We start from the raw sequence: 56,992 nt of genomic DNA on the forward strand, positions 1-56,992 counted from the left end.
TGAAGACGACTGTTCTGTTGAGTGCCCTCGCCTTTGCGGCGATGACCGTCACCGCTTGGGCGCAAAGCTCGGGCGCGGAACCCTCCCCGCAGCTTATCAACCGTGGATGCGGAGTTATTGAGGGCAGCAGCTTGGGGCCGCTCCTTCGAAATAGGCAGTTCCAGCTTCCGACTAGCACCGCCGGCAACTGTACAAAAGGTAAATAGCGGGCAGTTCAAGATTGAGCCCGTCGAAGCCCGTGAGCTGCGCGCATTGGGCACCCGTAGCACCACCGCCACCGCTGCTCGTTCGGATAGTGGCGCTGGAAAGTTCGCCGCTGCCGTCTCCAAAGACGGCACACCTTTGGTAGTTACCGCCCGGGTGAACGTTTACTTCACCGACGCCTCATCGGTCCGAGCCGCTGCCACCGCCACCGGGGGCACTGTGGTGAAGGTAACCAAGGCATCTGGCCGCGGAATCGTCGAGTATCCTTCAGTGAATGCTGCATTGGACGCGACCACCAAGCTTCTGTCGACCGCTGGTATCCGCGCGGTAGAGCCGAACGTGGTTCAGTGGGAAGAATCCAAGTGACACGCTGAAGAATTGCCCCTGCGAGGCACGCTCATGCGCACCCCGGAGGGCATCGTGTGGTCCCCGTCGGCTGGATGCTTCATAGGCTCCGATAGGGAGGGGCGAGCCAGGATCGACTCCGCCTGAACGGTTTAGGGAGGCGGCCGGCTCGTTCGCAGGATCTGCGACGGCCGGCCGTATCCTTCCGGCTATGCTTCCCTCGCACGGCTACCAAGGCTTCCGCACCGCCCCGATTCCCTCTGGCTGGGTCCAGATGGGGGAAAGCTGGGTGCTGTGGTGGAATGGCCGGCAGATAGTCAACGTCTCTGCCGCCAAAGATGGCGGCGTCCACGTCCGCCTCAATGCTCGGAAGATGTGGGATACCAAGGACGTGCGTGCCGCCAGCATCGCCTAGGGCAAGCGCTACGCCGAGCGCTGGTGCGCGGCCATGCTCCACCCAGAGTTGCGCCTGCGCGCGGCTGTGGCCCAGCTACTCGACACCACACCAGCCGAACCGCTCGAACCACTGCCCGGTCTGCCGCCGACACCTGAGCAACAGCAACAGGCCCGGCGCCTTGCCGAGGCCGGGGTGAGGGAACTGGCGCGGATCAAGGAGGTGCTGGAACCGCGCCGACCGCCGAAGGAGACCAAGCCCAGAGCGAAGGATCCGACGAAGGCTTGGATGGGGCAGGGCGGGCGCAGCTCCACCGCGGCTACTGACCAGTGGCCGGTTCCGGCTTCTCAGCATCAGGCCCGCGCCGGCAGCGAGGCATGCAGCTAAGCGGCGAGGGATAGCGGGAAATGGAACTCGTCACCGCCTGCATTGGCGAATGCCCATGGATGACCATGGTGTCGACACCTGCCGCCGCGCAGAGGCGGGCGGAAGCCCGCTCGACTGGTTTAGCTGGCATGGGCTGGTGATACCCCCTCTCCGGATCCGATCAACAGCCTTCCATTCATCGGCATGACACTAGAATCCGCGAGCTTGATTCACTCCGTATTGCGTGCCTGCACGCCCTGTCGTCGGGCGCGACGGCCGTATGTCCCATACCCCTTGGATCCCGCTGCCATGCGTGCTGCGTATCGCTATCTACTGACCATCGCTCTGAGCACCTGTTCACTGCTGCCTTTGGCCGGATGTGCGTCCGAATCCAACGCACGTCGTGTAGGAGAGACCGCCTCGGCGGATGGGCGCTTCATCGCAACCTATGAGAGGGCATCCACCCAGGACAATGCGGTAGAGGCGCGGCTGTGGAAGGAACGGAAGCTGCTGGAGGACTTCGTTGAAGCGATGAATAGCTACATCCGCATTCCGCGTGACATCAAGGTCATCGCCAAGGAGTGCGGGGAGTCCAATGCCTACTTCGATCCGGAAACGAGCAGCATCGAGATGTGCTACGAGATGTCCGCAGAAGAGCGTGCGCGCTTTGAGGCGGCCGGAGACGCTGCAGAGGATATTGATAACGCGTTGTACCAGAGCGCAGTGGGTACGCTCTACCACGAGTTGGGCCATGCACTGATCAGCGAGCTGGAACTCAAGATCACCGGCCGTGAAGAGGACGTTGCGGATCAGCTGGCCGCCTACGTACTGACCGCAGATGAGGAATCCAGGCAGTTTTTGGTCGCGGTTGCGGATACCTATGTGCTTTCCGCGCAGGAGCAGACGCATATCGAGGATCTACCCACGGCAGGGACCCATTCGCTGGACTTCCAGCGCGCTGTGAACTTCCTGTGCTACCTGTACGGCTCGGATGCCAGCACCTTCGGTTATCTGGTGAAGGATGGAACGCTGCCCGAGGAACGTGCGGAGAACTGCGAGCACGAGCACGGACAGCTGGCAGATGCTTGGGATTCGCTGCTGAAACCACACCTCAAGCCAGAGTAGAGATTCTGTGGGCGATGCGCTTTGCGCGCCTGGTGGTCTGCCTTAATGGTGTAGGCAGCACTGCACGAGTTGCGGACTCTGAACGGTTTGTAGCCATTCAACTCAATCCTGATGACTATCATTTGGCCATTTTGGCTCATGATGAAGGATCGCTCGCTACTTGCTCTGGAAACGTAAGAATCAAGGCAGCGCGGGCGACGCTTCTTGATCCGTGAGATTTTGCAATCGTGGATGTGGGCCCTGCGTTTCTATAGAACTGTGCCCGAGGGGGCTTTAGGAGGAGAGAGCTGCAGCAGTTGCGGCGGGGAGTTTGAGTGAAACCGGACCCAAGCCGGTCCCATCCACCTGGTAAGCCACTGATTGCATGAGCAGTGGAAGCCCCCTCCTAAGGGGAAGGTCGCCCGTTCGAATCGGGCCGGGGTCACCACCCACGCGCCGCCCGGGACGCCCGTCCTCGAGCGCTACAGCAGCGCCAGGCCGCGCAGTACCTGCGCCACGTGCGCACGCGCTTCGCCTTGCAGCCCAAGCAGGGGCCGTGGCAGGCAGTCCTCGGCACACAGGCCCATCAGTGCCGCCGCACATGCCATGACGCGGATGCCACCGAAGCGGTCGTACAGCGCCCAGAGCGGCGCCAGCCTCGCCGACAGAGCCTGCGCCGTCGCCATGTCGCCAGCGCCGGCCGCGCGGGTGATCTGCTGCCCCACCTCGGGGAACAGTCCGCCGGTCACCGAGTACCAGCCATCGCAGCCTGCGGCCAGTCCATGTACGGCGGCCGCGTCGCCGCTGATGCCCAGCGTGACATGCACCGGAAGATGGGCGCGCAGTGCAGTGACGCGCGCTGCTGCTTCGGCAGGATCGTCGGACAGGCGTGGAATCTTGATCGAGGCGATGTTGGGCAGGGCGGCGATCCGCCCATGCAGTTCATCGCTGAAACGGAAGTGGGTGGTGCCGGGATTGTCGTAGACGCAGATCGGGGTGCGCACCGCCATGCACACCGATTCGAAGAGCGTGTAGACCTCGTGTTCCTTCAATGGCTGGTAGGACACGGGTGCCAGCAGCAGGCCGGCCGCACCGGCATCCTCAGCATCCCTTGCCAGAGCCAGCACATCGCGGGTGCGCAGCGCACCGATGCCAACGATGACCGGGACGGCGCCCGCGTGGGCCAAGGCTTCGCGCAGCACGCGCATGCGCTCGGCCTTTTCCAGGTAGGCGTAGCTGCCGGTGGAGCCGAGCACGCCCATCGAGTCCACGCCAGCGGCCGCGAGACGCTCGACCAGCCCGGCGAAGGCGTGCAGGTCGATGCTCGATTCGTTCATCGGCGTAAGAGGAAAGGCGCTGAGGCCGTGGATCATGGCTAACCCCGAAGGCAGAGGGCGAAGGGAGGACGTCTGCAGTGGCGACGTTGGACGGCTGGCATTGTTTATTGTCCTAGGACAAAATTCAAGCGCTGCCCTGCAACGTGATTGCAGTGCAGGAATCGCGCACCATGGCGGCCATCCTTCCTTTTGCGCACGCCATGACTGAGTGCCTTTACCCCGTGCAGCCCGCACACTACGCCGCCATCGGCGCGTGGCTGGATTCGGCTGGCGCAACCCAGCGCTGGGCAGGTCCCGGCGTGCAGTATCCGCTCGGGTCCGATGCATTCGCGCAGGCACTGCAGCTGCAGCAGCGCCCGGGTTGGGTGCTGCTGGATGCGGAGGGTCACTGCGTTGGTTTCGGCCAGTACTGGCCGACGGGCCCCGGCACGCTGCACCTGGGCCGCATCATCGTTTCGCCGCAGGCACGCGGGCGGGGCCTGGGACGTGTACTGATGCAGGCGCTGATGGCACAGGCGCTGCACTCCGCCGCGGTGGAACGGCTGACCCTGCGTGTCTATCGTGACAACGTCGCGGCGGTGAGCCTGTACCGTGACCTGGGCTTCCAGCCGCTGGAAGATGCTTCGACACCAGAGCTGCTGTTCATGCAGCACCATGCCGGTTGAGTCGTGATCACGCGCGCAGCATGGCAGCCTGTTGCGCCTTCCATTGCTCGCGCGTGATGCGGCTGATGTGCTCGGTGCGGTAGTCGCCGAGGAAGCTATTGAACTTGTTCACTTCGGTATGGTGATGCTGGAAACCGCATTTGCTCTGTGCGCTCAGTGACTGCAGGTTGTCGGCGAAGTAGCCGCACCACAGTGCGTCCAGGTGCAGGTCGAGGAAGGCATGCCGCATCACTTCGCGCACCGCTTCGGGCACCAGGCCGCGGCCCCAGTACGGCACGCCGATCCAGTAGGCGATCTCGCCTTCGCGCTCGCCGATCTCGAAGTTGCTGTCGGCACCGATGAGGATGCCGACACAGCCGATGGCGTGGCCGTCTTCGCGGCTCTGCAGGGCATAGACCTCCGGCCGGTTGAACACGGTGCGGATGATGTCGGTGCTTTCCTCGACGCTGGTATGGGCTGGCCATCCGGCGATGGGCCCGACGCGCGGGTCGCGGGCGTATTCGTACAGGTCGGCGGCGTCGGTGTCGCGCCAGGGGCGCAGGATCAGGCGTTCGGTGTGCAGCGGCATGGCCGTTCCATGGGCGGGAAGAGAGCGCACAGGCTAGGCCGTGTCGCGTTGCGGGCACAGGGTGGGACCTTGATGGTTTCGGTACTTTTCACAACTGCCTCGTTGGCGCGGGTATGCTGGGCCCCGGATTCCAGCCGGATCAGCCCGTGGACCGCATACCCCAGCTTCTTGATCAGGACGAATCCATGCGCCTGGAAGTCAGCACGCTGGCCGAGGGGCAGGGGGTGCCGCTGTCGTTCGGGCACGCGTATCTGGCGGTTCTGGTGTGCGTGTCCGGGCGTGCGCGCTTCGCACTGAATTTTCGTGAGGTGGCGGTGCAGCGTCACGACGTGCTGGTACTGGCCGAAGACACGCTGGCCTTTCTGCGGCAGCGCTCGCGCGGCTTCCTGGCGATGGTCTGCCTGGTGCCGAAGGCGCTGGCGTCCGAGGTGGCCTATGTGCTGCCCAACGCACTGTTCAAGTTCCTGCACGAGCATCCCCACTGCGTGCCATCGCCGCTGGAAGTGCCGTTGCTGCAGGGCTGGCTGCAGCAGCTGATGGACGCGCAGCACAATGGTGGCCGCTATCGGCACGTGATGCTGCGCAATCTGCTGCAGACCTTTTTCCTGAAGTTCGCCACGCTGTTGCCGGTACAGAAGGTGGTGGCAGCGCCGGTCAGCCGGCGCGAGCGGCTGGCCTGGAATTTCTGGGAACTGGTGGGTCAGCGCAGTACCCGCCAGCGCGACGTGCAGTCCTACGCCGATGCGTTGTGCATCACGCCGTTCTATCTTTCGCAGCTCACCCGCGAGTGCTTCGATGAAACGCCCAAGGCATTGATCGACCGCCAGGTGGTGCTGGAGATCAAGGCACTGCTGAGCTACAGCGAGTTGCCGATCGGACGCATCGCCGAGCGCTTGTGCTTCGAGGATGCGTCGTACCTGTGCCGCTACTTCCGGCGGCACACCGGGCAGTCATTGACCGGTTACCGCCGTGCGGGGAAGGGTGGTGCTAGTGGGACACGAACAGTGGTGCCGGAACTTCGGACAGCAGATCCTCGGTGACCCCGCCGAGCACGCGTTCGACCACCCGGCTGCGGCTGTAGGGGCCCAGCACCAGCAGATCGGCCTCGGCATCGAGGACGTGCTGGCGGATGGTTGCGGCAACACCGCCCTGTGTGGAACTGATCGCCTGGATCTCGACCTCGACACCGTGCCGGGCCAGGTGCTGGGCCATCTCGGCACCGGGGGTAGCCTCGGCCTTGGGCGTGTCGACCATCAGCAGGTGCACCGCCTGTGCGCGCGCAAGCAGGGGCAGGGCGTCGGCCACGGCGCGACGGGCCTGCTTGCTGGCATTCCAGGCCACCACGATGCGCCGGCCGACCTGTTCGCCCTGCCAGTGCGGCGGCACCAGCAGCATCGGTACGCCGGTCTGGCGCAGCGTGCCCAGCGGGTGCCAGCCGGAGGGCGCGCCCGGTGTGTGCGGATAGCCGGCGACGATCAGGTCGCAGTACAGCGATTGCAGGGCCAGATCGGCGCCGCCGAGATAGTCCGAGACGATGCGCAGTTCGGTGCTGATCTGCAGCGGCTCGGAGGCCGCGCGCAGGTTCTGCATGAGTTGCGCGGTGCAGGCGGCGTCGGCGCGTGCTTCATGGTCGAGTGCCGCGGCAATGCCCGCGCCGCGGGCGAATCCGTTGGCGATGTCGGTGGGGTGCTGGGCGGCGGATACCGCCACCAGGTGCGCCTGCTGGGCCTGCGCCAGATGTGCGGCGATGTTCAGGACGCGGTCCCCGGTGTCGCTGGCATCGAACAGCACAGCGATGTCGCGTAGCGGATGCAGCATGGCGTTGTCTCCTTCGATGCCTGTGACGCGTTCCCTGCCATGCACCGACCCCGGGTGCACCGGACGCGCTTCCGTTGTAGCGCATCCGTTATTCGTTTGAATCACTCGTGATTCAGTTTATTAATTAATGATTCATGCTAGCGTGAGTGCACCCCACGTCCAGGCTTCTCCATGCGACCCACCGCAGCCCGTACACGCCGCGACCTGCACCATGCCCTGGCGGCGACCCTGGTCAGCCATCCGCGCTGCACGCTCAGTGAGCTGGCTCGTGGCGCCGGCATCAGTCGCGCGACGCTGTACCGCTTCGCCCCCACGCGCGAAGCGATCGACGAGGCGTTGTTTGCTGCCGGTTTCGAGCGTCTGGAAGCTGCAGCCACGTGGTTCGACGGGGATGCCGATGCGATGCAGGTACTGGAACAGGTGACCCACGCCCTGCTGGCCGACTGGGAACTTGTAACGCTGGTGTTCGCGCGCATGATGGAAGAGCAGCAGCGGCAGGGGGACCTGCATCTGCTGCCCGAACGCTGGGCGCCGATCGGCGGGCGTTTCGAGGTGTTCTTCCTACGGGGACAGAATGCCGGCGTGTTCAACGTCGGATTCAGTGCGGTGTGGTTGGCCGACTTCTACTGGACCTGCTTCTACGGCATTACCTGGTCGTTGGCACGTGGCCGCATGGCGCCCGCGATGGCGGCATCAACACTGCTGGCGTCGTTCCGCCACGGTGCGATGAAGGCCTCGGCGAAATAGCGGTCCATCCGGCCCTTCAGGCCGTCAGGCCTGCTTCAACAACTCGACCAGCTGGCGCAGGCGATAGGGCTTGGGCAGGAACTCCACCTGCTCCGGCAGCGGCGGCAGCTGCGAGCGTGCATAGCCGGAGGACAGGATCATGCGTGCCTGCGGTTGTTCGCGGGCGACGTGCTCGCTCAGTTCGATCCCGGACATGCCGTTGGGCATGCTGATATCGCTGAACACCACGTCGAAGCGCGCCTCGCCCTTCAGCAACGCAGCGGCTTCATGCGCATCGGCGGTGGTGGCCACCTCGATGCCGAAATCGCGCAGGGCCAGGCCGATCATCTCGCGCAGATCGTTCTGGTCCTCCACCATCAGTACGCGGATCGGTTCATCGGTCATGGGCAGGGTCCTCTATTGCGGGGAGCAGCAGGCTGACCGTGGTGCCGACACCGGGCGTGGTGGACACATCGACGAAGCCGCCGCTCTGGGTAGTGAATCCGAACACCTGGCTCAGGCCCAGGCCGCTGCCCTTGCCGATGTCCTTGGTGGTGAAGAAGGGTTCGGTCGCGCGCTCGGCGATGTCGGCCGCCATGCCATGGCCTTCGTCACAGACGCTCAGCGTGACATAGCCGCGTTGCAACGCGGTGTCCGCGTCCGGGTCGAGGCGGTGCTCGAGAGACGTGCCGATCAGGATGCGGCCCCCCTCAAGCGTGGCCTCGGCCGCATTGGCGACCAGGTTGGCCAGCGCGGTCTGCAGCTGCATCGCATCGGTGCTCACCCGAGGCAGCCCGGGTGCCAGGCTGGCCTCGAGCACGACGTGGGCCGGGCAGGCGCGCTGCAGGTCCGGCAACCATTGCTGCAGCAGCCTATTGATATCCACGGGCTCGCGGATCAGGGTCTGGCCGGTACTGAATGCCAGCAGCTGCCGGGTCAGCAGCGCACCGCGATCGGTGGCGGTCTGAGCGGCATCGAGCAGTTCAGACGCGCGTGCGTCACCGGCGACGCGCAGCGACAGCAGGTCCAGTGCATTGCCGATGGTGGTCAACAGGTTGTTGAATTCGTGCGACAGGCCGCGGCTGAGGCGGCCGACTGTCTCGAACTGCTGGGTGTTGCGCAGGGCACGCTGGGCATCTCGCAGCAGTCGCTGGGCCTGCCATTGCTCGGTGATGTCTCGGGTGATCTTGACGAAGCCGAGCAGTTCGCCGTCTTCGACCACCGGTTCGATGACGATGCTGGCGCGGAATGTCGAGCCGTCGCGGCGGATGCGCCAGCCTTCGCTGGCGTACTGGCCCTGCTGCGCGGCCAGCTTCAGCAGGCGCTGCGGTTCACCCGCCTCGCGCTCGGCGGGCAGGTAGAAACGGCCGAAATGGGTGCCGATGACCTCGCTGGCGGCGTAGCCCTTGATCCGCTGCGCACCGGGGTTCCAGCTGCAGACAATGCCTTCGGGATCAAGCAGGTACAGCGCATGGTCGCGCACGCTGTCGATCAGCAGTCGCAGTTGTCGGGAAGGGTCCGTCAGCACGGACGTCGTAGAAGCGGCAGCGTCCACGTGGAAATAAGTGTTACCCCTGAGAGGGACGTGAAGCTAGGCAGTGCAGTGTGAAGGATGCGTGCACGGCAGGCACGTGCCATTGGTCCTGTGCGGCTGAATACGACAGGGAGTACCATCACCCACCCTTTGTCTTCTGGAACCGACCTGCATGCGTCCTGGTGCCACTACGCGTGACCGCTGGATCTGGATGACCTCTGCCGTGCTGCTGGCGGCGACCATCGCGCTGGAACTGGTGGTGCCGCTGGGATACGCGGTCTGGCTGGCCTATTTCCTGGCCGTGGGCGTCACGGTGTTCCAGCGCAGTGCGCGTGCGCCGTTCGTGGTCGCGATGATCGCCTGTGTCCTGCTGGTGATCGGCTTCAACGTGGCGCCAGCCAGCAACAACTCGTCGTTCTCGTTCGTCAACCGCACCATCGGTGGCTGCGCCTTCCTAATGATCGCGCTGATCGTCTCGCGCGCGATCCAGGCCCGGCGCCAGGCGATGCGCGCGCTCTGGCTGCAGGAGGCCGAGAACGCGGTGGCGATGAGCCTGCGCGGTGACCTCGGGCCGGAGCAGATTGCCGAAGCGTCGGCAGCAAGTCTTGCTGGCCAGCTGGATGCCGACGTCGGGGCGGTCTATCGCCTGGAAGGCGGGCGGTTGCAGTTGACCGGCGGCATGGCGCTGCCCTCTGGCACGCCAGCGTCGCTGGCCCTGCAGGAGGGACTGGCCGGGCAGGTGGCGCGTGACGAGCGGATCCGCCACCTGTATGGCGATGACGCCGCCGTACTCGACCTGCAGACCAGCCTGGGGCGTGTGCCGGTGCGCGAGCGCATCCTGGCGCCGATCAGCAGCGACGGCGCCGTGGTCGGTGTGATTGAACTGGGCCGCGCGCGCATCGGCGCGCAGCGCGACCTCGACGACGAACTGCTGGAGCGCTGCACCGAAACGATCGGCATGGCGCTGCGCGCCTCGCTGCTGCGCGCGCAGCTGGTGGTATTGCTGGAAGAATCGCAGCGCCAGGGCGAGGAGCTGCAGGCCCAGCAGGAAGAACTGCGCGTGGCCAACGAGGAACTGGAAGAGCAGAGCCGCAGCCTGATGCAGTCCCAAGGACACCTGGAGCAGCAGCAGGCCGAGCTGGAACAGAGCAACGTGCAGCTGGAAGAGCGCACCCACGAGCTGGAAGCGCAGAAGCAGGCACTGCTGGTCGCGCAGAGCCAGCTGGTACGCAACAGCAACGAGCTGGCTGCCACCTCGCGCTACAAGTCCGAATTCCTGGCCAACATGTCGCACGAGCTGCGCACGCCGCTGAACAGTTCGTTGATCCTGGCCAAGCTGCTGGCCGACAACAAGGACGGCACGCTCACCGCGGAGCAGGTGAAGTACGCACGCGCGATCCTGTCGTCCAACAACGATCTGCTGGCCCTGATCAACGACATCCTGGACCTGTCGCGCATCGAGGCCGGCCATGTCGAGCTGGCCGACGAAGTCGTGGTGGTGGACAGCGTGCTGCAGCGCCTGCGCGAGACCTTCGAGCCGATGGCGCGGCAGAAGGGCCTGGCCCTGCAGATCGAGGCCGATACCCTGGCACCGAGCCAGCTGGTCGCCGACAACCAGCGCCTGCAGCAGATCCTGAAGAACCTGCTGGCCAATGCACTGAAATTCACCGAACACGGCAAGGTCAGCCTGCACGTGCGTGCGGGCGGCAACGGCCGTGTCCGCTTCGAGGTCTGCGATACCGGTATCGGCATCGCCCGAGAGCAGCTGCAGGTGATCTTCGAGGCCTTCCGGCAGGCCGACGGCAGCACCCGCCGCCGCTACGGTGGCACCGGCCTGGGCCTGTCGATCTCGCGCGACCTGGCCGAGCGTATGGGCGGTGGCATCCAGGTCGACAGTGAGCCGGGCCGTGGTAGCTGCTTCATCCTGGAGCTGCCGCTGCAGGGGGCGCCTGCGCTTGAATCCAACGAGGCGCCCGCGGCTGGCATCGTGGCGCCAGTGGTCGCGCCTGTGCATGTGCCGGTGCCCGCAGCTCAGGTTCCGGTCAGTGCGTCCGGCGCGATCGCGGCAGCAGCCAGCGTGGCCGATGATCGTGGCCGGCGCCAGCGTGCGGGCCGGCTGATCCTGGCCGTGGAGGACGACGCCACCTTCGCCGAAGCGCTGGTGGTGCTGGCCCACGAGCTGGACTTCGACTGCGTGGTGGCCAGCACGGCGGAAGAAGCACTGGCACTGGCCAGCGAGCTGCGGCCGAACGGCATCCTGCTCGATATCGGCCTGCCCGATGTGTCCGGCCTGAGCGTGCTGGAGCGCCTGAAGCGCAATCCGGACACCCGCCACATCCCGGTGCACGTGGTTTCGGCGATGGAACGCGGCCAGGTCGCACGCGAGCTGGGCGCGATCGGCTTCGCGATCAAGCCGACCACGCGCGAGCGGCTGGTGACGGCCATCGAGCAGCTGGAACAGACCAGCCAGCGCGACATGCGGCGCCTGTTGATCGTCGAGGACGACAGCGAGCTGCGCCACAACCTGGAGCTGCTGCTGGGCCGCGAGCAGCTGCAGATCGTTGCGGTGGGCACGCTGGCCGGCGCGCTGGAGCAGCTCAGCACGGTCACCTTCGACTGCATGGTGATGGACCTGTCGCTGCCCGATGGCAGTGGCTACGACCTGCTCGAGCACATGGCCGGCAACGATGACGTCGGCTTCCCGCCGGTGATCGTCTACACCGGCCGCGCGCTCGGTCGCGAGGAAGAGCAGCGCCTGCGCCGCTATTCCAAGAGCATCATCATCAAGGGCGCGCGTTCGCCCGAACGCCTGCTGGACGAAGTGACCCTGTTCCTGCACAGCGTCGAGGCCAACCTGCCGAGCGACCAGCAGCGCCTGCTGCGCGAGGCACGCCGCCGCGACACCGTGCTCGATGGCCGTACCGTACTGCTGGCCGAAGACGATGTGCGCAACATCTTCGCGCTGTCCAGCGTGCTCGAACCGCTCGGTGTCACGCTGGAGATCGCGCGCAATGGCCAGGAAGCGGTGGATCGCCTGGCCGAACGCGAGGTCGACCTGGTGCTGATGGACATCATGATGCCGGAGAAGGACGGCCTGGCCGCGATGCGCGAGATCCGCGCGCAGCGCCACCTGCAGGATCTGCCGATCATCGCGCTGACCGCCAAGGCCATGCCGGACGACCGTGAGCGTTGCCTGCAGGCCGGTGCCAACGATTACATCGCCAAGCCCATCGATGTCGACAAGCTGGTCTCGCTGTGCCGTGTCTGGTGCTCGCGGCAATGAACGAACAGGCGCTGTTCGACCTGGAACTGAAAGTGCTGCTGGAAGCGCTGTACCAGCGCTACCACTACGATTTCCGCAGCTACGCGGTGTCGTCGCTGCGGCGGCGCATCCGCCAGGCCATGCAGCGCTATGAGTGCGAGCGGCTGGCCGACCTGCAGCACCGCCTGCTGCACGAGCCGGACCTGTTCGCGCAGGCAATGCAGTTCTTCACCGTGCAGGTGTCGGAAATGTTCCGTGACCCTGCCTACTTCCGCGAGCTGCGCGAGCAGGTGGTGCCGGTACTGCGCACCTATCCGTCGGTGAAGCTGTGGGTGGCCGGTTGCAGTACGGGCGAGGAAGTGTGGTCGCTGGCGATCCTGCTGCACGAGGAAGGCCTGCTCGAGCGCAGCATCGTCTATGCCACCGACATCAATCCGGCAGCGCTGGCCACCGCCGAGGCCGGCGCCTATGGCATCGACCGGATGGCCCAGTTCAGCCGCAACTATCTGGCCGCTGGTGGCACGGCGTCGCTGTCCGACTACTACGCAACGGCCTATGATGGCGCAGTGTTCGATCGCCAGCTGCGCCGCAACGTGGTGTTCGCCGACCACAGCCTGGCCACCGATACCGTGTTCTCCGAAGTGCACCTGGTGTCGTGCCGCAACGTGCTGATCTATTTCAACCGCGACCTGCAGGATCGCGCGGTAGGCCTGTTCCGCGAAGCGCTGGTGCATCGCGGCTTCCTTGGCCTGGGCAGCAAGGAGTCGCTGCAGTTCGGACGCCACCACGGTGCGTTCGATGTCTGCTCACGTGAGCATCGCCTGTACCGGAAAGTGGCCTGATGAGCGTGCCGACACGCCCGGCCATACTGGTGATCGGCGCCTCTGCGGGTGGGGTCGCCGCGCTGCAGGCGGTACTCGGTGCGCTGCCTGCGGCACTGCCGGCGCCGGTGCTGGCAGTGCTGCACCTGCCGCGCGACCGCAGCAGCCGCATCGCCGAAGTGCTGGCGCCGTACTGCGCGCTGCCGGTGCGCGAGGCCGAGGACAAGCAGCCGCTGCAGCGTGGCACGGTGACCTTTGCGCCACCGGACTATCACCTGCTGGTGGAAGACGCCGGTTCGCTGGCGTTGTCGGTGGATGCACCGGTGCTGTTTTCGCGCCCGGCGATCGATCCGCTGTTCGAGTCGGCCGCGGCCGTGTTCGGCGCGCAGGTGCTGGCCCTGCTGCTGACCGGTGCCAGCAGCGACGGTAGTGAAGGGGTGGCCGCGGTGCGTGCCGCCGGCGGCCGCGCCTGGCTGCAATGTCCCGAGGAGGCCGAGGCATCGATGATGCCGGCCTCCGCCCTGCAGCACGCTGGCGCCGATGCCGTGCTGCCCCTCGAATTGATGTGCCGTCGCCTGAAGGAGTTGTTTGCATGAACCTGCTGCCACCGGACCCTGCGCAGTCGCAGACCCCGGTCAACCTGCTGATCGTCGATGACGTGCCGCAGAACCTGGTGGCCATGCAGGCGCTGCTGCAGCGCGAGGGCGTGAACCTGCTGCTGGCGGGCTCGGGCGCACACGCGCTGGAGTTGTTGCTGGAGCATGAGGTGGCGCTGGCCCTGCTGGACGTGCACATGCCGGAGATCGATGGCTTCACCCTGGCCGAGCTGATGCGCGGTTCGCATCGCAGTCGGGATGTGCCGATCATCTTCCTGACCGCCTCGCCGGACGATCCGCTGCGCGCGTTCAAGGGCTACGAAACCGGCGCGGTCGACTTCCTGCACAAGCCGGTGGCGCCGCAGGTGATCCTGAGCAAGGTCAACGTCTTCATCGAGCTCTACCAGCAGCGCCAGCTGCTGAAGGCGCGCAACGAGGCGCTGGAGCGTTCGCTCAAGCTCAACGAGACGATGGCGGCCGTGCTCACCCACGATCTGCGCACGCCGCTGTCGGCGATCCTGCTGTGCGCCGACAAGCTGGCGCTGGAGCTTCCTGCGGACAATACCGGTGCGCAGCAGACCCTGAAGTACCTGGAAGCCAGCACCCTGCGCATGGCGCGCATGGTCGAGCAGCTGCTGGACTTTTCGCGGATCCGCAGCGGTGGCCTGCGCCTGCAGGCCAGTGCCTGTGATCTTGCGGAGGTCACGCGTGCGGTGGTGGCCGAGGCGGGCAGTGCCCACGGCCACGCACGGGTGCATCTCGACACGCTGGGCGATACCCGCCTGCAGGGCGATCTGGATCGGCTGGGCCAGGTCGCCGCGAACCTGGTCGGCAACGCGCTCACCCATGGCAGCGAGGCGAGGGTGGAGGTGGACGGCCGTGATCCGCGCAGCGTGCTGCTGCGGGTGAGCAATGCCGGACGGATCGACGACGCGCTGCTGCCGCGCCTGTTCGAGCCGTTCAAGGCCAGCTTCCACCCCAGCAATGGCCTGGGGCTGGGCCTGTACATCGTCGATCAGTTCGTTCGCGCCCATGGAGGGCGTATCGGCGCGCGCAACGAAGCAGGGCAGGTGGTGTTCGAGGCGACGTTGCCGCGGCGCGGTGAAAGCCCGGGAAACGCGGCAAACTGAATTCTTCAGCAAGCGTGCCGTGGATCTGAGACGGGCTCGTCCGCAACTGCTACCGTGGCGACACATATTGTCAAGGAAGCACCATGCCACTGCGTGCGATCGCCTATGTCAGCCGGGCGCTGCCGGATCTTTCCGCTGAACGGCTGCAGGCGCTGGTCGACGATGCGGCCCGTTTCAACAAGATGGCCGGCGTGACCGGTGTGCTGCTGCACGACGGCGGGCGTTTCCTGCAGTACATCGAAGGGCCGCCGGATGGCATCGATTCGGTCTACGAACGCATCCTGCAGGCCGGCAGCCATATCGACATCATCGAACTGGCGCGTGGCCGCCTCGGCCAGCGCCAGTTTCCATATTGGTCGATGCGCGCGTTGCCGGTGGAGGAGGCGTTGCTGCGCCAGCTGTCATCCAGTGACTGGTCGGGTTTCACCCGTGCCCTGCAGGGCGATCGCTCCGCGCCGACGCCGGTGGATCTGCTCGACAACGTCGTGCAGCCGGCACTGCACGCCGGCTGAGGGTCAACGCGCGGTGCCGCCGCCGCAGTAGGCGGCATGCAGCGCCTGCAATACGCCCAGTGCGGGCCCCTCAAGCACGCGGTAGTGGATGGCCTGCGCTTCGCGCCGGGTCGCCACGATATCCAGTTCGCGCAGCACGGCCAGATGCTGCGAGAGCGCCGATGCGCTCAATCCGGTCAGTGCCTGCAGCTCCGGTACCGGCGCTTCGCCTTCGACCAGGCGGCACAGCACGCGCAGGCGGGCAGGATGGGCCAGGCGCTTGAGCAGCGCAGCAGCCTGTGCGGCGTGCTCGGCCATCGCGGCGCTGTCGAGCGGGGTGCTGGGCATGGTTGACCTTTTTGTTTAGAAGTGTCTAATTTAGATAAATCTAAATAAAAGGGCAATCCCATGAATGGCGTGAATGAGGGCAGGGCATGAACCTGCCTTGGACTGCGGTGGCTGGCGGGGCGCTGATCGGCGCCGCCGCAGTGCTGTTGCTCACCACCCTCGGCCGCGTGGCCGGTATCAGCGGGATCGCCGCAGGCAGCCTGCGCGCAGCGAAAGGCGAGCGCGGATGGCGCTGGGCCTTCCTGTCTGGCCTGCTTGCAGCAGCCGGGCTGGTGCTGTGGTGGCAGTCGCTGCCCGACGCGTCGCCGCGGGTACTGCTGCGCGACGCCTTGCCTGCCTGGCAGTTGGTTGGCGCCGGCCTGCTGGTGGGCTTCGGCACCCGCTTGGGCAGTGGCTGTACCAGTGGCCACGGCGTCTGTGGCATGGCGCGGGGCTCGAAACGATCGCTGCTGGCGGTGCTGGTGTTCATGGCCTGCGCGATGCTGACCACTTTCCTCATCCGCCACGGCGGAGGCCTGGCGTGAGCCGGGCGACCTGGGCGGCAGGCGCGGCGGGGGCGCTGTTCGGCGCAGGGTTGGCGCTGGCCGGGATGACCGACCCACGGCGCATCCTCGGTTTTCTCGATGTGGCCGGCGACTTCGATCCAACCCTGGCCTGGGTGCTGGCCTCGGCGCTGCTGGTCAGCGCGGTGGGGCAGCGCTGGGTACTGCGCCGCGCACAACCGCTGTGTGCGACGCGCTTCCAGTTGCCGACTGCACGCGGCATCGATGGCCGGCTGTTGCTGGGCGCTGCGTTGTTCGGGATGGGTTGGGGCTGGGCGGGTTACTGCCCGGGGCCAGCCATTGCCGGCTTGGCCGTGGCCTCGCGTGAGGCGCTGTGGTTCGTACCAGCGATGCTTGCAGGTTTCTGGCTGCACGATCGCGTCGTACGCTGAGGCTTCACCCCTGTGTCACCCTGCGTGCGGTCACATCCATGGATCACGGGGAAAGGAGCACAACGACATGGTACGGATGAAGTGGACGGGCAAGGCAATGCTGGCGGTCGCCCTGGCTGCCGCGGTGGCACCGGCGCTGGCCTGCACGCGCGCGGTGTACCTGGGCGACAACGGCGATGTCATCACCGCGCGCTCGATGGACTGGAAGGTCGACGTGGCGACCAACCTCTACGTGCTCCCGCGCGGCATCGCGCGCACCGGGCAGGCCGGGCCGAAGTCGCTGGCCTGGACCGCGCGCTATGGTTCGGTGGTGGCCACCGGCTACGACGTATCGACGACCGATGGCATGAACGAGAAAGGCCTGGTGGCCAACCTGCTGTGGCTGGTCGAATCGGAGTATCCACAGCAGCGCGGCAACAAGCCGGGCCTGGCCATCTCGTTGTGGGCACAGTACGTGCTGGACAACTTCGCTACCGTAGACGAGGCGGTCGCCGCGCTGAAGCGCGAGCCGTACTCGATCGTCACCGACAAGGTGCCGGGTGAGGACCGCCAGGCCACGCTGCACCTGTCGCTGTCCGATGCCAGCGGCGACAGCGCCATCGTCGAGTACATCGGCGGCCGCCAGGTGATCCACCATGACCGGCGCTACCAGGTGATGACCAACTCGCCGATCTTCGAGCAGCAGCTGGCACTCAACAGCTACTGGCAGCAGATCGGTGGCACGGTGATGCTGCCGGGTACCAACCGCTCGTCCGACCGCTTCGCGCGTGCGTCGTTCTACATCAACGCCATTCCCAAGGCCGAGGATCCGGTGGAAGCGCTGGCCAGCGTGTTCAGCGTGATCCGCAATGCGTCGGTGCCGTACGGCATCACCACGCCGGGCGAGCCGAACATCTCATCGACGCGCTGGCGCACGGTGGCTGACCACAAGCGGCGGTTGTACTTCTTCGAATCGGCGCTGACCCCCAATACCTTCTGGGTCGATCTGAACAAGGTCGATTTCGGCGGCCAGGTGCTCAAGCTCGATCTCGGCCCGGACCAGCGCAATACCTTCTCTGGTGATGCACTGGGCCACTTCGTACCCAGCGCACCGTTCGCCTTCCTCGGCGTCGACGGCTAGCGCGAGGCCTGGTCGGGCACGTCTTTCGGATAGACCGCCAGCACGCTGCAGCCCGGGCGGGCGAAGCGCGGCGTGCTGGCGCGCATGTCGCCGGGGATCCCGGACGGCGTCTCCACGATGCGATCGCCCGGGTTGCCACAGATCAGGCCGTTCTGGAACCCCGACTGGAATTCCACCGAGGTGGCCCCGGCCAGGATCGAGCAGCTGCCGGCCAATTCGACGCGGTAGTAGCGGTTGCCGCCATTGCGGCGCGGATTGGTCTCCACCACCACGCCCTGGGGATCCTCGTTCCAGCTGCGCACGTGGCGGGTGGCGAAGCAGAACGCCGGCGAGGCCTGGAAGGTGTGGCGAGGGCTGTTGCTGCCACGGCTGGGCTTGCCCGTGGCGGTCACGTTCACCCGCGGCAGGGTGGCCGCATACAGGCGGCTACTCTGGCGCGCGGTGCTGGCGAACTCGCGGTTGTCGATCGGAGTGACACTGCCGACGCCACAGCGGCGGCCATCCACCACCACCTGCTCGCTGGGACGGCCGCAGGCCCAGCCTGAAGGTGCCTCCAGTCGCAGTGCGCTGGCTTCGTTGACGCCCGGGCAGGCTGCGTTGAAATCGATGCGGTAGGCCTGGCCCTTGCCGTCACGGACCGCGATGGCGGTCGGCGTCTCCTGCTCGACCTGGCGTACGTCACGTGCGTCCAGGCAGTGCGGTGCGGGTGCGATGCGCTCGGCGGCCGGTGGCGTGGCCGGGGCCAGGGCCTGAGCGGCCAGGGGAAAGACGCTGGCCAGTGCCAGCGGAAGCAATCGGATCATGCTGTTCATCCTGCCATCCCTGCGTCTGGAACCGTCTGGAACATAGCATGGCCGGCGCCGGGGCCGCGTTGCAGGGAAATGTCAGCACGCGCACACTCGTCATATGGGCGCGATCTTCCACCTGCGGCACTACGGCCAGGCCACCGGCCTGGACCGCCACGACTATGCGCAGTGGGTGCTGCCGCTGCAGGGCGAATTGCAGTTCGAGATGGAGGGGCGCGGTGGGCGCCTGGATCTGCTGCAGGGTGCGTTCGTTGCAGCTGGCGAAGCGCATGACCAGATGGCTGACGGCCCCAATGGTTTCGTGATTGTCGATTGCGCCCCCGGTGTGCTCGATGACGGCACCCAGGAGCATCTGTGTCGCCAGCGATGGCTGCATCTGCCGCTGGCGCTGCGCCAGTGCCTGGCTCAGGTGCGTGAGGGCCAACCATTGCCGGCCCTGCTGCCGCAGCTGCTCCAGGCGTTTGCGCCGGCGGGCAGCGGCGCGCGCATGCAGGGCCTGTGCGCGGCGGTGCAGGCCAATCCCGGGCAGGCGTGGCCGGTCGCGCGCATGGCCGGCTTTGTCGGTGTCAGCGAGAGCCGGTTGCACGCGTTGTTCCAGCGCGAGTTCGGGCTGAGCCCACAGGCCTGGCTCAGTGCGTGCCGCTTGCGTTGGGCCAAGCACCAGCTGCGCACCAGCGCGGCGCCGATCAGCGACATCGCGCTGGCTGCAGGTTATTCCGAGCAGAGCGCATTGACCCGTGCGCTGCGCCGCGAATGTGGCCAGACCCCCGCTGCGTGGCGCAGGACCGGCGGACTGTAGCGTCGAGCCCATGCCCGGCGTCCCACGCGCGCGGCCGGTCAGGGCAGTAGCCTCGGTCAAGAGTCCCGCGCTGGCCAGCGCTTACACTGCGCGGCCCGTTCTCTCCCCCGAAGAACCCGAATGCGCAACAACCCGATGGCCCTGGGCATCGCCAACGGCGTTGCCGCCGGCGCGCTGTGGGGCGTGGTCTTTCTCGCGCCCGCCGTGCTGCAGTCGTTCAATGCGCTGCAGCTGTCCGCCGGCCGCTACCTGGTCTATGGCCTGATTGCGGTAGCCCTGCTGCTGCCACGTTGGAAGCGGCTGGCACCGCGGCTGGGCCGCGCTGAATGGATCGGCCTGCTGTGGCTGAGCCTGGCCGGCAACCTGGTGTACTTCCTGCTGCTGGCCACCGCCGTGCAATGGGCAGGCGGTGCCGCCGCGTCGCTGATCGTTGGCCTGATTCCGGTGGTGGTCACCCTGGTCGGTGTGCGCGAGCAGGGCGCGGTGCCGTTGAAGCAGCTGCTGCCAGCGCTGGGCCTGTGTGTGCTGGGGGTCGCCCTGGTCGGCTGGGAAGCGCTGATGTCCGAGCATCTGGCCACGCCGTGGCGGCAACGCGTGATCGGACTGGCGTGCGCGTTTGGTGCGCTGTTCTCGTGGGCGCTGTACTCGATCGGCAACAGCCGCTGGCTGGCGCGCAGGCCGGATCTGTCCAGCCATGACTGGTCGCTGCTGACCGGTGTCACCACCGGCGGCCTGGCCCTGCTGCTGGTGCCGATGGCCTTCATCGGCCACACCGGCAGCCACACGACGACACAGTGGGGTGGATTCTGGGCGATCAGCGCGGGCGTGGCAGTGGTGGCCTCGATCCTCGGCAACGCGTTCTGGAACCGCGCCAGCCGCCTGCTGCCGCTGACCCTGACCGGCCAGATGATCGTGTTCGAGACCCTGTTCGCTTTGCTGTACGCGTTTGCCTGGCAGCGACGCTGGCCTTCGCTGCTGGAAGCGCTGGCGATCGTGTTCCTGGTGGCCGGCGTGATGCTGTGCGCGCATGCCCATCGTACGCCACGGGCGATCGCCGAACATGCCGGCTGAATGCGGTCGTCAAGCGTGCTGATGCCGGCTTGGTCTCAGTTGCAACCAAATGCCGGCATGTTGGCCGATGATCGCGGCAGTGGATTTTTGCATCGCAGCACTTGACAGCGGCCGGGCGCACAGTGTTTTCTGTGCGCCATGGTCCTTGATGCCGCCCACGCCAGCCTGATCGCCCCCGCCACTGCGGGTCGTTCGACTGCGCCGGTCGCCACCACCGCCATTACCACCACCACCGTCACCACTGCCCTGGTGCGGCCCGTCGTCTTCGTGTAACTCCCGAAAACCACGGCCCCGCACCATACAGGTGGCGGGGAAACTCGACACCTGCATGCGACGGGGCCTCCTACCGAGGTCTGCATGTCTTCCCACGCCCCCGCCCATTCCGTTGCCCCGGCCGACCTGGCTGCACCGTCCACTGTCGTGCACAAGTTCGGCGGCACCTCGGTGGCCGATGCCGAACGCTATCGCCATGTTGCCGGCCTGTTGCTGGCCCGTCCCGAATCGCTGCAGGTCACCGTCGTCTCGGCGATGAAGGGCGTCACCGACGCGTTGATCGAACTGGCCCAGTTGGCGGCCAAGGGCGATGAAGGCTGGCGTGAGGCCTGGCATGCCCTGCGCGCGCGACATCGCGGCGCTGCCGTGGCGCTGTTGGGCGAGCAGGTGGGCGAGACGGTCGAATGGATCGATGCCCGCTTCGATCAGTTGGCCGAAGTGCTGGCCGCGCTGGCGGTGATCGGCGAGCTGCCGCGCGAGGTGCTGGACCGCGTGCAGGGGCTGGGCGAAGTGTTCTCCGCGCAGCTGCTCGGTACCCACCTGCGGGCCCTGGGCGAAGACTGTGCGGTGCTCGACGCACGCGAGGTGCTGGTGGTCGGGCATGGCGAACTGGGCGTGGATGTCGACTGGGAGGCCAGTGCCGATCGCCTGGCCAAGTGGCGCCTGCAGCATCCGCAGTCGCGCCTGGTGGCCACCGGGTTCGTCGCACGTGATCGCAATGACCGCATCACCACGCTCGGCCGCAACGGCAGCGACTACTCCGGTGCGATCTTTGCTGCGCTGTTCAATGCCGATGAACTGCACATCTGGACCGACGTCGACGGCGTGCTGTCGGCCGACCCGCGGCTGGTGCCCGAAGCCGTGCAGCTCGAATCGCTCAGCTACGACGAGGCCTGCGAACTGGCGTACTTCGGCGCCAAGGTGGTGCACCCGCAGACCATGTCGCCGGCGATCCGCCTGGGCCTGCCGATCTTCATCCGCAATACGTTCCAACCGGCGCATCCGGGTACGCGCATCAGTGCCGAGCGCTCGCCGCGCGGGCCGGTGAAGGGCCTGACCCTGAGCCCCGGACTGGCCCTGCTGAACCTGGAGGGCACCGGCCTTATCGGCGTGCCGGGTACTGCCGAGCGCGTATTTGCCGCCCTGCGCCAGGCGCAGGTGTCAGTGGTGATGATCTCGCAGGGGTCATCGGAACATTCGATCTGCTGCGTGGTGCGTGCTGCCGAAGCCGGCCGTGGCCGCGAGGCGCTGTTGCACGCGTTCGCGCACGAGTTGTCGGTGGGCCAGGTGCAGCGCGTGCAGGTCAGTGACGGCGTCAGCGTGCTGGCGGCGGTGGGTGACGGCATGGCTGGGCAGCCGGGCGTGGCCGCACGCCTGTTCGAGGCACTGGGGCGCGCACAGGTGAACATCCTGGCGATCGCGCAGGGCTCGTCCGAGCGCAACATCTCGGTCGCGGTGGACAGTGCCGATGCCACCCGTGCGCTGCGCGCTGCGCATGCCGGCTTCTGGCTGTCGCCGCAGACCTTCGCGGTCGGCGTGATCGGGCCGGGCAACGTGGGTGCCGCACTGCTGGACCAGTTGCTGGCCGCCCGCCCGCAGCTGCTGGCCAAGGCCAACGTCGACCTGCGCCTGCGCGCGCTGGCTTCGCGTTCGCGCATGCGCCTGGATGCAGATGGCCTGCACGCCGACTGGCGCGAAGCGCTGCAGCAAGCAGGTGAGTCCAGTGATCTGGATCGCTTCACCGATCACCTGCTGGCCGCGCACCTGCCGCATGCGGTGGTGATCGACTGCAGTGGCAGTGCCGAGGTGGCTGAGCGCTATGAGGGCTGGCTGGCAGCCGGCATCCACGTGGTCACTCCGAACAAGCAGGCTGGCGCCGGCCCGCTGCCACGCTACCAGCGCATCCGCGCCGCGGCGGCGGCCAGTGGTGCGCGCTTCCGCTACGAGGCCACGGTGGGCGCGGGCCTGCCGGTGATCACCACGCTGCGCGATCTGGTTGATACCGGTGACGAGGTGCTGGCCATCGAGGGCATCTTCTCCGGCACGCTGGCCTGGCTGTTCAACCGTTTCGATGGCAGCCAGCCGTTCTCCGCGCTGGTGGCGCAGGCGCGGTCGATGGGCTACACCGAGCCGGACCCGCGCGATGATCTGTCCGGCGTGGATGTCGCGCGCAAGCTGGTGATCCTGGCCCGTGAGGCCGGCCACGCACTCAGCCTGGAGCAGGTGCAGGTGGAAAGTCTGGTGCCGGCGCTGCTGCGCGATGGCAGCGTGGACGACTTCATGGCGCGGCTGGGCGAGTCCGACGCCAGTCTGCTGCAGCGCCTGAAGGACGCGCGGGCGCGTGGCGCGGTGCTGCGCTACGTGGCACAGCTGGGCGCCGACGGCGCCTCGGTAGGCCTGCAGGAACTGCCAGCCGACCACGCCTTCGCCAACCTGCGGCTGACCGATAACGTGGTGCAGTTCCGCACCCGTCGCTACTGCGACAACCCGCTGGTGGTGCAGGGTCCGGGTGCAGGACCGGAAGTGACGGCGGCGGGCGTGTTCGCTGACCTGCTGCGGGTGGCCGCTGGCGAAGGAGCGCGGCTGTGATCGCACGTGCGTTCGCGCCCGCGTCGGTGGCCAACGTGGCGGTCGGCTTCGACATTCTTGGCCATACCATTGCAGGCGTTGGCGATACCGTGAGCGTGCGCCGCATCGACGAGCCGCTGGTGCGCATCGAGGCGATCCGTGGCAGTGCCGTCGCGCTGCCTCTGGATGCGGCTGGAAACACCGCGGGTGCGGCGTTGATGTCGCTGCGCGCAGGGTTGGCCCTGGACTTCGGCTTCTCGGTGGAGATCGACAAGGGCATTCCATTCGGTTCCGGCATGGGCGGTTCGGCCGCGTCGAGTGTCGCGGCGCTGGTCGCCGCCAATGCGCTGCTGCAGGCCCCGCTGCCGCGCGAGGCGCTGTACCCGTACGCGCTGGATGGCGAGGCGGTGGCCAGTGGTGGCCGTCACGGTGACAACGTCGGCCCGCTGCTGCTGGGTGGCTTGGCGTTGTGTACGGCCGATCGCCTGTTGCCGATCCCGGTGCCTGCCAGCTGGCACAGCCTGCTGGTGCATCCGCACGCGGTGCTGGAAACGCGCCGTGCCCGCCAGGCCCTGCAGGGCAGTTATGCGCTGGGTGAGTTCGTGGCACAGAGCGCGAACCTCGCGCTGGTGCTCAGTGGCTGCCATCGCAGTGACGCGGCGCTGGTACGCGCGGGCCTGCGCGATGTGCTGGTCGAACCGCGACGGGCCGGCCTGATTGCCGGCTTCGAGGCTGCGCGCGATGCGGCGCTGTCGTCCCATGCAATGGGCGCGGGCATCTCCGGCGCCGGACCCAGCGTGTTCGCCTGGTTCGAGGATGCCGACCAGGCGCGTGCCGCCGCGGCGCCGGTGCAGGCAGCGTTCGCTGCGGTCGGCTTCGACAGTGACGCCTGGGTATCGCCGCTGGACGCACCGGGAGCCCGCTTGTGCTGAATCTTTCCCCTTTACTGGATGCCGAACCCATGCAATTTGTTTCGACCCGCGGCCAGTCTCCAGCCGTTGGCCTCAGCGCGGCGATCGCCGCCGGATTGGCGCCCGATGGCGGGCTGTATGTTCCCGTGCTTCTGCCGGCCGCCCGCGAACTGCAGGCTGGGCCGACCCTGGCCGATACCGCCGCCGATCTGCTGGCACCGTTCTTCGCTGGTGATGCACTTGAGGCTGCGCTTCCGGCGATCTGCCGCGAAGCGTTCGACTTCCCGGTGCCGCTGCGTGCGCTCGGCGATGGTGACCACGTGCTGGAGCTGTTCCATGGGCCGACCGCAGCGTTCAAGGATATCGGCGCGCGCTTCCTGGCCGGTACGCTGTCGCGGCTGCAGGCCGGCGAGGACCGCGATCTGACGATCGTCGTCGCCACCTCCGGCGATACGGGGGCTGCAGTGGCGGCGGCGTTCCATCGCCAGCCCGGCGTACGCGTGGTGGTGCTGTATCCGGATGGCCGCGTGTCACCGCGCCAGGCGCATCAGCTCGGCTGTTTCGGCGACAACATCCAGGCGCTGCGCGTGGCCGGTGCCTTCGACGACTGCCAGGCCATGGTCAAGCAGGCGCTGGCTGACCGCGAACTGCAGGCACAGGTGCCGCTTAGCTCGGCCAACAGCATCAGCCTCGGTCGCTTGCTGCCGCAGATGAGTTACTACGCACATGCGGCATTGACTCATTACGCGGTGCATCGCCGCCGGCTCAACCTGGTGGTGCCGACCGGCAATCTTGGCAACGCGATGGCGGCGGTGCTGGCGCGCGCGCTGGGTGTGCCGATCGGTCAGATCGTGCTGGCCACCAATGCCAATGCCGTGCTGCCGGCGTACTTCAATGGCGGCGACTACCAGCCGCAGGCAAGTGTGGCGACGGTGGCCAATGCAATGGATGTGGGTACGCCAAGCAACTTCGAACGCCTGCGCTGGCTTTACCACGGAGATGATGCAGAGCTGCGCGCGGCATTCCGCGCGTTCGCGGTGGATGACGTGACCATCCGCGCAACGATTGCGGCAGCGCATGCCAGCAGCGGCGAACTGTTCTGCCCGCACACGGCGACAGCGGTGAAGGTGCTGCAGGACCTGCGGGTGCGCGGTGCCAAGGGCGACTGGGCGGTGGTGGCCACTGCGCATCCGGCCAAGTTCGAGGCCGTGGTCGAGCCATTGATCGGTGGCCCGGTGGCGGTGCCGCCGGCGCTGGGCGCGCTGCTGCAGCGGCCGGCGCACGCCGAACCACTGGCTGCCGATTACGCGGCGTTGCGTGAGGTGTTGCTGCGCTGACCGGAGATGGACGGGGTTGCCGGCCAGCGGCCGGCACTACCGGGGGATGCAGCACGGATCGGGCATGGTGCCGGCCAGCGACCGGCACTACCGGAGAGATACATCACAGGTAGTGCCGGCCGCTGGCCGGCAACCCCATGGACCGCGATGCGGTCAGATCAATCCTTCACCGGCCAACGTGCGCAGCCCGTCCTCGTCGAGGATCTCCACCACGTTCAGGTGGGGCAGGGCAATCAGCCCCTGCTGGCGCAGCTTGGTGAAGGTGCGGCTGACCGTTTCCATGGTCAGGCCCAGATGGTCGGCGATATCGCCGCGGCCCATCGGCAGCGATACCCGCAGGCCGTCGCCACCCAGCTTGGCCTCGCGTGCAGCCAGGCGCAGCAGGAAATCGGCCAGCTTTTCGGCCGGCTGCAGGCGTGCCAGTGCCAGCGCAGCATCCTGTGCGGCGTCCAGTTCCTGGCAGGCACGTTGCAGCAGCTTGCGCTCCAGGTGCGGGAAGCGGCTGCGCAACGCCTTCATCTGTGGCAGCGCGACGCGGCATACGCGGCTGTCGGCGATGGCCTCGATGTCGTAGCGATGGTGGTCGCTGCCGCTCAGGCCCAGGTAGTCGCCGGGCAGCACGAAGCCGTTGATCTGGCGCCGGCCGTCGGCCAGGGTGCGCACCAGGCGCAGCGCTCCGCCGGTCAATGTATAGACATGCTGGCGTTCCTCGCCGGTGCGGGCCAGGGTGCTGCCCATCGTCACCTGCTGCGAAACGGTGACCTGTTCCAGCGCCTGCACTTCATCGGGCGACAGCGCCGAGCACACCGCAAGGTGGCGAACCGAGCAGTGCAGGCAGTCCAGCGTGGTGCAGGACGGCGAGGCGGGATCGTTGGTGGCGGGCGGAGCGCCGGAAGGCCGGGACATGTTGCGTGGGCGTATCGCGGGCGGGGGAGGGCCTTATGATACTTCAAGCGGCCGTTCGACCCTGCCCGAGGCGGGGGCGCTAGAATGTCGCCCCCTCCCACGTCCCGTTCCAGCAGGAGTTTCGCCCGTGATCAAGCCCCGTACCCCGCCCGGCACCCTTGAGCTGCTGCCGCGCGAGCAGATTGCGTTCCAGCGCATGCTGGACGTCATCCGCCGCAACTACGAGCGCTTCGGGTTCCTGCCGGTGGAGACGCCGGTGTTCGAGCTGTCCGATGTACTGCTGACCAAGTCTGGCGGCGAGACCGAGCGCCAGGTGTATTTCGTGCAGTCCACCGGCGCACTGGCCAACGCGGCCGAGTCGGGCGATCGTTCGCTGCCGGAAATGGCGTTGCGCTTCGACCTGACCGTGCCGCTGGCACGCTACGTGGCCGAGCACGAACACGAACTGACCTTCCCGTTCCGTCGCTACCAGATGCAGCGCGTCTACCGTGGCGAGCGTGCCCAGCGCGGCCGTTTCCGCGAGTTCTACCAGTGCGACATCGACGTGATCGGCAAGGACAGCCTGAGCGTGCGTTACGACGCCGAAGTGCTGGCGGTCATCCACGCGGTGTTCTCGGAGCTGCGCATTGGTGATTTCAGCATCCAGCTGAACAACCGCAAGCTGCTGCGCGGCTTCTTCGAGAGCCTGGGCGTGGCCGAAGGCGAGCGCCAGCTGGCGGTGCTGCGCGAAGTGGACAAGCTGGACAAGCGTGGCGCCGATTACGTGCGCGAGACGCTGGTGGGCGAGGGCTTCAACATCCCGGCCGAACAGGTCGAGAAGATCCTGGCGTTCGTGGCCGTGCGTTCGCAGGGCCACGCCGATGCGCTGGCGCAGCTGGCCACGCTTGAAGCCGACGCGGGTTCTTCGGAGGTCCTGCGTACTGGCGTGGCGGAACTGCGCGAAGTGTTGCAGCTGGTGCAGGCGCTGGGCGTGCCGGAAACCGCGTACTGCCTGAATTTCTCCATTGCGCGCGGCCTGGACTACTACACCGGCACCGTCTACGAGACCACGCTGACCGATCACCCGCAGATCGGCTCGATCTGCTCGGGCGGCCGCTACGAAGACCTGGCCAGCCACTACAGCAAGTCCAGGCTGCCGGGCGTCGGCATTTCCATCGGCCTGTCGCGCCTGTTCTGGCAGCTGCGCGAAGCCGGCCTGATCGATGGCATCGAGGGCAGCAGCGTGCAGGCGCTGGTGGCACTGATGGACGAGCAGGGCATGCCGCAGTCGCTGGATATCGCGCGCCGCCTGCGTGCCGGTGGCATCAACACCGAAGTGCAGATGGAGCCGAAGAAGATCGGCAAGCAGTTCCAGTACGCGGCCAAGGCGGGCATCCGCTTCGTGGTGCTGGCCGGTGAGGACGAGCTGGCACGCGGCGTGGTGGCGGTGAAGGACCTGCTGCGGGAGCAGCAGTTCGAAGTCTCCCGCGACGAGCTGGCCAGCACCCTGCAGGTGGAGCTGGAGCAGTCCAAGGCGATGGCGTGATGCGGGCCGCCGCAGGGGCGCTTTGCGTGCTCCTGCTGGCGGGCTGCCAGAGCGACCCGGCGCTGCACAGTGCACGGATAGGGCCGGCACAGTACCGGCTGCAGGTCGATCGCTGCCACGTGATCGATCGCGCGCAGCTGGAGGGCGACCTGCAGGCCCTGGCCTCGCGGACGTGTCCGGCGGGCGCAGGGGCGTTGCAGAACATCCAGTCCCTGCCAAGCCGGCAGGGCAGCCTGTTCGGCGAATGCCTGCGGCGCGGGGCGCTGCAGGCCGAGGTGCGCTGTCTGCCCTGAGTCGGCCAGGTTGTTGATTTGAAAGAAGAACGCCCGCCCTTTGGTGGGCGTTTCGCGTTTCCGGACGAAGCGCAGTCGAGCGTGGCTCGTCTCTACAAAAGCTGTTCTCGATCACTTTCCCAGCGAGATTCAGCAGATCGCGGTCAACTGTCGAAGGCGGGGAGGGTCCGGTGGCAGGGGTGTGAGCCGCATGGGCCCGAGGCATGCCTCGGGCGGGTTGGGCAGGACGCCCAACCCCGGCCTTGCCGTGTGCGCAGGATTGCGCACACGAGCAAGCGGCGACCAAGCCCCCACGGATGGGTTTACGGCGTCCCCTGCTACCGGACCCTCCCCGCCAACGCTCAGGAAATCAGCATTTGCTTTTGCTCTGGCTCTTGGCGGGTGCAGGGCAGCAGCCCTGCCGTCCCCTCAATCCTCGATTTGACGCACTGCGCAAGAATGCGCTAATGTACTAACGCGCTATTACATTGATGCATGGAAACGACCCCGTGAAAGCCCGCCCCGAGATTGCCGCCAAAGACCCGAAGGCCGACCTGGAAGCCCTGGCCCGGGCCTTTGCCGCCCTGCGCGAGCCGACGCAGGTGGAGGCCTTCCTGCGCGACCTGTGCACCCCGGCCGAGCTGGAGGCCATGGCCGACCGCTGGAAAGTGGTGCCGCTGCTGCAGCAGGGCGTGCCGTACCGCGAGATCCACGAGCGCACCGGGGTCAGCGTGACCACCACCGGGCGGGTGGCACGCACGCTTGAGCATGGCCATCGAGGCTATGCCGCCGCCATCGACCGCCTTGCTTCGCGCTGATCCGCGCCCCGTTCCGAACTTCGAGACCTCCCCCATGAGTGCAACCCAGGCAGCGCCGGCACGAGACCGGCTGCGTATCGCCATCCAGAAGAGTGGCCGGCTGGCCGAGCCCGCCCGCAACCTGCTCAGCGCCTGTGGCCTGAGCTGGCGCGAAAGCCGTGACAAGTTGTTCTGCTACGGCGAATCGCTGCCGGTGGACCTGTTGCTGGTGCGCGACGACGACATCCCCGGGTTGATCGCCGACGGCGTCTGCGACCTCGGCATCGTCGGTCGCAACGAGCTGGACGAACAGGCCGCGGCACGCCGTCAGATCGGCCTGCCTGACGCCTACCAGGCGCTGCGCGGCCTGGGCTTCGGCCAGTGCCGGCTGATGCTGGCGGTGCCCGAGGAATGGCAGTGGCAGGGTCCGGCGCAGCTGGCCGGCACCCGCATCGCCACCAGCTACCCGGCCATCCTCAAGCAGTGGCTGGCCGAGCAGGGCGTGGACGCACAGGTGGTCGAGCTGTCCGGTTCGGTGGAAATCGCCCCGCGCCTGGGCACCGCCGACCTGATCTGCGATCTGGTCTCCAGCGGCGCCACCCTGCGCGCCAACCAGCTGACCCCGGTGCACAACCTGCTCGACAGCGAGGCGGTGCTGGCCGGCGCGGTGCGCGTGCCGGATGATGCGCGTGCATCGCTGCGCGCGATGCTGCTGCGCCGCCTCGATGGCGTGGTGCAGCGCCAGGACCGCAAGCTGCTGATGTTCCGTGCAAGCGAGGATCGCCTCGACGCGCTGTCGCAGCTGCTGGCCGATGCCGAGCCGCTGGTGCGGCTGCCGGCCGATGGCGGCGCGCTGCGCCTGCAGACCATGTGCCCCGGCCCGCTGAGCTGGCAGCGCATGGAAGAACTCGAGCGCGCCGGCGCACAGGGCCTGATGGTACTGAGCGTGGAGCGGTCGCTGGCATGAACCGTCTGATCTGGTCCCGACTTGATGAGGCCGCGCGCAGCGCGGCGCTGACCCGCCCGGTGCAGACCGTGGCGCAGCAGACCCGCGACGCGGTGGCAACGCTGATTGCACAGGTGTGCGCACAGGGCGACGACGCGCTGCGTGCGATCACCGCACGCTTCGATGGTGTCGAGCTGTTGTCCTTTGAAGTGAGCGGAGCCGAGTTCGCAGCGGCCGAAGCCGCCGTCCCCGCCGAGCTGCGCCAGGCCATGGTGGAAGCGGCCGAACGCATCGCCCGATTCCATGCCGCCGGCATGGGTACGGGCTATGCGGTGGAAACCGCGCCGGGCGTGGTCTGCGAACGCATGCTGCGTCCGATCGGCCGGGTGGGCCTGTATGTGCCGGCGGGCAGTGCACCGCTGCCGTCCACCGCGCTGATGCTGGGTGTTCCGGCGCAGCTGGCCGGCTGCCCGCAGGTGGTGCTGTGCACGCCGCCGCGCGCCGATGGCAGCGCAGATCCGGCGGTGCTGGTGGCCGCGCGGCTGACCGGCGTGCAGCGCGTGTTCAAGCTGGGCGGCGCGCAGGCGATCGCCGCGATGGCCTATGGCACTGCCAGTATTCCGGCCTGCGACAAGCTGTTCGGGCCCGGCAACAGCTTCGTCACCGAAGCCAAGCAGCAGGTCGCACAGGACGGCGCCGCCGCCATCGACATGCCGGCCGGTCCCTCCGAAGTGCTGGTGATTGCCGATGCTGGCGCCAATCCGGCGTTCGTCGCCGCTGACCTGCTGTCGCAGGCCGAGCACGGCCCGGATTCGCAGGTGCTGCTGCTGACCGACGATGCCGCGATGCTGGCGGCGGTCGAGGCTGAAGTCGAGCGCCAGGTGGCCTTGCTGCCGCGCCAGCAGATCGCACGCCAGGCGCTGTCGGCCTCGCGGCTGATCCAGGTCGATTCGTTGGACGAAGCCTTCACGATCAGCAATCGCTATGCACCAGAGCACCTGATCCTGGCGTTGCGTGATCCGCGTGCGTGGCTGGACAAGGTGCAGGCGGCCGGCTCGGTGTTCCTGGGTGACTACACCCCCGAGGCACTGGGCGACTACTGCAGCGGCACCAACCACGTGCTGCCCACCGCGGGTGCCGCACGTGCCTACAGTGGCGTCAGCGTGGCCAGCTTCCAGAACCTGATCAGCGTGCAGAGCGCCAGCGCCGCCGGCCTGGCAGCGATTGGCGGCTGCGCGCGCATCATCGCCAGCGCCGAAGGCCTGGATGCACACGAACGTGCGGTCGCAGTGCGCATGGAGGTGGCAGCATGAGCGCGGCTATCGATGATGTGCTGGCCCTGGTGCGTCCGGACCTGCAGGCGTTCGCCGGCTACAGCTCGGCGCGCAGTGCGGCGGTGCAGGGCGAGGTCTGGTTGAACGCCAACGAGTCGGCCTGGGCCAATCCGGCTGACGTGGCGGGCAACAGCCGGCGCTATCCCGAACCGCAGCCGTTGGCGTTGCGTGAGGGCCTGGCGGCGCTGTACGGCGTGACGCCGCCGCAGCTGCTGATCGGTCGCGGCAGCGACGAAGCCATTGATCTGCTGGTGCGCGCGCTGTGCGTGCCGGGCCGCGATGGCGTGCTGGTCACGCCGCCGGTGTTCGGCATGTACGCCGTCTGCGCACGCCTGCAGGGGGCTGCATTGATTGAAGTGCCGCTGGTGGACAGCGAGGACGGCCTGCGCGCCGACCTGGATGCGGTGATCGACACCGCCAAGGCGCGCAATGCCAAGCTGGTGTTCCTGTGCGCACCGTCGAACCCGGCCGGCAGTGACATCGCCCTGGGCGAGGTCGAACGCGTGGCGGTTGCGCTGCGCGGGCAAGCGCTGGTGGTGGTGGACGAGGCCTATGTCGAGTACGCGCAGCGCCCGTCGGCGACCACGTTGCTGGCCGCGCACGCCAACCTGGCGGTGCTGCGCACGCTGTCGAAGGCACACGCGCTCGCGGCTGCCCGCATTGGAACGCTGATCGCGGCGCCGGAGCTGATTGCTGTGCTGCGCCGCTGCCAGGCGCCGTATCCGGTGCCAACCCCGTGCGCGGAACTGGCCGTGCAGGCACTGCAGCCGGCCGCACTGGCACGCACCGCCGAGCGCGTGGCCACGGTCATCGCCGAGCGCGAACGCCTGTTCGCGGCGCTGCCGGGCCTGCCCGGCGTTCGTCGCGTGTACCGCTCGGCCGGCAACTACCTGCTGGTCCGCTTCGCCGATGCCCAGGCCGCGTTCGATACGCTGCTGGCTGCGGGCGTGGTGGTGCGCGACCAGCGCGCTGCGCCGCAGCTGGGCGATGCACTGCGCATCAGTATCGGCAGCCCCGAAGAGAATGACCGCGTGCTTGTGGCCCTGTCGGCGCGGAGGGCCGCAGCATGACCCCGATCCTGTTCATCGACCGCGACGGCACCCTCATCGAGGAACCGTCCGATTTCCAGATCGACGCCTACGAGAAGCTGCGCTTCGTGCCGCAGGTGATCCCGGCGCTGCTGAAGCTGCGGGATGCCGGCTACCAGTTCGTGATCGTCACCAACCAGGATGGCCTGGGCAGCGACAGCTACCCGCGTGCCAGCTTCGATGGCCCCAACGAGCTGATGCTGCAGATCTTCGAGAGCCAGGGCATCACCTTCCGTGACGTGCTGATCGATTGCAGCTGGCCGCAGGACAATGCGCCGACCCGCAAACCGGGCATCGGCCTGATGACCGCCTACCTGCAGGACCGCAGCATCGACTGGGCGCGTTCGGGCATGGTTGGGGACCGCATCACCGACCTGCAGTTCGCCGACAACCTCAACATCCGTGGTTTCCAGCTGCGCACCGAACAGTTTGGGGGCGAGTGGAACTGGCCGGGCATCGCCCACGCGCTGGCCGACGCGCCGCGTACCGCCGTGGTCCAGCGCAATACGAAAGAAACGAAGATCCGCGTCGAACTGGACCTGGATCGCGCGGGCGATGCACGCATCTCCACCGGACTGCCGTTCTTCGACCACATGCTGGAGCAGATCGGCAAGCATGGCGGCTTCGCGCTGGACATCCGGGCCGAAGGTGACCTGCACATCGACGAGCACCACACCATCGAGGACACCGGGCTGGCCCTGGGCCAGGCCCTGCGCGAGGCGCTGGGCGACAAGCGCGGCATTGGCCGCTACGGCTTCACCCTGCCGATGGACGAGACGCTGGCCAGCGCCGCACTGGATTTCAGCGGCCGCCCCTACTTTGTGTTCGAGGGCGAGTTCAAGCGCGAGCGCGTGGGCGACATGCCTACCGAGCTGGTGCCGCATTTCTTCCGCTCGCTGTGCGATGCCAGCGGCCTGAACCTCAACCTGCAAGTGCGTGGCGACAACGATCACCACAAGGTCGAGGCCTGCTTCAAGGCGCTGGCCCGCGCGCTGCGTCCGGCGCTGGCCCGGCAGGGCACGGCGCTGCCTTCCACCAAGGGGGCGCTGTGAGCGACGTTGCGCTGATCGATGCCGGTGGCGCCAACCTGGGCTCGGTGCGCTACGCATTGGAGCGCCTGGGTGCGACGGTGCGGCTGGTGCGCGATGCGGACGGTCTGATCGGTGCGCAGCGGGTGATCCTGCCCGGCGTCGGCGCCGCCGGTCCCGGCATGCAGCGCCTGCACGCGCAGGGCCTGGTGGAACCGCTGCAGCGACTGGAGGTGCCGTTGATGGGTATCTGCCTCGGCATGCAGCTGCTGTTCGAACGCTCCGAGGAAGCGGGTGTGGAGACACTGGGGCTGATTCCTGGCGTGGTGCGCAAGCTGGTGCCGGCCTGTGGCATCCGCGTGCCGCACATGGGCTGGAACCGCCTGCTGCCGCTGCGCGAATCGCTGCTGCTGCGCAGTGTGCCGGAGCGCGCCAGCGCCTACTTCGTGCACAGCTATGCGGCGCCGCTCAATACCCACACTGTCGCTGCCTGCGACCACGGTGGCCTGTTCACCGCTGTGGTGGAGCAGGGGCGCTACTACGGCGCACAGTTCCATCCCGAGCGCTCCGGCGAGACCGGCTCGCTGATGCTGCGCAACTTCCTCGAGGGCACTGCTGCATGAGTTTCATCGTCTATCCCGCGCTGGATATCCGCGACGGCCGCGTGGTGCGGCTGCGCCAGGGCGACTACGCGCAGGAAACCTCGTATGGCGACGATCCGCTGCCGCGCGCACAGGCCTTCGCCGCACAGGGCGCGCAGTGGATGCATCTGGTCGACCTGGATGCGGCGCGTGCCGGTGGCTACACGCTGGCGCCGCTGCTGGCGGCGATCCGAGCGCAGACGCCGCTGCAGGTGCAGACCGGCGGTGGCGTGCGTGGCCGCGACGATGTGGCGCGCATCCTCGATGCCGGCGCGGGCCGCGTAGTGGTGGGCTCGCTGGCGGTGCGTCGTCCCGATGAAGTGGTCGGCTGGCTGGAGGAGTTCGGCGCTGATCGCATCACGATTGCGCTGGACGCGCGCCAGGACGCACAGGGGCTGTGGCAATTGCCGGTGCACGGCTGGACCGAGAATGCCGGAGTGACCCTGGATGACCTGGCCCAGCGCTACGCGCGCGCCGGCATGCGCCACCTGCTGTGCACCGACATCGCCCGTGACGGCATGCTGGCCGGGCCCAATATCGACCTCTATCGGCACCTGTCCGGCTTGTTGCCGGGTGTGGCGGTGCAGGCGTCCGGAGGCATCCGTGACGTAGCCGATGTGGCCGAGGCCCGTGCCGCCGGCTGCGGTGGTGCGATTCTCGGCAAGGCACTGCTGGAGCAGCGCATGGACCTGGCGGAGGCGCTGGCATGTTGAGCCGCCGCATCATTCCCTGCCTGGACGTGCGCGATGGCCGCGTGGTCAAGGGCGTGCGCTTCCGCGACCACGTCGACATGGGCGACATCGCCGAGCTGGCGCAGCGCTATCGCGACCAGGGGGCGGACGAGCTGGTGTTCTATGACATCGGCGCCAGCCCCGAGGCGCGTTCGGTCGACGTTGCCTGGATCGAGCGCATCGCGCGGCTGATCGACATTCCGTTCTGCGTGGCCGGTGGCATCGACAGCGTGGAAACCGCGCGCCGCGTGCTGTTTGCCGGTGCCGACAAGGTGTCGATCAACTCGCCTGCGCTGGGCCGTCCCGAACTGATCACTGAACTGGCCGACGAGTTCGGCGTGCAATGCGTGGTGGTCGGTGTCGATTCGGTGCGCGAAGCGGATGGCCAGTGGCGGGTGCGCCGTTTCAGCGGAGACCCGGACAAGACCCAGGCGGTGCCACTGCGCACCCTGGACTGGATTGTCGAGGCGCAACGGCGGGGCGCCGGTGAGATCGTGCTGAACTGCATGGACAGCGATGGCGTGCGGCGTGGCTACGATGTCGTGCAGCTGCAACAGGCACGGGCACTGTGCCAGGTACCGTTGATCGCCTCTGGCGGTGCCGGTGCGATGGAGCACTTCGCCGAAGCCTTCGACCAGGCTGACGTCGACGGCGCGCTGGCCGCCAGCGTGTTCCACAGCGGCGCCATCGCCATTCCAGAATTGAAGCGCTACCTGCGCGGACAGCAGATCGAGGTGCGGGATGTCTATTGAAGTCAGGCCGTCATTGGATGCATTGCAGGCGCTGGACTGGGCCAAGGGTGACGGCCTGCTGCCGGCGGTGGTGCAGGATGCCGATACCCTGCAGGTGCTGATGCTGGGCTATGTCAGTGCAGAGTCGCTGGCGGCCACGCTGGCCATCGGCCACATGACTTTCTTCAGCCGCAGCAAGCAACGGTTGTGGACCAAGGGTGAGCAGTCCGGCAACGTGCTGGTGGTGCAGTCGATCAGCGTCGACTGCGATGCCGATACGTTGCTGGTGATGGCACGGCCGGCCGGTCCGACCTGCCATACCGGTGCCGAGAGCTGTTTCGACCAGGCACCGAAGGACTTCCTGGGCGGGCTGGGCCAGCTGGTGGCGATGCGCGAGGCGCAGCGTCCGCCGGGCAGCTATACGACCAGCCTGTTCGAGGGCGGTATCCGCCGCATCGCGCAGAAGGTGGGCGAGGAGGGCGTGGAGACCGCCCTGGCGGCAGTGGCGCAGGATGACGAGGCGCTGCTCGGCGAGGCCTCGGACCTGCTGTACCACCTGCTGGTGCTGCTGCGCGCGCGCGGACTGTCGCTGGATGATGCACGGGCGGTGCTGGAAAAGCGCCATCGTTGAGGTGCGGTAGTGGCGGCCGTCGGCCAGCAACCAGCCGATGCCCGACGATCATGAAGTTGCCGGCCAGCGGCCGGCACTACCGGCCATGCGCCACCGCGTGCGCGATGTCATCAACGGAATCTACAATAGGCGGTCTTTCTTTCCCGGACCGCCCATGAAACTGCCTGCCGCCTGGCTGTGCTGCCTGTTGCTGACCTCGCCGGCCTGGGCCGCGGACGCCGTGGTCACCGGCAAGGTCTATCTGGAGCGCGACGGCCGGCCGGGGCGCGGCGCGACCGATCCGGGCCTGGCCGGGGTGCAGGTCTCCAACGGCGAGACCATCGTCAAGACCGCCGCCGACGGCAGCTACAGCCTGCCGGTGCGCGATGGCCAGACCGTATTCGTGATCAAGCCCGATGCGTATTCGTTCCCGAAGGCGGTCGATGGCCTGCCCTCGTTCTGGCGCCATTACCGCCCGAACGGCTCGCCGGCGCTGAAGTACGGTGGCATCGCCGCCACCAGCGATGTCACCCGCAACTGGGATTTCGCCCTGCAGTCGGATCGCCATGACAGCCGCCGTGGTTTCCAGATGCTGGTGTTCACCGATTCGCAGACCGCCAGCCTGAAGGACATCGGCTACTACCAGCAGTCGATCGTGGCGCCGCTGGTCGGCCAGACCAAGGCGCGCATGGGCACCACCCTGGGCGACATCGTCAACGACGACCTGGCCCTGTACCCGGCGATCAACAAGGTCACTACCCAGCTTGGCGTGCCGTGGTTCCACGTGCCGGGCAACCACGACCTCGACTTCGATGCCGCCAGCGATGAGCATTCGCTGGACAGCTGGCGCAACATCTACGGCCCGGACACCTACGCGGTGGAGGAGGGTGGCGCCAGTTTCGTGTTCCTGGACGACGTGGTGTACGACCCCAAGGCCAAGCCGAAGTACGTTGGTGGCCTGCGCGAAGACCAGTTCGCTTTCCTGGCCAGCTATTTGAAGGGCCTGCACAAGGACCGCCTGCTGGTGCTGGGCATGCACATCCCGCTGTTCGACGCCGCGCCGGGGCGCGAGACCTTCCGCCACGCCGACCGCCAGCGCCTGTTCGACCTGCTGAAGGACTTCCGCAACGTACTGGTGCTCAGCGGCCACAGCCACACCCAGCAGCACGTCTACCACGGCAAGGCCGAGGGCTGGAACGGCGACAAGCCGCTGCACGAATACAACGTCGGTGCCAACTGCGGTGCGTTCTGGTCGGGCGTGAAGAATGCCGCCGGCGTGCCGGACAGCACCATGAGCGACGGCACGCCGAAGGGCTACGCATTGCTCGACGTGGCCGGCAACGGCAGCTATCGCCTGCAGTACCGCGTGGCCGGCAAGCCGGCCAGCGAGCAGATCGGCCTGCATGCGCCGAAGGTACTGCGCCAGGGGGCCTATCCGGCGTGGGGTGTCTACGCCAACGTCTACATGGGTGAGGACGCCAGCGTGGTCGAGTACCGCGTCGATGGCGGCGCCTGGCAGCCGATGAAGCAGGTCAGCCAGCCCGATCCGCGCCTGATGGTGGAGAACGTGGCCGATGATCTGGCCAACGGCCTGCGCGGCTACGACCGCTCGCCGGAGGCCACTGCGTCGCCGCACCTGTGGCGGGGCGCGCTGCCGACCGATCTGGCGGTGGGCGGCCACAAGGTCGAGGTACGCTCCACCCAGCCCGACGGTGCGGTGTTCACCGCCACCACCAGCTACAGCCTGCAGACTGCCCAGCCCTGACCTCCGCGTCACTGCTCCAGCGAAAGGACCCCGCATGGATATCCGCTTCATGGCCGGCACCACGCCGGTGACCCTCAGCCGCCACTGGTTCACCGGCGCGATGCTGCTGCAGAGCGCCACCGAGAAGGTCTGGGTGCAGCACCCGCTGCATCCGGGCACGCATTTCTCGTTCTCGCTGGTACAGTCGTGGCTGCGCCACATCGCCGGCCACGAAGTGCTGGTCGAGCGCACCCGGCCGCTGTTGTTCGCCGGCTTCCGCCCGCAGCGCCTGCGCGTGCTGGTGGATGGGGTGCAGGTGGCCGAACAGGAAGGCATGTAGGCCAACCTGAACCATCGGCGCGCTAGGCAAAGCCGCCCCGATGCCTGAGAATCGGGGCGATTCAATCGATCCAAGCAGGCCAGCGTGACCATCGCAGCAGCGTCCCCGGTTTCCTCCGACTCCGCCCGCGGCGGTCTTCCGCGCCATCTGGTGGTCGCCGATGTCGGCGGCACCTTTGCCCGCCTCGCACTGGCTGAAACCCGATCCGGCCATGCGCCGCTGCTGGGCAGCCATCGCACCTATGCCTGTGCCGAGCATTCCAGCCTGGCCGCGATCCTGGCCGATTTCACTGCCGGCCTCGGCCAGCCGGTGCAGACCGCGGTGGTCGCCATCGCCGGTCTGCTCGATGGCGATGTGCTGATCAACTCGAACCTTCCGTGGACGGTTTCGCTGTCGGCCACCCGCGCGCAGTCCGGGCTGCACGAGCTGCAGCTGATCAATGATTTCGAAGCGGTGGCGCTGGCCATCCCGTACCTGCAGCCGGAAACCCTGGTGCCACTGAACGGCGACGCCGATCCGGCGCAGGCCTTCCCGGCGCTGGTGCTGGGTGCAGGTACCGGCCTGGGCGCGGCATTGCGCTTCGCCGACGGCGAGCGGCCGGTGCTGGCCAGTGAGATCGGCCATGCCGCGCTCGGCGCCGGCAACGCGCTGGAACTGCAGGTGCTGGGCAAGCTGCTGCAGCGCTGGCCGCACGTGGACAACGAACGGGTGCTGTCCGGCAGCGGCCTGATGAACCTGTATCCGTGCCTGTGCGAATTGCGCGGCGTCGCCCCGGTGTGGACCAGTACGGAGGCGCTGATCGGCGCCGCGCGTGGCGGCGAGGATGCACTGGCGGTGGAAACGCTGCAGGTGTTCTGTGCCTGGCTGGGCAGCCTGGCTGGCGACGCGGCGATCGCCGTCGGCGCGCGCTCGGTGTACCTGGCCGGTGGCATTTCCGCGCATGTGCAGGATTTCCTGGCCGATGGCCGCTTCCGTGAGCGCTTCCTCAACAAGGGCGTGCTGACCGAGGTGCTGCGCCAGGTGCCGGTGTGGCGCGTTGAGCATGGCCAGCTGGGCGTGCTCGGTGCAGCGGTCTGGCACGCCGCACGGCAGCCCACGCACGACTGATCGGCAGGGCCGGCATCGGGCCGGCCGTGCATTGCAGACTGGGAGGGGAAGATGGTGGATCGCAGGCAGTTCCTGCAGGCCGGTGCACTGGCCGCAGGCATGGCAGCTTTGCCGGGCGTGCAGGCGCGCACGCTGGGTGGGGCCCGGGTGGTCTCCACCTGGGACTTCGGCGTACCGGCCAACCAGGCCGCATGGAAGGTGCTGGCACAGGGTGGCAGCGCGCTGGATGCGGTGGAGGCGGGTGCACGCTGGGCCGAGAGCGAGCTGTGCAACCCCACCGTCGGCCATTGCGGCAAACCGGATCGCGACGGCGTGCTGAGCCTGGACGCGAGCATCATGGACGGCGATGGCCGTTGTGGTGCAGTGGCCGCGCTGGTCGACATCCTGCATCCGGTGTCGGTGGCCCGCAAAGTGATGGAGAACAGTCCGCACGTGCTGCTGGTGGGCGAGGGCGCGCAGCAGTTCGCGGTGCAGCAGGGTTTCGAGCGCAGGCACCTGCTGACGCCGCAGGCTGAAGTCGCCTGGCGCGAGTGGCTGAAGACCGAGAAGTACCAGCCGCAGATCAACGCCGAGCGCCGTGGTATTCCCGGCAACAGCGACAACCACGACACTATCGGCATGCTGGCACTGGATGCCAAGGGCCATCTGGCCGGTGCCTGCACCACCAGCGGCATGGCGTGGAAACTGCACGGTCGGGTCGGCGACAGTCCGATCATCGGTGCTGGCCTGTACGTCGACAACGAAGTGGGCGCGGCCACTGCCTCGGGCGTGGGCGAGGAGATGATCCGCAACGCCGCCTCGTTCCTGGTGGTCGAGCTGATGCGCCAGGGCCGCTCGCCGGCGCAGGCCTGCCGCGAAGCGATCGACCGCGTGGTGCGCAAGCGCCCCGAAGCGAGCAAGACACTGCAGGTGTGCTTCCTGGCCATGAACAAGCAGGGCGAGGTGGGCGCCTACGCGCTGCATCGTGGCTTCGTCTATGCGGTGTGCGATGCGCGGCGCCAGGATGACCTGCGTGATTCGCCGTCGATCTACACGAGCACCCAGGCGTGAGCAGGCGGCGGACCCTGGAGATCGCCAGCAACTCGCTGGCCTCGGCGCTGGCCGCGCAGGCTGGCGGCGCCGACCGCATCGAGCTGTTCGACAACCTGGCCGAGGGCGGCACCACGCCGTCGTTCGCCAGCATCGCGATCGCCCGCGAACGCCTGTCGATTCCGCTGTTCGTGCTGGTGCGGCCGCGCCCGGGCGACTTCCACTACGACGCGCTGGAAACCGAACTGATGCTGCGTGACATCGCGCAGTGCCGCGCGCTGGGCTGCGATGGCGTGGTGATCGGCGCGCTGGATGTGCAGGGCGGGATCGATCTGGCGCTGTGCCGCGAGCTGGTGCAGGCTGCCGGGCCGTTGCAGGTGACCTTCCACCGTGCCTTCGATGCCGCCCGCGATCTGCCGGCGGCGCTGGAGCAGGTGATCGGGCTGGGTTGCCAGCGCGTGCTGACCTCGGGCGGCCAGGTCAGCGCCGAGGCCGGTGCCGATGTGCTGGCACGCCTGGTCAGCCAGGCGGCGGGGCGTATCGCGGTGATGGCCGGCGCCGGATTGGCCCCGGGCAACATCGCAACCGTCGCACGGCAGACCGGCTGCACCGAACTGCACGCCTCGGCCAAGGGCCTGCGCCGCTCGGCGATGCAGTTCCAGAACCCGGCGCTGCGCGGCCTGGACCCGGACTGGAACCAGACCGCCACCGCGACCGTGGCCGCCCTGCGGCAAGCGCTGGACGCCTGATCGCAAGCCCGTGGTCGGAGCCCTTCTGCGAAGGGATCCGACCCGGTACGCGGACCGCCCTCGGACAAAACCGTTCCGCGCGCGTCTGTCGCAATCGTGTCATCACTTCGTGCGCTGTTCTCTCAGCGATGTTTCGCAACCCTTTGATTGTTCTGGATACCGGCAGCCGATAGCGGCATTCCGCCGGACGTTGCTGCGTTGCCGCATGCCGGGCGTGGTTCAGCTGTGCTTTAGTTTGGATCGATCCACAGGGGAGGTGCCGCATCGGTCCTGAACCGATCCAGGCGCCGGGATCCGTCGTAGTGCCGCGCCACCACCCATCCCGTGCGTCCACACTTTCGAAGAGCAACCACCCATGGCTCAGATCGTCCGCAAGCGTCGTCACCTGCTGTCCCAGGCCCTGCTCCTGGCCCTGTTGCCCCTGGCGGCCAGCGCGCAGGAAGCCGCGAGTTCGTCCACCAAGGATCTCGACGCGGTCACCGTCACCGGCTCGCGCATCAAGCGCGCCGGCGTCGAAGGCCCGGCGCCGGTCAACGTGATCACCGCCGCGCAGATCCAGAAGGAAGGCTTCGTCAGCGTGTACGACGCGCTGAAGACCCTCACCGAAGCGACTGGCACCGTCGAAGCTGCTTCGCAATGGGGCTCGCACACGCCCAATGCCAGCGGCCTGAACCTGCGCGGGATGGGCCCGAACCGTTCGCTGCTGCTGGTCAACGGCCGTCGCGTGGCCGACTACCCGCTGCCCTATGGCGGCGAAACCAACTTCTCCAACTACGGCAACATTCCGGCTGCGGCGGTGGAACGCATCGAAGTGCTGACCGGTGGTGCCTCGGCCATCTATGGCTCCGATGCGATCGCCGGCGTGGTCAACGTCATCCTGAAAACCAACTACGACGGCGACGAAGTGCGCGTGCGTGGTGGTACCTCCACCGAGGGCGGGCGCGATACCTGGGACCTGTCCTGGGCCGGCGGCAAGACCGGCGACAACTGGAGCGTGACCTACGCGCTGCAGTACACCAAGCGCGATCCGCTGTTCGGGCGTGATCGCCCGCAGATGGACGATGCCGACGATGCACCGTACGCGTCCTGGAACATGGAGCAGCGCAAGGTCGGCTTCCGTCCCACTGCAGGCCTGGCGCTGATCGATCCGACCACCGGCCAGCGCCTGGCGCCGCCCGCCGGCACCTGCGAGAAGTTCAACGGCGAGTACTACACCGCCGATCGACTGGTCTACAACTACGCCGCCAACACCATCACCAACACCGGCCGCCTGTGTGGCATGAGCGCCGACTACACCAACTGGCTGCTCACCGGCGGTGCCGAGAACGTGTCCGGCAACCTGTATGCCACCTTCGATTTCAGCAATGACCTGCAGGCCTGGACCAACCTGGCGGTGTACCGATCTGAAGCGATCTGGGGCACCAATCCGCCCAGCGTGTCGCTGATCGACGATGACAACGGCTACTACTGGGATGCCAACCGCAACCGCCCGATCCTCGGCGTGCGCCAGTTCACCCCGAACGAAGTCGGCGGCCTGGATACGCTGCGCAACACCAACCGCGAACTGTCCTGGGACTGGAGCGCCGGCCTGCGTGGCCGCCTCGCCGACCGCTTTGACTGGAGCGCTACGGTGGGGCGCTCGTATTACCGGGTGGAGGAACGGCAGAACGTGGTCGACAAGCAGAAGTCGTACGACTACTTCCTGGGACCGAAGCTGGGCACCACCGCCGATGGCGAGGCGATCTATGCACTGGACGAATCGCGCTGGTGGAATCCGCTGACGCCGGACCAGTACTGGCAGATGGGCACCGTCGCGAAGAATCGCGCAACGTCCTGGGTCAACCAGGCCTCGGCGGATATCACCGGCGAACTGTTCCAGGGCTGGGCCGGCCCGATCTCGTTCGCCGCCGTGGCCGAAGTCGCGCAGCAGGGCTATCACCTCAGCCCCGACCCGCGCGCTGGCATCGATTTCGACCTGCAGAACGTCGATCGCGGTGGCGGCGAGCGCACCCGCTATTCGGCTGGTGTCGAGTTCAAGATCCCGCTGCTGGACAGCGTCACCGCCACTGCGGCCGCGCGCTACGACCGCTATGGCAACTACAAGGCTGACAACAGCGGCGAAGCGCTGGACATCGGCAGCCAGAAGGAAACCACCTGGAACGTCGGCCTGGAATGGCGCCCGGTCGAATCGCTGCTGGTGCGTGGCTCGTACGCCACCAGCTTCCATGCGCCGGACATGCATTACCTGCTGGGCCAGCCGAGCAGTTCGGAAGTGCAGACCTATGACCGCCTGCGCTGCATCCAGAGCGGTGCCTACCTGGTCAACAACTGCGGCGTAGGCAATACCGATGTCTGGTACACCTTTGACGTGAACCGGCGTGGCACGCCGCTGCTGCGTTCGGAAACCGGCGATTCGTGGACGGTCGGCTTCGTCTGGGATGTGATGCCCAATCTGTCGGTCAGTGCCGACTACTGGGCGATCAAGCTGGAAGACATGATCGTCGACGTCGGCGCCGATGAGGTGCTGGCCAGCGAAGCCGGCTGCCTGACCGGCAAGAACATGGACGGTACGCCGTGGGCCAACCCGGCCGGTGGCGAGTACTGCGCCGGCATCCTGGCCCGCGTGAACCGTGACAGCAACGGTCGCCTGGTCTCGATCGAGCGCGGCCCGTTCAACCTGGCCAGCCGCGAGGTGCGCGGCATCGACCTGACCGCACGCTACCGGCTGGAGACCGCCCAGTGGGGCAGCTTCCAGCTGGGGGTGAACTACACCAACCAGATCTCGACCAAGGAACAGCGCTACGCCGCCGACCCGAATCCGGAACGCCGCGATCGCGACCTGCGCAGCAAGCTGCGCGCGAGCCTGGCCTGGCAGCGCGGCAACTGGAACGCCAACGTCTATGCCGACCGCATCGGTTCGGTGCCGGGCGTGCGCTACCACTGGGGCACCGATCGCCTGGACAACCCCGGTGGCTGCCTGCCGTTCGCCGATGGCTACGTGCCCAGTGACAGCCCGTCGCTGAACTGCCTGGAGCCGGCGCGGCTGCCGGATGGTTCGGTGAACCCGAACCCCAATGCCGGCCAGCAGACCTCGCGCTACTTCGGCCGGGTCGGACCGTTCATCACCTGGAACTTCAACGTGGGCTACCAGGTGACCGAGCACGCCAAGGTCAATGTCTACGTCAACAACGTGTTCAATTCGGCCAGCTGGAACCACAAGGACCCGTACAAGCTGGATTACGACTTCGCCCCGACCCGGTTGCTGGGTGCGGTCGGCCGCGAGTTCGCGTTGGAGTATGTGTTCACCTTCTGAGGAGGCCACCTCCGCCGGTAGATCCACGCCATGCGTGGATATGGATATCCGGTTGCCCATTCAGGAAATGCGGACAGGCTGGATTTGACCTTCCCACGATGGCAAGGTTTAGCCTGTCCGCCTCCAGAAGGAATCCCGGGAATCCGATCATGAGCACGCCGCGCGCCGCTGCCGCCCCCGCCAGCCCCTCCACCATCAGCCTGCCCATCGAGGGCATGACCTGCGCCAGCTGCGTGGGCAGGGTCGAAGCAGCACTGTCCAGGGTCGAAGGCGTGGGCAGTGTCTCGGTGAACCTGGCCACCGAGCGGGCGGACATCCGTCCATCGGGTCCGGTCGATCGCGCGGCGCTGATCCAGGCGGTGGAGCGGGTGGGCTATGACGTGCCGGCCGGTACCATCGAGTTGTCGGTCGAGGGCATGACCTGCGCGTCCTGCGTGGGCCGCGTTGAACGTGCGCTGTTGGCCGTGCCCGGCGTCAGCCAGGCCAGCGTCAACCTGGCCACCGAGCGCGCGACGGTGCGTGGCGTGGCGGATGCTGCGGTGCTGGTCGCCGCCATCGACAAGGCCGGCTATGACGCACGCGTGATCGAGGCGGGTGTGCAGTCCGATGACGAGGCCGCAGAAAAGAAGGATGCCGAGCGTGCGGAACTGAAGCGCGATCTGATCCTGGCCACCGCGCTGGCATTGCCGGTGTTCGTGCTGGAAATGGGCTCGCACCTGATCCCTGGCATGCACGAATGGGTGATGTCCACGATCGGCATGCAGGCCAGCTGGTACCTGCAGTTCGTGCTGACCGCGCTGGTGCTGGCCATCCCGGGCCGCCGTTTCTACCAGAAGGGCGTGCCCGCATTGCTGCGGCGTGCGCCGGACATGAACTCGCTGGTGGCGGTGGGTACCGCCGCGGCCTTCGGTTACTCGGTGGTGGCGACATTCCTGCCGAAGCTGTTGCCGGCGGGCACGGTGAACGTCTACTACGAAGCCGCGGCGGTGATCGTCGCGCTGATCCTGCTCGGCCGCTTCCTTGAGGCGCGGGCCAAGGGTCGTACCTCCGAGGCGATCAAACGCCTGGTCAACCTGCAGGCCAAGGTCGCCCATGTGATCCGTGACGGCCGCACGGTCGATATCCCGGTCAATGAAGTGCTGAGTGGCGACGTGGTGGAAGTGCGTCCGGGCGAGCGCGTGCCGGTCGATGGCGAGGTGGTTGAAGGCCGCAGCTACATCGATGAGTCGATGATCAGTGGTGAGCCGATCCCGGTCGAGAAGCAGCCGGGCAGCAGCGTGGTGGGTGGCACGGTCAACCAGAAGGGCGCGCTGACGGTACGCGCGACGGCGGTGGGTGCGCAGACCATGCTGGCGCAGATCATCCGCATGGTCGAACAGGCGCAGGGCTCGAAGCTGCCGATCCAGGCGGTGGTCGACAAGGTCACCCTGTGGTTCGTGCCGGCGGTGATGCTGGCCGCGCTGGCGACCTTCGTGGTCTGGTTGGTCTTCGGGCCCTCGCCGGCGCTGAGCTTCGCGCTGGTCAACGCGGTGGCGGTGCTGATCATTGCCTGCCCCTGCGCGATGGGACTGGCCACGCCGACCTCGATCATGGTCGGTACCGGCCGTGGCGCCGAAATGGGCGTCCTGTTCCGCAAGGGCGAGGCACTGCAGCTGCTGAAGGACGCGCAGGTGGTGGCGGTGGACAAGACCGGCACGCTGACCGAAGGTCGCCCGCGCCTGACCGACTTCGAGATCACCGGCGGTTTCGATCGCAGCGCCGTGCTGGCGGCAGTGGCCGCAGTGGAATCGCGCTCGGAGCATCCGATCGCCCGCGCCATCGTCGACGCAGCCACCGAGCAGGGCATCGCGCAGCCGTCGATGGTCGATTTCGAGTCGGTCACCGGCATGGGCGTGCGTGCCAATGTTGATGGTGCGCGGGTGGAAGTCGGTGCCGATCGTTTCATGCGCGACCTCGGCGTGGACATCGCTGTGTTTGCCGTACTGGCTGCACAGCTGGGCACGCAGGGGAAATCGCCGCTGTATGCCGCCGTCGATGGTCGACTGGCCGCGATCATCGCAGTGTCCGATCCGATCAAGCCGAGCACCCCGGCGGCGATCGCGGCGCTGCATCAGCTCGGCCTGAAGGTGGCGATGATCACCGGTGACAATGCCGGTACCGCGCAGGCGATCGCACGCCAGCTCGGCATCGATGAAGTGGTGGCCGAGGTGCTGCCGGAAGGCAAGGTCGAGGCAGTGCGCAGGCTGAAGGCCACGCATGGCAACGTCGCCTTCGTCGGCGATGGCATCAACGATGCGCCGGCACTGGCTGAAGCCGATGTTGGCCTGGCCATCGGTACCGGCACCGATATCGCGGTGGAGTCGGCCGATGTGGTGCTGATGTCGGGCAACCTGCAGGGTGTGCCGAATGCCATCGCGCTGTCGAAGGCGACGCTGGGCAACATCCGGCAGAACCTGTTCTGGGCATTCGCCTACAACACCGCGTTGATCCCGGTAGCGGCCGGCGTGCTGTACCCGGTCTGGGGCGTGCTGCTGTCGCCGGTGTTCGCGGCCGGTGCGATGGCGCTGTCCAGCGTGTTCGTGCTGGGCAACGCGCTGCGCCTGCGCCGCTTCCAGCCGCCGATGGCGGATGCCGCCGTTGCCACCCACTGAAGGAGATCCGCATGAACATCGGTGAAGCCGCCAAGGCCTCCAGCGTGTCGGCGAAGATGATCCGCTACTACGAGCAGATCGGCCTGATCCCCGCGGCCGATCGCACCGAATCGGGTTACCGGGCGTATTCGCAGGCGGACATCCACCGCCTGCGATTCATCCGCCGCGCACGCGATCTCGGCTTCCAGGTGGCCGAGATCACCGATTTGCTCGGTCTCTGGAACGACACCTCGCGGCACAGTGCCGACGTCAAGCATCTGGCCGAACAGCATATTGCCGATCTGGAACAGCGCATCGAGCACATGCGGCAGATGGCCGACACGCTGAAATCGCTGATCAGTTGCTGTGCGGGCGACGAGCGCCCGGAATGCCCGATCCTGCAGCGGCTGGGTGAGGACGATGAGACGCCGGTGCCGGGCGATACCGCGAAGACCGGCGCGGTGCGGCGACGCGTACAGAAGCATTGAATCGATATCGCATGCACTGAAAAGCCCGCCCTGTGACAGAGCACGGGGCGGGCTTCGTTGTGGATGCCGGGCAGGGGATCAGGCGCTGCGCGGCGGGAAACCGGCATCGTTCACCGCGGCGAACACCTGTTCCTGCGACGCGGTGGTCTGCACCTTGACCAGGCCGGTCGGTGGGTCGGCCACCACGCTGGCGTTCGGATCGATCTGCTGGATCGCGCGGGTCACGCTGCGCGCGCAGCCGCCGCAGGTCATGCCATCGACATGGAATTCCATCTGTAGCTCCTTGGGTGCTCTTGGGGTAGGGCCAGTGTGCACCTTCCAACGATGGCAGGGTCAAGCGCCGGGCTGAACGACGGACAAGGCGCGGACAAAAAACGGCAGCCACCTGTACCAGCGCGGCTGCCGTGGAGGATCGTCCCCGCCAGGGCGGAGCGCGGGTTGCGCCGGGGCGGGCCCGGGCAACCCGGTACGGGCCTAGAACTTCCAGTTCACGCCGAAATACAGCTGGCGGCCGGCGTACAGGTTGGACAGCAGGCGGGCCTGGCTGTCGTTGCCGATGTAGCTGCGCAGCTCGGACTTGGTGGCGTTCAGCACGGCAGCCGTGACCGTCCAGTCCGGGGTGAGGTTGTAGGCCACGTTCAGGTCAAGCTGGCTGTACGGCTTGGTGTAGGTGGTCATGCCATTGTTCAGTCCGCCGACCACTTCGCCACGCCGGTTGTACGAAGCACGTGCCAGGAACTTGTCGTTCTCGTAGAACACGGTCACGTTGGCCTGGTTCTTGGCACTGCCGACCAGCGGCGATGAGCCGATTTCCTCGCCGTCCAGCACGATCGAGGCCAGGTTGGTGTCGTTGTAGGTGTAGTTGGCCTGCACACCCAGACCGAAGTCGAACGTGTACTGGCCATACAGTTCCACGCCCTGCGACACGCCATCGCGGCCGTTGGCCTGTGTCTCGTACTTCTGCACGGTCACCGACTGCCCACCGACATTCATCTGCTGGTCGCGCACCACCGGCACGGTGAAGTTGTCCACGTTCTTGCGGAACAGCGAAACACCTGCGACCGCGCCCGGCTTGAAGTACCACTCCAGGCCAAGGTCGAACTGGACCGCCTTGAAGGGCTCCAGCGCCTTGTTGCTGCCCGAGCCGTACCAGCCGGGCGTGTCGGTGCCGCCGGTGACACGGCGATCGTTGGCGTACTCCTCGCTGATGTAACGCAGGCCGCCAGGGTAGGCGATGCTGGTGTAGCTCGGGCGCGCGACCACCTTCGATGCCGCGCCGCGCAGCACCAGGTTATCGGTGATGTCCCAGGCGATGTTGAAGCTGGGCAGCACGTCGGTATAGGTCTTTTCCAGCGACGACAGGGCGTACACCTTGTCGCGCACCTGGGGGTCAGGGAGGCGGACGAAGCCGCCCTGGCAGCGCAGGTTCGGATCGGCGGCCGGATCATCGCAGCTCATCGGCGCGCCGCTGGCGTTGTCGACGAAGTAATCGTTGAAGCGCTCGACCGAATCGCTGGACTGGGCGAACTGCTTGGTGCGCACCACGCGCACGCCGATGTTGCCGCGGACGCGCTCGGTGCGGAAGTTGGCCTGGAAGTATCCGGAGTAGATCTTTTCGTTGACGTCGTAGACGAAGTCTTCCTCGGTACGATTGTGCGAGCCGCCGTAGGTCTTGTTCAGGTAATCGATGTAGGCCGGGTAGTTGATGCCCGGGAACACGTTGGCGTTGAAGGCGCCGGTGATGTTGCTGATCGGGTTGGACAGGAAGAAGCCCGGCTGCGCATCGCCTGCGGTCGGATCGCAACCGGCCTGGTAGCGATTGTTGTCATAGTCGGACGGGTCCAGCCCCGGGCATACCCAGTAGGTGTTGCCGGTATTGCGGTGGACCTTGCCATCGCGGTACTTGGCACCGAACTGGATCGAGTCCAGCCAGCCGGCCTCGAACAGTTTGGTGACGTCTGCCTGGAAGTAGTTCTGCTTGACCTCCGTCTGCATCCACGACGAGTCGGTCGAACCGGTATCGACTTCCGCGACGCCAGCCATCAACTGCTGCTGCAGGTCCGGCGAGAACTGCACCGACGGCGTGCCGGTGAGGTCCCACGCGGTGTACTGGTTGCCGGACTGCCACTGGTTGCCGACCTTGCGACGCGGCTTGGCCGACATGCGGAAGTTCATCGACGGGCCACCTTCGGACCAGGTGCGGCCACCGGTGAACGAGGCCTTCCACAGCGGGCTGATGTCCCAGTCGATGGTCAGGTCAGCGGTCTGCGACAGCGCCTTCTCCTTGCTGTAGCCGCCGGTGAGCTGCGGGGTGGGGATGGTGCAGTCGTCCGGGCCCCAGCCGCCGGGCTTGAGGCCGGCGGCCGCCGCTTCATCCTCGCTGCAGTAGTAGGTCTTTCCCGCCAGCTTCTGGTACTGCGCGCCAGTAACGATGCTGCCACTCGGGTCGAAGTCCAGGCCGTTGAGCAGGCGGCCGCCGGCCCAGTTGCCGTCCTGGTTGTAACGGGCCAGGTTCCACTCCGGCACCTTCAGCATGTTCTGCGTGTAGTCGCCCTGCAGTTCGAAGCGGAAGTAGTTGGCCGTCATCGTAACGTTGTCGACCGGCTTGAACTGGAAGGTCAGCTGCCCGCCCTTGCGCTCGCGCTTCTCTTCCTTCACTGCGAAGTTCACCGAGGTCGGCATGAAGAACTCGCTGTAGTTCTTGCCGGCCTGGTTGTTGAAGCCGGACTGGCCCCACCAGTAATGAATGCCATCCTGTTCCAGCAGATTGCCGTTGGCATCGCGGGCCGTGGTGCCGTTGCCGTACCACTGGTAGTCCTCGGTGCTGGCTTCCATGGTGCGGGTGGTGCGGTTCTGCTGGGTCACGCCGACCAGCACGCCGAAGCGCTCATCCTTGCTGTGCCATGAGTACAGCGCCGACACCTGCGGATCGACATCGTGGCTGGTGTCGGAGGTGGTGCCCTCCAGGTTCACGTAGCCGGAGTTGGATTCCATGTCGAGCGGGCGCCGGGTATGCAGGATGACCGTGCCGCCGATGCCGCCTTCGTCGATGCGCGCTTCCGGCGACTTGAACAGCTCGGCGCTGGACAGCATGTTCGACGGCAGCAGGGTGTAGTTGAAGGAGCGGGTCGCTTCGTTGTTGGTTTCCGAGGAGGCGACGAAGTTTCCGTTCAACTGGGTCAGGGTCAGGTCCGGCGCAAGGCCGCGCACGCTGACACTCTTGCCCTCACCACCGCTGCGGGTGATGACGACGCCGGGTACGCGCTGCAGTGCGTCGGCGACGTTCTTGTCGGGGAACTTGCCGACGTCTTCGGCGGTGATCACTTCGACCACCGCGTTGGCATCGCGCTTCTGCTCAAGGCTCTTTTCAATGGCGTAGCGGTAGCCGGTGACCTGGACGCTGTCCAGCGTGGTGGCATCCTGTGCGCCGGTGGACGTGGCCTGCTGCGCGGCGGCGCCAGCCGGAATGACGGCGGCGGCCAATGCCAGCGCGATGGCCAACGCCAGTGCGTCCTGGCCATGCGTGCGTGTTGAATGCTTCATTCCCATCTCTCCCTCTCTCCTGGATTGATCCGGTGACGTGGCACGGACAACTTGAATCGATCTAATTTGAAGTGACTTTGTCGCTGTCGCCATGCAGTGGCAGTAGCACCGCGCGCGTGGCCTGGTACGTCCTGTTGCTGCTCCCCCAACTCCCGGCCATCGCAGCGTCGTCTTGGATCGATCTAAGCGATGGGCGGGCGATTTTTAGCATGGGTCGCCCGTGGGCGCATGCTGCTCCGCAATATGGTACTGGCGTGGCGAAGGGATGACGGTTTGCTGAAATCAGTGAAATCGTTTTCGTGCGCAGGGGAGGGTGGGCCGGCAGGGCGGCGCCCTGCACCTGCGGTAGTGCCGGCCGCTGGCCGGCAAGAGCCGAAGCCAAAGCCGAAGCCGAAGCCAAAGCCAAAGCCAAAGCCAAAGCCAAAGCGGCTCTGGGTTGTCTGTGGGTTGGGCAGGGCGGTGTCGGATTGCGGGGACGCCGTAAACCCGTCCATGGGGGCTTGGCCGCGGCATCCATGCCGCGGACACCCCGCAATCCGACACCGCCCTGCCTTCGACAGTTTCCCGGTGACGGTTGGATGGGTCCTGGGGACGGCATGGGGAATGGCTTGGGGTCAGATCCGTTTTCCGTTGGAAAACGGATCTGACCCCTGATTGATTTCGATATCCGACAGAGATTGATCCACGCATGGCGTGGATCCGTTGCAGATCGCGGAAATCTGTCGAAGGCGGGGTGGGTCCGGTTGCGGGGGCGTGAGCCGCATGGATGCGGCGACCGAGCCTACATGGACGTATTTACGGCGTTCCCCGCAACCGGACCCGCCCCGCCATCCCACGGATAGCCGGCTTTTGCTGTTGCTGTTGCCGTTGCTCCAGCTCGTAGCAGGTGCAGGGCGCAGCCCTGCCGAACACCCCTCTCATGCTGCGCCGCAGAATGCATTCGGCTGAACCTGCATGCTCTACTTGAATCGATCTAAATTCACGGTCTGGTGGGTCGGGCGTCATTCCAGGGGGAGCTCTCTGCCAGTCGAGGCGGGGCTCAGCGGAACGGTGCCGGATGGCCCTGGCCGTCTGCCTCCGCGTCATCGACTACAGGAACCCGACATGCGTCCAGTGCCGTCCGCTCCCGCCGTCCCATTGTCCTCGCGCCCGCTGGTGCGCCTGGCCTGCCTGCTCGCGCTGTCGTCAGTGCCGGTGCTGCTGCAGGCCGCACCGGCCGCGCTGGAACGCGAGGTCAATACCTTCATCGGCAGCAAGGACGATGGCAATACGTTCCCGGGCGCGTCGGCGCCGTTCGGCCTGATCCAGGTCAGCCCGATCGGCAGCCACTATTCGGGCTGGCGCTACGACGACGAGAAGATCCGTGGCTTCGGCCATTCGTTCATTTCCGGCGCCGGCTGCTGGGAGCAGGGTGGCCAGGTGTCGGTGCTGCCGGTGACCGGTTCGATCGGCCCGGGCGGCGATTTCGATACCGGCAATGCCAAGCAGTTCGACCACAAGGCGTATGCCTCGTCGTACACCCATGACGGCGAGGTCGGCCAGGCCGGCTATTACAAGGTGCGGCTGACCAGTTACGGCGGCATCGATGCCGAGGCCACTGCGCGTACGCGCGCCGCAGCCGAGCGCTATACCTTCAGCCAGCGCCAGGGCGATGGCCACGTGCTGGTCAACGTCGGCCAGGCCAACGAACGCCACTCGGTGATCGGCAGCGTGGTCGATGTGGTCGGCGACCGCGTGGTTGAAGGCAAGCTGGTCACCAAGAGTTTCTGCGGCGGCCATCAGTACACCACCTGGTTCCGCATCGAGTTCGACCGCCCGTTCAAGGCGCATGGCACCTGGGGCGAGGGCGGTGGCCTGCCGGGTGCACGCCACAGCATGGAAGGCGAGCAGAAGCCCAACGGTGCCTGGCTCAGCTTCGACCTGGCCAAGGGCCAGTCGGTGACAGCGGTCAGTGCGATCTCGCACGTGGACGCCGAAGGCGCGCGCACCAACCTGCGCGCGGAGGGCATGCAGGGTGGGTCGTTGCTTGGTTTCGACCGGATGCGCGTGCTGTCCCAGCAGTCCTGGCGCGAGCAGCTGGGCCGGGTGCGCGTGCAGGGGGGCAACGCCGACGACCGCGCCGTGTTCTACAGCGCGGTCTACCACGCGCTGCTGCAGCCGATGACCGGCAACGACGCCGACGGCCGCTACCGCGGCTATGACGATGGCATCCACCGTGCCGACGGCTGGACCTACTACGAGTACTTCTCGCTGTGGGATACCTACCGGGCGCAGAACCAGTGGCTGGCACTGACCCGCCCGGACGTGGCGCGCGACATCGGCCGTACCCTGCTGGCGATCGACGAGCAGGGCGGTTGGCTGCCGCGCTGGGGCTATGCCAACTTCGAGACCAACATCATGACCGGCGATCCGGTCACGCCGTTCATGGTCGACCTGTGGCGCTTCGGTGCACTCAAGGGTCGTGAATCGCAGGCCTGGGATGCGCTGCGCCGCAATGCCTTCGGCAGGCCGCCGCTGAACTCGCGCATGGCCGGCCGTTCCGGCAACCCGACCTACCTGGACAAGGGCTATGTGGTCTACGACCGCGCGTTCCCGTCCAAGGGCATGGACGTTGATCCGCATCACGGCGGTTCGGCCACGCTGGAATACGCGCTGGCCGACTGCGCGCTCTCGCAGATGGCCGACGGCCTGGGCCATGCGCAGGATGCGGCGACGCTGCGTGAGCGCGGCCGCAACTGGCGCAAGGTGTGGGACCCGCAGGTGCGCGACGCCGAGACCGGCTTCACCGGTTTCCCGCGGCCGCGTACCGAGGATGGCCAGTGGTACACGCCGGCCGATGGCCACTACAGCCCGCGTTCGCACCATGGCTTCCATGAGGGCACGGCGTGGCAGTACCAGTGGCTGGCGCAGCAGGACGTGCCGGGCCTGGTCGAAGCGATGGACGGCCGCGAGCAGGCCGGCCGCCGCCTGGATGCATTCTTCGCGATGGATGCGCTGCAGGCCGACCCGCTCAACGCCGCCCGCAAGGAGTGGGTGGTCGGGCCCTACAGCTACTACAACCAGTTCCGCTACAACCCGAACAACGAGCCGGACCTGCATTCGCCGTGGCTGTACACGCTGATCGGCCAGCCGTGGAAGACCGCCGCCGTGGTGCGTGCCGCGCAGCAGTTGTTCACCAATGCCCCCAACGGCGTGACCGGCAACGATGACCTCGGCACGATGTCGGCCTGGTACCTGTTCAGCGCCATCGGCGTGTACCCGGCGGTGCCGGGCAGCGGCCAGTTCCTGCTGCACACCCCGCGCTTCAGCAAGGTGGAAGTGGACATGGGCAATGGCCGGACCCTGCGCATCGAGGCGCCGGGCGCCGATGGCCGACGCCTGCAATATGTGCAGGGCGTGCAGGTCGACGGCCAGGCGCATGCACCGGTATGGCTGGACTGGAACCGCCTGCAGCAGGGCCCGCGCCTGCACTTCACGCTCGATGCGAAGGCGCCGGAGCAGGGCTGGGGCACGGCGGTGAAGGACCTGCCGGTGTCCTGGTGCGCGGCACCGGGCAGCCAGCTGCGCTGAGCCGGACTGTGCCGTTCGCGGTGACCCAGCGAACGGCACGGCACGACACGGCCCTGATCCATTAGGCTTGAGCCTCCAGCGGAGTCCGGGAAGACGATGAACGACAACGGCAGCAGTCCCAGCAAGCGCGCCGGCAAGGCGGTGACGGTGACCGACATCGCGCGTGCCATCGGCGTGTCACGGGCAACCGTGTCGTTGGTGCTGCGCGGCAGCCCGCTGGTCAACGTCGATACCCGCGCCAAGGTCGAGGCCGAACTGCGCCGTCAGCGTTATGTCTACAACCGCGCGGCAGCGAACCTGCGCCGGCGTACCTCGTCGAGCATCGCGCTGGTGATCAACGATCTGTCCAACCCGTTCTTCGCCGAATTCGCATCGGGCGTGGACGAGGCGCTGGGCGGGCGTGGTTACGTGACCCTGCTTGGCAGCACCGGCGAATCGCCGGAGCGCCAGCAGGCAGTGCTGTCCACGCTGATGGAGCACACCCCGGCCGGCCTGATCCTGTCACCGGCCGAGGGCAGTGACACCGCGCTGTTGCGGCAGGCGCTGGGCGCCAATGCCAACGTGTTGTTGTTCAACCGCGAACTGGAAGGGGCCGACTGGGACTTCCTGACCCTGGACAACCAGCACGGTGCCTATCTGGCCACGCGCCACCTGATCGAGCGTGGACATCGCCAGATCGCCTTCTTCGGTGGCCACGCCGCGTCGAGCTCGTGCCACCAGCGCCGCGCCGGTTTCCAGCAGGCGCTGGCCGAAGCGGGCCTGTCGCTGCCGCCGGGCTGGATGATCGAGTCCGCGCCGAACCGCCTGGAAGCCGCGGCGCGCACCGATGAGCTGTTTGCCGATGGCCATCGCCCGAGTGCGGCGGTCTGCTACAACGATACCGTCGCGCTGGGCCTGATGCTGGGCCTGAATTCGCGCGGCATCCGTCCGGGCGGCGACTTCGCCGTTACCGGCTTCGATGATATTTCCGAGGCATCGGTCGCGGTGCCGCCGTTGACCACGCTCACTGCCGATCCGCGCGAGCGGGGTCGGCAAGCTGCCGCGCTGCTGCTGCAACGACTGGATGAACCGGACGCGCCGCCACGGCGCACGGTCGCGCCGGTGCAGCTGCGCATCCGCGAAAGCAGTGCCGCGCGACCGAACTGATTCCCTTCATACCCCCTTCCACGCAACAACGACCTTCCGCGCATCGAGGCGCGTACCGCATGCCGATCTCCGCAACGCCCCGTCCAACGGGATCTTCGGGCAACGCACCCGCCGTCACCAACGGCAAGGCGTTGGCTGTCGTCACCACGATCTTCTTCATGTGGGGCTTCCTGACCTGCCTCAATGACATCCTGATCCCGCACCTGAAGGCGGTGTTCGAGCTGAACTACGCCAAGGCGATGCTGGTGCAGTTCACCTTCTTCGGCACCTATTTCCTGATGTCGCTGCCGGCGGGTCGCCTGGTGGCGGCGCTGGGCTACAAGAAGGGCATCGTGGCGGGCCTGGTGATTGCCGGTATCGGTGCGCTGGGCTTCTGGCCGGCGGCCGAGCTGCGCGTGTATGGCGCCTTCCTTGGTGCACTGTTCGTGCTGGCCAGCGGCATCACCGTGCTGCAGGTCGCTGCCAATCCCTACGTCGCGCTGCTGGGCCCGGAGCAGACCAGCTCCAGCCGCCTGACCCTGGCGCAGGCGCTGAACTCCCTTGGTACCGCCATCGCGCCGATCTTCGGTGGCATGCTGATCCTGTCCAACACGGTCAAGAGTGCCGATGAACTGAGCGCGCTGCCGGCCGCCGAGCAGTTGGCCTACCGCGCCGCCGAGGCGCAGGCCGTGCAGGGCCCGTACGTGGGCCTGGCCGTTGCGCTGGTGCTGCTGGCGCTGTTCGTGTTCCTGTTCCGCCTGCCGGCGCTGAGCGACGCCACCGAGCAGGCCGACCAGGGCCACCATCACAGCTACCTGGATGCGCTGCGCAAGCGCCACCTGCTGCTGGGCGTGCTGGGCATCTTCTTCTACGTCGGCGCCGAAGTGTCGATCGGCAGCTTCCTGGTCAACTACCTGTCGATGCCCAACATCGGCGGCTTCAGTGAACAGGAAGCCACGCACTACGTGTCGGCCTACTGGACGATGGCGATGATCGGCCGCTTCGCGGGCTCCGCGCTGCTGGCGCGCTTCTCGCCCAGCCGCCTGCTGGCGATCTTCGCGCTGGTCAACGTGGCCCTGCTGGTCACGACCATGCTGACCTCCGGCAACATCGCGCTGTACTCGGTGGTGGCGATCGGCCTGTTCAATTCGATCATGTTCCCGACCATCTTCGCGCTGAGCATCGAGCGCCTGGGCCCGCTGACCAACAAGGGCTCC

51 protein-coding genes and 1 tRNA gene (1 of these 52 only partly in view) are annotated in these 56,992 nt (G+C 67.1%); 42 read left to right on the top strand and 10 right to left on the bottom strand.

What is annotated here, in order from left to right:
* The first annotated feature begins 102 nt into the window (after positions 1 to 102).
* From EGM71_RS09075 to EGM71_RS09090, 4 genes are all read left to right on the top strand, one after another.
* Entirely contained in the window at positions 103 to 570 is a 468-nt protein-coding gene (locus EGM71_RS09075) for a S8 family serine peptidase (RefSeq protein ID WP_223224558.1), read from the top strand.
* Positions 571 to 997: 427 nt separating this feature from the next.
* Complete coding sequence (locus tag EGM71_RS20990) at positions 998 to 1,330, top strand: hypothetical protein (RefSeq protein WP_430544075.1); 333 nt, start codon at positions 998 to 1,000, stop codon at positions 1,328 to 1,330.
* A gap of 288 nt (positions 1,331 to 1,618) precedes the next feature.
* Entirely contained in the window at positions 1,619 to 2,434 is an 816-nt protein-coding gene (locus EGM71_RS09085) for a DUF4344 domain-containing metallopeptidase (protein ID WP_188489303.1), read from the top strand.
* A 333-nt stretch (positions 2,435 to 2,767) separates the two neighbouring features.
* Positions 2,768 to 2,861: transfer RNA gene (locus EGM71_RS09090), tRNA-Arg, on the top strand.
* Between the two features lie 34 nt (positions 2,862 to 2,895).
* On the opposite strand, the gene EGM71_RS09095 is transcribed toward EGM71_RS09090, so the two are convergent.
* Positions 2,896 to 3,786, bottom strand: a complete 891-nt coding sequence (locus EGM71_RS09095) for a dihydrodipicolinate synthase family protein (RefSeq protein ID WP_188489305.1) — start codon at positions 3,784 to 3,786, stop codon at positions 2,896 to 2,898.
* Between the two features lie 164 nt (positions 3,787 to 3,950).
* On the opposite strand from EGM71_RS09095, the gene EGM71_RS09100 reads away from it, so the two are divergent.
* A complete protein-coding gene (locus tag EGM71_RS09100; protein ID WP_188489307.1) occupies positions 3,951 to 4,415 on the top strand; it encodes a GNAT family N-acetyltransferase in 465 nt (154 codons plus the stop codon).
* A gap of 7 nt (positions 4,416 to 4,422) precedes the next feature.
* On the opposite strand, the gene EGM71_RS09105 is transcribed toward EGM71_RS09100, so the two are convergent.
* Positions 4,423 to 4,983 carry a GNAT family N-acetyltransferase gene (locus EGM71_RS09105; RefSeq protein ID WP_188489309.1) on the bottom strand — a complete coding sequence of 187 codons (561 nt, stop codon included), beginning with the start codon at positions 4,981 to 4,983 and terminating at the stop codon, positions 4,423 to 4,425.
* 146 nt (positions 4,984 to 5,129) lie between these two features.
* Between EGM71_RS09105 and EGM71_RS09110 the strand changes: the two genes are divergently transcribed.
* Positions 5,130 to 6,023, top strand: coding sequence for a helix-turn-helix domain-containing protein (locus EGM71_RS09110; RefSeq protein ID WP_317608637.1), 894 nt, complete (start codon positions 5,130 to 5,132; stop codon positions 6,021 to 6,023).
* On the opposite strand, the gene EGM71_RS09115 is transcribed toward EGM71_RS09110, so the two are convergent.
* A complete protein-coding gene (locus tag EGM71_RS09115; RefSeq protein ID WP_188489313.1) occupies positions 5,971 to 6,801 on the bottom strand; it encodes a universal stress protein in 831 nt (276 codons plus the stop codon). The two genes, EGM71_RS09110 and EGM71_RS09115, sit on opposite strands and share 53 nt — an antisense overlap.
* 171 nt (positions 6,802 to 6,972) lie before the next feature.
* Between EGM71_RS09115 and EGM71_RS09120 the strand changes: the two genes are divergently transcribed.
* Positions 6,973 to 7,548, top strand: a complete 576-nt coding sequence (locus tag EGM71_RS09120) for a TetR/AcrR family transcriptional regulator (protein WP_188489315.1) — start codon at positions 6,973 to 6,975, stop codon at positions 7,546 to 7,548.
* Positions 7,549 to 7,572: 24 nt separating this feature from the next.
* On the opposite strand, the gene EGM71_RS09125 is transcribed toward EGM71_RS09120, so the two are convergent.
* Positions 7,573 to 7,932, bottom strand: a complete 360-nt coding sequence (locus EGM71_RS09125) for a response regulator (RefSeq protein ID WP_188489317.1) — start codon at positions 7,930 to 7,932, stop codon at positions 7,573 to 7,575.
* Entirely contained in the window at positions 7,922 to 9,082 is a 1,161-nt protein-coding gene (locus EGM71_RS09130) for a two-component system sensor histidine kinase NtrB (protein ID WP_430544076.1), read from the bottom strand. The genes EGM71_RS09125 and EGM71_RS09130 overlap by 11 nt, the downstream gene beginning before the upstream one ends.
* A gap of 151 nt (positions 9,083 to 9,233) precedes the next feature.
* On the opposite strand from EGM71_RS09130, the gene EGM71_RS09135 reads away from it, so the two are divergent.
* The 5 genes from EGM71_RS09135 to EGM71_RS09155 all read left to right on the top strand — a co-directional run bounded on the left by EGM71_RS09135 (position 9,234) and on the right by EGM71_RS09155 (position 15,382).
* Complete coding sequence (locus EGM71_RS09135; RefSeq protein ID WP_188489321.1) at positions 9,234 to 12,344, top strand: response regulator; 3,111 nt, start codon at positions 9,234 to 9,236, stop codon at positions 12,342 to 12,344.
* The gene (locus EGM71_RS09140) at positions 12,341 to 13,165 is read left to right on the top strand and encodes a CheR family methyltransferase (protein WP_188489323.1); all 825 of its coding nucleotides are present in this window, start codon (positions 12,341 to 12,343) and stop codon (positions 13,163 to 13,165) included. The genes EGM71_RS09135 and EGM71_RS09140 overlap by 4 nt, the downstream gene beginning before the upstream one ends.
* The gene (locus EGM71_RS09145) at positions 13,165 to 13,740 is read left to right on the top strand and encodes a chemotaxis protein CheB (RefSeq protein WP_188489325.1); all 576 of its coding nucleotides are present in this window, start codon (positions 13,165 to 13,167) and stop codon (positions 13,738 to 13,740) included. Before EGM71_RS09140 ends, EGM71_RS09145 begins: the two co-directional genes overlap by 1 nt.
* Complete coding sequence (locus EGM71_RS09150) at positions 13,737 to 14,870, top strand: hybrid sensor histidine kinase/response regulator (protein WP_188489327.1); 1,134 nt, start codon at positions 13,737 to 13,739, stop codon at positions 14,868 to 14,870. Before EGM71_RS09145 ends, EGM71_RS09150 begins: the two co-directional genes overlap by 4 nt.
* A gap of 83 nt (positions 14,871 to 14,953) precedes the next feature.
* Complete coding sequence (locus tag EGM71_RS09155; RefSeq protein ID WP_188489328.1) at positions 14,954 to 15,382, top strand: BLUF domain-containing protein; 429 nt, start codon at positions 14,954 to 14,956, stop codon at positions 15,380 to 15,382.
* 3 nt (positions 15,383 to 15,385) lie between these two features.
* Here the strand turns inward: EGM71_RS09155 and EGM71_RS09160 are convergent, their stop codons facing one another.
* Complete coding sequence (locus EGM71_RS09160) at positions 15,386 to 15,709, bottom strand: ArsR/SmtB family transcription factor (RefSeq protein WP_188489330.1); 324 nt, start codon at positions 15,707 to 15,709, stop codon at positions 15,386 to 15,388.
* Between the two features lie 86 nt (positions 15,710 to 15,795).
* Between EGM71_RS09160 and EGM71_RS09165 the strand changes: the two genes are divergently transcribed.
* The 3 genes from EGM71_RS09165 (at position 15,796) to EGM71_RS09175 (ending at position 17,763) form a co-directional block, all read left to right on the top strand.
* Complete coding sequence (locus tag EGM71_RS09165) at positions 15,796 to 16,233, top strand: YeeE/YedE family protein (protein WP_188489332.1); 438 nt, start codon at positions 15,796 to 15,798, stop codon at positions 16,231 to 16,233.
* A complete protein-coding gene (locus EGM71_RS09170; protein WP_188489334.1) occupies positions 16,230 to 16,643 on the top strand; it encodes a DUF6691 family protein in 414 nt (137 codons plus the stop codon). The genes EGM71_RS09165 and EGM71_RS09170 overlap by 4 nt, the downstream gene beginning before the upstream one ends.
* 67 nt (positions 16,644 to 16,710) lie before the next feature.
* Positions 16,711 to 17,763, top strand: coding sequence for a linear amide C-N hydrolase (locus EGM71_RS09175; protein WP_188489336.1), 1,053 nt, complete (start codon positions 16,711 to 16,713; stop codon positions 17,761 to 17,763).
* Here EGM71_RS09175 and EGM71_RS09180 read toward each other — a convergent pair.
* Positions 17,760 to 18,566 (bottom strand): DUF6491 family protein, encoded by an 807-nt coding sequence (locus tag EGM71_RS09180; protein ID WP_223224560.1) that lies wholly within the window; start codon positions 18,564 to 18,566, stop codon positions 17,760 to 17,762. The genes EGM71_RS09175 and EGM71_RS09180 overlap by 4 nt on opposite strands.
* Positions 18,567 to 18,669: 103 nt before the next feature.
* On the opposite strand from EGM71_RS09180, the gene EGM71_RS09185 reads away from it, so the two are divergent.
* From EGM71_RS09185 to thrC, 5 genes are all read left to right on the top strand, one after another.
* Positions 18,670 to 19,368 (top strand): helix-turn-helix transcriptional regulator, encoded by a 699-nt coding sequence (locus tag EGM71_RS09185; protein ID WP_188489340.1) that lies wholly within the window; start codon positions 18,670 to 18,672, stop codon positions 19,366 to 19,368.
* A 120-nt stretch (positions 19,369 to 19,488) separates the two neighbouring features.
* Complete coding sequence (locus tag EGM71_RS09190) at positions 19,489 to 20,439, top strand: DMT family transporter (RefSeq protein ID WP_188489342.1); 951 nt, start codon at positions 19,489 to 19,491, stop codon at positions 20,437 to 20,439.
* Between the two features lie 357 nt (positions 20,440 to 20,796).
* The gene (gene thrA, locus EGM71_RS09195; RefSeq protein ID WP_188489344.1) at positions 20,797 to 23,301 is read left to right on the top strand and encodes a bifunctional aspartate kinase/homoserine dehydrogenase I; all 2,505 of its coding nucleotides are present in this window, start codon (positions 20,797 to 20,799) and stop codon (positions 23,299 to 23,301) included.
* Entirely contained in the window at positions 23,298 to 24,212 is a 915-nt protein-coding gene (locus tag EGM71_RS09200) for a homoserine kinase (RefSeq protein ID WP_188489346.1), read from the top strand. Before thrA ends, EGM71_RS09200 begins: the two co-directional genes overlap by 4 nt.
* 29 nt (positions 24,213 to 24,241) lie before the next feature.
* Positions 24,242 to 25,528, top strand: a complete 1,287-nt coding sequence (thrC, locus tag EGM71_RS09205; RefSeq protein ID WP_188489348.1) for a threonine synthase — start codon at positions 24,242 to 24,244, stop codon at positions 25,526 to 25,528.
* Positions 25,529 to 25,681: 153 nt separating this feature from the next.
* Here thrC and EGM71_RS09210 read toward each other — a convergent pair whose 3' ends face one another.
* Positions 25,682 to 26,434 (bottom strand): Crp/Fnr family transcriptional regulator, encoded by a 753-nt coding sequence (locus tag EGM71_RS09210; RefSeq protein ID WP_188489350.1) that lies wholly within the window; start codon positions 26,432 to 26,434, stop codon positions 25,682 to 25,684.
* A 127-nt stretch (positions 26,435 to 26,561) separates the two neighbouring features.
* Here EGM71_RS09210 and hisS point away from each other — a divergent pair, with 127 nt between their 5' ends.
* The 19 genes from hisS to cueR all read left to right on the top strand — a co-directional run bounded on the left by hisS (position 26,562) and on the right by cueR (position 47,537).
* Positions 26,562 to 27,959: a histidine--tRNA ligase gene (hisS, locus tag EGM71_RS09215; protein WP_188489352.1), complete on the top strand. Its 1,398-nt coding sequence runs from the start codon at positions 26,562 to 26,564 to the stop codon at positions 27,957 to 27,959.
* A 26-nt stretch (positions 27,960 to 27,985) separates the two neighbouring features.
* Positions 27,986 to 28,252, top strand: coding sequence for a hypothetical protein (locus tag EGM71_RS09220; protein WP_223224561.1), 267 nt, complete (start codon positions 27,986 to 27,988; stop codon positions 28,250 to 28,252).
* Between the two features lie 488 nt (positions 28,253 to 28,740).
* Positions 28,741 to 29,049 carry a YerC/YecD family TrpR-related protein gene (locus tag EGM71_RS09225; RefSeq protein WP_182267712.1) on the top strand — a complete coding sequence of 103 codons (309 nt, stop codon included), beginning with the start codon at positions 28,741 to 28,743 and terminating at the stop codon, positions 29,047 to 29,049.
* Positions 29,050 to 29,083: 34 nt separating this feature from the next.
* Positions 29,084 to 29,995, top strand: coding sequence for an ATP phosphoribosyltransferase (gene hisG, locus EGM71_RS09230; RefSeq protein WP_188489356.1), 912 nt, complete (start codon positions 29,084 to 29,086; stop codon positions 29,993 to 29,995).
* A complete protein-coding gene (gene hisD, locus EGM71_RS09235) occupies positions 29,992 to 31,287 on the top strand; it encodes a histidinol dehydrogenase (protein WP_188489358.1) in 1,296 nt (431 codons plus the stop codon). Before hisG ends, hisD begins: the two co-directional genes overlap by 4 nt.
* Positions 31,284 to 32,378 carry a histidinol-phosphate transaminase gene (hisC, locus tag EGM71_RS09240; RefSeq protein ID WP_188489360.1) on the top strand — a complete coding sequence of 365 codons (1,095 nt, stop codon included), beginning with the start codon at positions 31,284 to 31,286 and terminating at the stop codon, positions 32,376 to 32,378. The genes hisD and hisC overlap by 4 nt, the downstream gene beginning before the upstream one ends.
* Positions 32,375 to 33,448 carry a bifunctional histidinol-phosphatase/imidazoleglycerol-phosphate dehydratase HisB gene (gene hisB / locus EGM71_RS09245; protein WP_188489362.1) on the top strand — a complete coding sequence of 358 codons (1,074 nt, stop codon included), beginning with the start codon at positions 32,375 to 32,377 and terminating at the stop codon, positions 33,446 to 33,448. Before hisC ends, hisB begins: the two co-directional genes overlap by 4 nt.
* Positions 33,445 to 34,047 carry an imidazole glycerol phosphate synthase subunit HisH gene (hisH, locus tag EGM71_RS09250; RefSeq protein WP_188489364.1) on the top strand — a complete coding sequence of 201 codons (603 nt, stop codon included), beginning with the start codon at positions 33,445 to 33,447 and terminating at the stop codon, positions 34,045 to 34,047. Before hisB ends, hisH begins: the two co-directional genes overlap by 4 nt.
* Positions 34,044 to 34,778, top strand: a complete 735-nt coding sequence (hisA, locus tag EGM71_RS09255; protein WP_188489366.1) for a 1-(5-phosphoribosyl)-5-[(5-phosphoribosylamino)methylideneamino]imidazole-4-carboxamide isomerase — start codon at positions 34,044 to 34,046, stop codon at positions 34,776 to 34,778. The genes hisH and hisA overlap by 4 nt, the downstream gene beginning before the upstream one ends.
* Positions 34,772 to 35,548 (top strand): imidazole glycerol phosphate synthase subunit HisF, encoded by a 777-nt coding sequence (gene hisF / locus EGM71_RS09260; RefSeq protein ID WP_005409431.1) that lies wholly within the window; start codon positions 34,772 to 34,774, stop codon positions 35,546 to 35,548. The genes hisA and hisF overlap by 7 nt, the downstream gene beginning before the upstream one ends.
* Positions 35,538 to 36,158 carry a bifunctional phosphoribosyl-AMP cyclohydrolase/phosphoribosyl-ATP diphosphatase HisIE gene (hisIE, locus tag EGM71_RS09265; RefSeq protein ID WP_005409432.1) on the top strand — a complete coding sequence of 207 codons (621 nt, stop codon included), beginning with the start codon at positions 35,538 to 35,540 and terminating at the stop codon, positions 36,156 to 36,158. Before hisF ends, hisIE begins: the two co-directional genes overlap by 11 nt.
* A gap of 154 nt (positions 36,159 to 36,312) precedes the next feature.
* Positions 36,313 to 37,902: a calcineurin-like phosphoesterase C-terminal domain-containing protein gene (locus tag EGM71_RS09270; protein WP_188489368.1), complete on the top strand. Its 1,590-nt coding sequence runs from the start codon at positions 36,313 to 36,315 to the stop codon at positions 37,900 to 37,902.
* A 34-nt stretch (positions 37,903 to 37,936) separates the two neighbouring features.
* Positions 37,937 to 38,221, top strand: a complete 285-nt coding sequence (locus EGM71_RS09275; protein WP_005409434.1) for a hypothetical protein — start codon at positions 37,937 to 37,939, stop codon at positions 38,219 to 38,221.
* Between the two features lie 84 nt (positions 38,222 to 38,305).
* Positions 38,306 to 39,328 carry a glucokinase gene (locus EGM71_RS09280; RefSeq protein ID WP_188489370.1) on the top strand — a complete coding sequence of 341 codons (1,023 nt, stop codon included), beginning with the start codon at positions 38,306 to 38,308 and terminating at the stop codon, positions 39,326 to 39,328.
* A gap of 51 nt (positions 39,329 to 39,379) precedes the next feature.
* Positions 39,380 to 40,378 (top strand): N(4)-(beta-N-acetylglucosaminyl)-L-asparaginase, encoded by a 999-nt coding sequence (locus EGM71_RS09285; protein ID WP_188489371.1) that lies wholly within the window; start codon positions 39,380 to 39,382, stop codon positions 40,376 to 40,378.
* On the top strand, positions 40,375 to 41,106 hold the full coding sequence (locus EGM71_RS09290; protein ID WP_188489373.1) for a copper homeostasis protein CutC: 732 nt from the start codon (positions 40,375 to 40,377) through the stop codon (positions 41,104 to 41,106). Before EGM71_RS09285 ends, EGM71_RS09290 begins: the two co-directional genes overlap by 4 nt.
* Positions 41,107 to 41,461: 355 nt before the next feature.
* Positions 41,462 to 44,419 (top strand): TonB-dependent receptor plug domain-containing protein, encoded by a 2,958-nt coding sequence (locus tag EGM71_RS09295; protein ID WP_188489375.1) that lies wholly within the window; start codon positions 41,462 to 41,464, stop codon positions 44,417 to 44,419.
* Positions 44,420 to 44,568: 149 nt separating this feature from the next.
* Positions 44,569 to 47,070, top strand: coding sequence for a heavy metal translocating P-type ATPase (locus tag EGM71_RS09300; protein WP_188489377.1), 2,502 nt, complete (start codon positions 44,569 to 44,571; stop codon positions 47,068 to 47,070).
* 11 nt (positions 47,071 to 47,081) lie between these two features.
* Positions 47,082 to 47,537 carry a Cu(I)-responsive transcriptional regulator gene (gene cueR / locus EGM71_RS09305; protein WP_188489379.1) on the top strand — a complete coding sequence of 152 codons (456 nt, stop codon included), beginning with the start codon at positions 47,082 to 47,084 and terminating at the stop codon, positions 47,535 to 47,537.
* Positions 47,538 to 47,615: 78 nt separating this feature from the next.
* On the opposite strand, the gene EGM71_RS09310 is transcribed toward cueR, so the two are convergent.
* Together EGM71_RS09310 and EGM71_RS09315 are read right to left on the bottom strand one after the other, a co-directional pair.
* Positions 47,616 to 47,810 (bottom strand): heavy-metal-associated domain-containing protein, encoded by a 195-nt coding sequence (locus tag EGM71_RS09310; RefSeq protein ID WP_049444910.1) that lies wholly within the window; start codon positions 47,808 to 47,810, stop codon positions 47,616 to 47,618.
* Positions 47,811 to 48,011: 201 nt separating this feature from the next.
* A complete protein-coding gene (locus tag EGM71_RS09315; RefSeq protein WP_188489381.1) occupies positions 48,012 to 51,086 on the bottom strand; it encodes a TonB-dependent receptor in 3,075 nt (1,024 codons plus the stop codon).
* Positions 51,087 to 52,184: 1,098 nt separating this feature from the next.
* On the opposite strand from EGM71_RS09315, the gene EGM71_RS09320 reads away from it, so the two are divergent.
* The 3 genes from EGM71_RS09320 to fucP all read left to right on the top strand — a co-directional run.
* Positions 52,185 to 54,650 carry a GH92 family glycosyl hydrolase gene (locus tag EGM71_RS09320; RefSeq protein WP_188489383.1) on the top strand — a complete coding sequence of 822 codons (2,466 nt, stop codon included), beginning with the start codon at positions 52,185 to 52,187 and terminating at the stop codon, positions 54,648 to 54,650.
* Between the two features lie 96 nt (positions 54,651 to 54,746).
* The gene (locus EGM71_RS09325; protein WP_014037023.1) at positions 54,747 to 55,796 is read left to right on the top strand and encodes a LacI family DNA-binding transcriptional regulator; all 1,050 of its coding nucleotides are present in this window, start codon (positions 54,747 to 54,749) and stop codon (positions 55,794 to 55,796) included.
* Between the two features lie 59 nt (positions 55,797 to 55,855).
* On the top strand, positions 55,856 to 56,992 hold the 5' portion of the coding sequence (gene fucP, locus EGM71_RS09330; RefSeq protein ID WP_188489385.1) for an L-fucose:H+ symporter permease. It continues 177 nt past the right edge of the window; the window shows 1,137 of its 1,314 coding nt (coding positions 1–1,137); its start codon is at positions 55,856 to 55,858; its stop codon lies off the right edge, out of view.

The sequence above is a fragment of the Stenotrophomonas maltophilia genome, from assembly GCF_006970445.1.
GTDB lineage: Bacteria > Pseudomonadota > Gammaproteobacteria > Xanthomonadales > Xanthomonadaceae > Stenotrophomonas > Stenotrophomonas maltophilia_AU.

Coding starts and splice junctions, on each gene's coding strand:
- EGM71_RS09275 (WP_005409434.1), top strand. CDS start 37,937: ATGGATATCCGCTTCATGGCCGGCACCACGCCGGTGACCCTCAGCCGC.
- EGM71_RS09175 (WP_188489336.1), top strand. CDS start 16,711: ATGGTACGGATGAAGTGGACGGGCAAGGCAATGCTGGCGGTCGCCCTG.
- EGM71_RS09270 (WP_188489368.1), top strand. CDS start 36,313: ATGAAACTGCCTGCCGCCTGGCTGTGCTGCCTGTTGCTGACCTCGCCG.
- hisC (WP_188489360.1), top strand. CDS start 31,284: ATGAGCGCGGCTATCGATGATGTGCTGGCCCTGGTGCGTCCGGACCTG.
- EGM71_RS09150 (WP_188489327.1), top strand. CDS start 13,737: ATGAACCTGCTGCCACCGGACCCTGCGCAGTCGCAGACCCCGGTCAAC.
- EGM71_RS09100 (WP_188489307.1), top strand. CDS start 3,951: ATGACTGAGTGCCTTTACCCCGTGCAGCCCGCACACTACGCCGCCATC.
- hisG (WP_188489356.1), top strand. CDS start 29,084: ATGAGTGCAACCCAGGCAGCGCCGGCACGAGACCGGCTGCGTATCGCC.
- hisA (WP_188489366.1), top strand. CDS start 34,044: ATGAGTTTCATCGTCTATCCCGCGCTGGATATCCGCGACGGCCGCGTG.
- EGM71_RS09115 (WP_188489313.1), bottom strand. CDS start 6,801: ATGCTGCATCCGCTACGCGACATCGCTGTGCTGTTCGATGCCAGCGAC.
- EGM71_RS09125 (WP_188489317.1), bottom strand. CDS start 7,932: ATGACCGATGAACCGATCCGCGTACTGATGGTGGAGGACCAGAACGAT.
- EGM71_RS09285 (WP_188489371.1), top strand. CDS start 39,380: ATGGTGGATCGCAGGCAGTTCCTGCAGGCCGGTGCACTGGCCGCAGGC.
- EGM71_RS09155 (WP_188489328.1), top strand. CDS start 14,954: ATGCCACTGCGTGCGATCGCCTATGTCAGCCGGGCGCTGCCGGATCTT.
- EGM71_RS09210 (WP_188489350.1), bottom strand. CDS start 26,434: ATGTCCCGGCCTTCCGGCGCTCCGCCCGCCACCAACGATCCCGCCTCG.
- EGM71_RS09145 (WP_188489325.1), top strand. CDS start 13,165: ATGAGCGTGCCGACACGCCCGGCCATACTGGTGATCGGCGCCTCTGCG.
- EGM71_RS09165 (WP_188489332.1), top strand. CDS start 15,796: ATGAACCTGCCTTGGACTGCGGTGGCTGGCGGGGCGCTGATCGGCGCC.
- EGM71_RS09310 (WP_049444910.1), bottom strand. CDS start 47,810: ATGGAATTCCATGTCGATGGCATGACCTGCGGCGGCTGCGCGCGCAGC.
- EGM71_RS09120 (WP_188489315.1), top strand. CDS start 6,973: ATGCGACCCACCGCAGCCCGTACACGCCGCGACCTGCACCATGCCCTG.
- hisF (WP_005409431.1), top strand. CDS start 34,772: ATGTTGAGCCGCCGCATCATTCCCTGCCTGGACGTGCGCGATGGCCGC.
- EGM71_RS09325 (WP_014037023.1), top strand. CDS start 54,747: ATGAACGACAACGGCAGCAGTCCCAGCAAGCGCGCCGGCAAGGCGGTG.
- EGM71_RS09295 (WP_188489375.1), top strand. CDS start 41,462: ATGGCTCAGATCGTCCGCAAGCGTCGTCACCTGCTGTCCCAGGCCCTG.
- hisB (WP_188489362.1), top strand. CDS start 32,375: ATGACCCCGATCCTGTTCATCGACCGCGACGGCACCCTCATCGAGGAA.
- EGM71_RS09140 (WP_188489323.1), top strand. CDS start 12,341: ATGAACGAACAGGCGCTGTTCGACCTGGAACTGAAAGTGCTGCTGGAA.
- EGM71_RS09135 (WP_188489321.1), top strand. CDS start 9,234: ATGCGTCCTGGTGCCACTACGCGTGACCGCTGGATCTGGATGACCTCT.
- hisIE (WP_005409432.1), top strand. CDS start 35,538: ATGTCTATTGAAGTCAGGCCGTCATTGGATGCATTGCAGGCGCTGGAC.
- EGM71_RS09085 (WP_188489303.1), top strand. CDS start 1,619: ATGCGTGCTGCGTATCGCTATCTACTGACCATCGCTCTGAGCACCTGT.
- EGM71_RS20990 (WP_430544075.1), top strand. CDS start 998: ATGCTCCACCCAGAGTTGCGCCTGCGCGCGGCTGTGGCCCAGCTACTC.
- EGM71_RS09095 (WP_188489305.1), bottom strand. CDS start 3,786: ATGATCCACGGCCTCAGCGCCTTTCCTCTTACGCCGATGAACGAATCG.
- EGM71_RS09160 (WP_188489330.1), bottom strand. CDS start 15,709: ATGCCCAGCACCCCGCTCGACAGCGCCGCGATGGCCGAGCACGCCGCA.
- EGM71_RS09315 (WP_188489381.1), bottom strand. CDS start 51,086: ATGGGAATGAAGCATTCAACACGCACGCATGGCCAGGACGCACTGGCG.
- hisD (WP_188489358.1), top strand. CDS start 29,992: ATGAACCGTCTGATCTGGTCCCGACTTGATGAGGCCGCGCGCAGCGCG.
- EGM71_RS09105 (WP_188489309.1), bottom strand. CDS start 4,983: ATGCCGCTGCACACCGAACGCCTGATCCTGCGCCCCTGGCGCGACACC.
- EGM71_RS09185 (WP_188489340.1), top strand. CDS start 18,670: ATGGGCGCGATCTTCCACCTGCGGCACTACGGCCAGGCCACCGGCCTG.
- EGM71_RS09320 (WP_188489383.1), top strand. CDS start 52,185: ATGCGTCCAGTGCCGTCCGCTCCCGCCGTCCCATTGTCCTCGCGCCCG.
- EGM71_RS09180 (WP_223224560.1), bottom strand. CDS start 18,566: ATGATCCGATTGCTTCCGCTGGCACTGGCCAGCGTCTTTCCCCTGGCC.
- EGM71_RS09190 (WP_188489342.1), top strand. CDS start 19,489: ATGCGCAACAACCCGATGGCCCTGGGCATCGCCAACGGCGTTGCCGCC.
- thrC (WP_188489348.1), top strand. CDS start 24,242: ATGCAATTTGTTTCGACCCGCGGCCAGTCTCCAGCCGTTGGCCTCAGC.
- EGM71_RS09300 (WP_188489377.1), top strand. CDS start 44,569: ATGAGCACGCCGCGCGCCGCTGCCGCCCCCGCCAGCCCCTCCACCATC.
- thrA (WP_188489344.1), top strand. CDS start 20,797: ATGTCTTCCCACGCCCCCGCCCATTCCGTTGCCCCGGCCGACCTGGCT.
- cueR (WP_188489379.1), top strand. CDS start 47,082: ATGAACATCGGTGAAGCCGCCAAGGCCTCCAGCGTGTCGGCGAAGATG.